This window comes from Hafnia psychrotolerans, from assembly GCF_014639435.1.
GTDB lineage: Bacteria > Pseudomonadota > Gammaproteobacteria > Enterobacterales > Enterobacteriaceae > Ewingella > Ewingella psychrotolerans.
Window position 1 is genome coordinate 519,043 of sequence record NZ_BMFZ01000002.1, and the last position, 52,900, is coordinate 571,942.

Genomic DNA, 52,900 nt, shown 5'->3' on the forward strand with positions numbered 1-52,900 from the left:
ATCGCTGGCGGAACCGGTTAGGGTTTCGTCATGATGTAACAGCGGAAAGCGCGCCGGCAGCGTTTTGCCCGTCATCGACCCCAGTTTTGGCACGGCGGCCAGCAGCGACTTCGTGTAGACATGCTGCGGCGTTGCAAAAACCGTGGCGACATCTCCCACTTCTACTTTGTTTCCGTGATACATCACCAACACGCGATCCGCAATTTCGGCCACCACGCCCATGTCGTGAGTGATGAAGATCACGCCCATATTCATCTCTTTTTGCAATACACGAATCAGTTGCAGGATCTGCGCCTGAATGGTGACGTCCAGCGCGGTGGTGGGTTCGTCGGCAATCAGTAATGCCGGTTTGCAGGACAGTGCCATGGCGATCATCACCCGTTGGCGCATACCGCCTGAGAGCTGATGTGGGTAGCTATCGAGAATATTCCGCGCGTCGGGAATGCGGACCAAATCAAGCATGCGCAGTGCTTCCGCGCGGGCGGTGCGGTGATCTTTGCTCTGATGTAGACGGATAGATTCGGCAATTTGCTCGCCAACCGGAAACACCGGGTTCAGCGAGGTCATCGGTTCCTGAAAGATCATGGCCATGTCGGCACCACGCAGTAAACGCATGGCAGACTGCGGTGCGGCGGCGATGTCGACCACTTCGCCGTTGCGACGCCGAAACTGCATTTCGCCCTGCGTGATCTGCCCACCACCCTGCTCCACCAACCGCATCAGCGCCAGCGAAGTGACCGATTTCCCTGAGCCAGACTCTCCGACAATCGCCAGTGTCTCTCCACGGTTTACTTCAAAACTCAGACCACGTACAGCGTCGATCGCCTGACCTTCGTGCTCAAAACGAACACTGAGGTTGCGTACAGCCAGCACCTGATGGTCAGTAAGAATTAAAGGAGAACGGTTCACTGATAAATGGCCACCTGCGGTGCCTCATCAACGTAGCCTACGCCTCGGTACATGCCTTCGCTGTTGAATGGCAGTGCCACATTGCCCAGATGATCGATGGCAATCATGCCGCCTAAGCCGCCAAACGCCACCAGTTTTTCCATCACCACTTTGTCGCTGGCCTGTTGCAATGTCAGCCCGGCGTAATCCATCAGCGCGGCGACGTCATAGGCCGCCAGTGTGCGCATAAAGACCTCGCCAGTCCCCGTGCAGGAGACCGCCACTGTGCGGTTGCTGGCATAGCAGCCCGCTCCAATGATCGGTGAATCACCGACGCGGCCAGCCTGTTTGTTGGTCATCCCGCCGGTAGAGGTGGCCGCGGCCAGATTACCGAAAGCATCCATCGCGACGGCCCCTACCGTGCCAAATTTGCGATCAGGATCGATAGGATCACCGGAGGGCGTATCAGTGAGCGCTGCGCCGTCATGATCGAGCATCACGCCAGTGTCTGCGGCTATTGCGCGTTGCAGCTGGTCGTATCGTTCCTGCGTAAAGAAGAACTCAACCCCCACCATTTCCTGGCCGTTGTCTCGGGCAAAGTTCTCGGCACCTGCGCCGGTAAACATCACATGCGGGCTGACTTCCAGCACTTTGCGTGCCGTCAGGATCGGGTTGCGGATATGGTTCACACAGCTGATGGCTCCCGCATTGAGCGTACGACCATCCATGATGCTGGCGTCTAGCTCGTGAGTCCCTTGATGAGTAAATACAGCGCCCTTACCCGCATTGAATAACGGACACTCCTCCAGCAGCCGCACCACCTCGGTGACAGCGTCCAGTGCACTCCCACCGGCGGCTAATATGGCTTGTCCGCTGGCGACAATATCTTCCAATGCTTTCAAGTAGCATTGCTCTTTCTCAGCGCTCATTGCCGCTCGGGTAATGGCTCCGGCACCACCGTGAATGGCGATGACCGGGCGCTTTTTATTCGAAATGGAAGATACTGAATTATCAAGAGGAGAACTCATTTGCGCGGCACCCTGTGTTGTTACGTCAATGTTGACCTATTTTTGACTATATTTAGCCCGGTACAGTATGTAAAGCAGAAATACATAACCAGAAATAAGGGGCTAATTACTTAGAATATTTAGGAAAATTAAATAAGGGGAAGCTATAAACACGCGAGACAAACTTCTAAATAACAGGAATAATAAACGTCCTAACGGTGTGTAGAGCATCTCTGGCAAGGCTTTCCACGATTTTTTTAATTTTCACTTTTACCTACTCGATATCAACCGGTTTGTGGGATGACGAGTGCTTTTAGGAATGACAATGGATACTGTTTATAATCGCCGGCGGATCAATGTGATCTCCTGGTTAAGTTACTTCTTTACCGGCGGGCTGGTTTCTACCCTGGGTATTGTTATCGGACCTGTGGCGACTGCTTTTCATAAAGACCCTGCTTTTATCGGACTCATGTTTTCACTGATGAACATCGGCCTGTTCCTGCCGATCATGATCAGTGGCATCCTGATGCGTAAATTCGATTTAGGCAAACAGCTGATCACCGGTTCTGTTATTTCCGTACTGACCTGTATTGCTCTGTTCCTGATGCCATCTATCACACTGTTTGGTGTGGGAGTCTTCCTGATAGGTGCGACGGCGGGCCTGATGATGTCTATCGGCAGCTATCTGGTGGTACGAATCAATGATGACCCGAAACAACGTTCAGCTAACCTGATCTTTACCGATTTCTTCTTTGCACTCTCTGGGATGACCCTCTCTCTGGTGCTGGGATTCCTGTTCAAGCACGGCGCAAGCTGGCTTGCAATGTACGGCATTATGGGGACATTGAGTCTGCTGATGATCCTGCTGTGCATCGGGCAAAAATTCCCTTCGGTGCCGCAACAGGAAAAAGTGGCCAAACAGGATCGCCCGGCCAAAGAGCCGTGGGGGATTGCCGCCTATGTTCTCTGTTTCGCGCTGTTTGCCTTCGTGTTCAGCGAGCTGGTCTTCACACTTTGGATGCCGAGCTGGTTACTTGAACATTTCGGGCTGGATGCAGACCGCGCCGCGTTTTACATCACGATTTACTGGACAGTCAAAGCCATCGGCCTGTTCCTGAACCAGTTCACCGTGCGTTTCGTAAAATTACGCACCTTCCTGCTGGTATCAGCCATTATTGGTTTGGTCAGCCTGAGCATCGTCACCCACAGTGAATCGACCACGTTGGTATTGATTGCCGTCGGCGTCTTTGGTTTCTGTAATTCCGGGATGTTCTCGGGCCTGATGAGCTATGGCAGCCTGCAAGTGAAAAAGTCACCGCCAACGCTGACGTCTGCCCTGCTAACCACCGCTTCGGTCGGCACGTTGATTTTCGCCTCGTTCTCCTCGTTCGTTCACCGCGAATTGGGCCTGTTCTGGGCGCTGAACATCGCCAGCATCTCCTACGTTTTGTTGGTGATTGCCGTCATCGTTGCTGGAATTAAGAGTAAGGCAGAAAAGATCCATCACGAGATGCCAGCACAATAATAAAGACTCATTATCACAGCTAAAAAAGGGAAGACACGCGAGTGTTTTCCCTTTTTGCATTCTTAACGCTGAGTGATTTTTTAAAGCTGTGGCGCGCGTTGCAAACTGTTCATCCAGCCGGTGGCGGGTTGCTGGATCAAACAGCGTGCGCGGCCGTGGCGGCGCAAAATCAGGCCCTGATCCTGCATGTCACTGAGATCGCGGCGAATCGTTTCGAGGCTAACTTCCAGCCACTGTGCCAGTTCGCTCACTTGTACCACTTCATGCTGCTCCACCAACTGGAGAATAGCTTGATGGCGTTTTTTCTTCATCACGGTGCAACTCCTGCCAGTATCGACAAATATTTGTGAAGTAAGTCACAAAAAGAGCGGTAATAATACGCAGGTTTTCAGCTTAATTTTGGGATCGATCTCAATTTTTAGAAAAAAGCTGTGTTTTTTTCCACCGGAAACCTTTTGGTCAGCACGGCTTTATCTGCCACTCTTTACTCTGACATAATAGTCTGAGGCTTTTTCCGCGCTCCGCTGCCGTGTGGCACGGGCGCACCATAAGGAATTTATGATGGAATTCAATACCGCCGGTTTGATCTCACTGCAGGACGCACTGGATAAAATGCGTGCCCATACTCCCGCTAAGACAGTGCAGGACGTTGAAACCGTGCCACTCGCCACTGCAGCCGGACGTATTACCGCTGCGCCGGTTTGTTCACCGGTGTTTGTGCCACCTTTTGATAACTCCGCCATGGACGGTTACGCCGTACGCTGTGCCGATGTTCACCAGGGTGCCGTTTTACCGGTAGCAGGCAAAGCCTTTGCTGGAGCGCCTTTCTACGGAGAATGGCCTGCCAAAAGCTGTATCCGCATCATGACCGGTGCACCGGTGCCGAATGGCGCGGACGCGGTGATCATGCAGGAACAAGCGGAAGTGTCAGAGGCCGGCGTATCTTTCACCACTGACGTAGTGAAAGGCCAAAATATTCGCCTGATTGGCGATGACATCCAACAAGGTGACAGCGTGCTGGCGCAAGGTGTTCGCCTCGGCGCGGCGGAATTACCGCTGCTGGCATCGCTGGGTGTGGAGCAGGTTCAGGTGTTCAAGCCGCTGAAAGTGGCTATTTTCTCCACCGGTGATGAACTGCAACCGGTCGGCACGCCGCTGCAGGAAGGACAAATTTACGACACCAACCGCTTCGCCGTACACCTGATGCTTAAGCAGATCGGTTGCACTGTGCTTGATTTAGGCATCATCCGCGATGATCCGCAGGCGCTGCACCAAGCCTTTCAACAGGCCAATGACTTTGCCGATCTGGTGATCTCCAGCGGCGGTGTATCGGTCGGTGAAGCCGATTACACGAAGAAAATGCTTGATGAGCTGGGAGAAGTGGGTTTCTGGAAACTGGCGATCAAGCCGGGTAAACCCTTTGCCTTTGGCAAGCTGAAAAAAGCCTGGTTCTGCGGGCTACCGGGAAATCCCGTTTCCGCCGCCCTGACGTTCTATCAGTTGGTTCAGCCGTTTATCGCCGGGCTGAGTGGTCATACGGCTTGGTCATTGCCGCCGCGTCTGAAAGCGAAAGCTACCACGCCATTTAGCAAATCGCCAGGGCGACTGGATTTCCAGCGCGGTATTTTCACCACGAATGCCAACGGTGAACTGGAAGTGTGCACCACCGGACATCAGGGTTCGCACGTATTCAGCTCATTCAGCCAGGCTAACTGTTTCGTGGTGCTTGAAAGCGAGCGTGGCCGCGTGACTGCCGGTGAAATGGTCGACGTCGAACCCTTTAACGCACTGCTTCGGGGCTAACGATGACAACGCTGCCGGAACTGACCGACGCTGAAACCTTGCGTTATAACCGCCAAATTGTGCTGAAAGGTTTTGATTTCGACGGACAGGAAAAATTGAAAGCCAGCCACGCCTTGATTGTCGGGCTGGGCGGGCTGGGCTGCGCGGCAGCGCAATATCTGGCCGCCGCCGGAACCGGCACACTGACATTGCTGGATTTTGACACCGTATCACTGTCCAATTTGCAACGTCAGACGCTGCATACCGATGCGCGTATCGGTATGGCAAAAGTCGAATCTGCCGCGCTGGCGCTGACGGCGATCAATCCGCATATTCACCTGAATCCGGTGAATGCACAGGCAGATAGTGACAGGCTGCATGAGCTGATCACCGCCTGCGACGTGGTGCTAGATTGCACCGACAACGTCACGACCCGCGACCAACTTAACCGGGTCTGCTTTGCACTAAAAACCCCGTTAGTCTCCGGCGCAGCGATCCGCATGGAGGGGCAGCTCAGCGTCTTCACCTACCAACCTGACGAACCCTGTTACCGCTGCCTCAGCCGCCTGTTTGGCGATAATGCACTCACCTGCGTCGAAGCAGGGGTTATGGCACCGCTGGTCGGCACCATCGGCAGTCTACAGGCAATGGAAGCGATTAAGCTGCTGACCCACTTCGGTGATGTTCTCCGCAGCCGTTTATTGATGTTTGATGCCATGACGATGCAGTTCAGGGAGATGAAACTGCCCAAGAACCCGGCATGTGAATTGTGTGGATGAAAAACAGTTATATTGATTGAGCGCAAAAGTTTAACCCGAGTCCCAAACTGAGGGACTCGGGCCTATCAATGACCGGCATCAGTCCTGCCCCTCTGCCGGTTTTATATTTTTACGCCCGGTAACGCCACAGTAGAATGGCGACGCACACCAGGCTGACGAGTGAAATGCTGTACAGCGCACAGGTAGCTCCGATGCTTTCCGCCAACAAACCGGCACACCCCGTCGCTACGGCGGCAATCATCACTTGTCCGCGCCAGGCCATTGCGCTGGCTGTCGCCACCTGTTCTGCGCTGAAATGCCGCAACACGCCGAAAGTCCCCAGAGCAAATACCACATTCGACGCCAGATGCGCGCCAAAGATCAGTCCCAGAGCAGCAACCGGGCTTGCACTCAGCAGCGGTAGCAGAAAATAGCCACCGAGAAACAACACCAGACATAACAGCAACCGCACATTACTGGCACCATAGCGCTGAAGTTTGTCAGCATTCATGAGCAAAGGTCCGCACAGTTGCCCCAGGCTGCGGATAAACAATAGAGGCAATGCCAGCGCCGTCGTTTCCTCAGGCCGTATTTGCTGGGCCACTGCGGGTAATAGCGCCATCGCAGGTGAACCTACGGCCGCCAGCGCCGGTAGCAGCAAGAGACTACGGCGTTGCAGAGCAGAACAGTTCCTCCAACGCAATCTGGGATGATCGGGGGACAGAGTGTCGACTGGCGACGTGACAACATGGAAAACAGCCGCTGAGCCGGCAAGTAACCCAGCAGAAGCGCAGAAGCTCAGCGCATCAATGGCCAGCAGGGTCAGAGGCGAGAGAACATCGAACAGCACAACACCCAATCCTGTGCCGAGTAAAACCTGTGAGGCGAAGATCAGTGTTTCCATCGCCGTCGCGGCGGGCAGTTCATTGTCACTCAATCCGCGCTTGAGCAATAGAGTCAGAGCCGGGTAACTCATCCCACTCAACAAGGCTTCGGCCGATTGTACCGCCAGTAACGCAGGAATACTGTGCCGGAGCAGGCCATATAGAGGGCATATCAGTGCCAGCATACCCAACACTTCACACAAGATCAGAATCTTCAGTGGCGATATTTTTCGGCTCAAATGTTCGCCCCATACACTGCCTATAAACCCGGGTAATGTCGCCAGCATGTAAGCCAACGTAAGCGTGAGCGGCGAAGCCTGCCAGCGGAGTAACTGACCAAAGACAACAACCTGCGTCAGGCCATTTCCCATTGACGATAAAATAAAAGCACAGCCTAACAAACGCAGCCAGCGGTGGCTGCGTAATGCGCCTATCAGCGCAATCAATAACGTATTCATGAACAGAGACTCTCATCTGAAATAACAGAAACCCCGCATTGCACACAAGCAACAGGGAGAGTAGAAAACTGTTAGCGATGAGAAATCGTTACATTGGGAAAAATGCTTTTTTGAAGACAGGAAGGGAAAATGTAGCACAGTGAAAGGAAGCTGAAAGGCTTTTATCTCCACTAACTTCGTATTTCAGATAAAAAAAAACGCCGATAATTTGGCGTTTTCTGTGATGCAAACTTCTTAATCATTCGCGTTGCATCAAGGCGGGAACTGAACAAAGCCCTGGGAGCGCACACAAGTACGAGACCAGGTTTAGTTGATACCCTGGCTACACAGATAGTCTTCGTAGTTGCCGGAGAAGTCGATGACTTTACCCGGCGTCATTTCAATGATGCGGGTAGCCAGTGAGCTGACGAATTCACGGTCGTGGGAGACGAAGATCAATGTACCTTCGTACATTTCCAGTGCCATGTTCAGTGACTCGATCGATTCCATATCAAGGTGGTTGGTCGGTTCATCCATGATCAGAATGTTAGGACGCTGCATCATCAGTTTTCCGAACAACATGCGGCCTTTCTCACCACCGGAAAGCACTTTGACTTTCTTCTTGATATCATCCTGACCGAACAGCAGACGCCCCAGAATACCGCGAACAGCTTGTTCGTCGTCTTTTTCAGACTTCCACTGACTCATCCAGTCGAATACGTTCAGGCTGTCATCGAATTCATATTCGTGATCCTGAGCGTAGTAACCGATTTTGGCATTCTCAGACCATTTGACGCTACCTGAGTCCGGCTCAATATCGCCAACCAGAGTGCGCAACAGCGTCGTTTTACCGATACCGTTAGCGCCCAGAATGGCAATTTTCTCGCCGACTTCCAGCATCAGACCGAGGTTTTTAAACAGTGGGCCGTTATCAAAACCTTTGGTGATTTTTTCTACTTCCAGCGCATTACGGAACAGCTTCTTGTCCTGCTCAAAACGCATATAAGGGTTCTGGCGGCTGGACGCTTTGATTTCGTCGAGCTGAATTTTGTCAATCTGACGAGCACGTGATGTCGCCTGTTTAGATTTTGACGCGTTGGCGCTAAAACGACTCACGAAGGATTGCAGTTCAGCAATCTGCGCTTTTTTCTTGGCGTTATTCGCACTCAGTAAATCGCGTGCCTGCGTCGCTGCAGTCATGTATTCGTCGTAGTTACCTGGGTAAACACGCAGTTCGCCGTAGTCCAGATCCGCCATGTGTGTGCAGACCATATTCAGGAAGTGACGGTCATGGGAGATGATGATCATGGTGCTGTTACGTTCGTTCAGCACCTGCTCCAGCCAGCGAATGGTATCGATGTCCAGGTTGTTCGTCGGCTCATCGAGCAGCAGAATTTCCGGGTCAGAAAACAGTGCCTGCGCCAGCAATACACGCAGTTTAAAGCCCGGTGCAATTTCGCTCATCAGGCCGTAATGTTGTTCAACCGGAATGCCAACACCGAGCAACAGTTCGCCTGCACGAGACTCTGCGCTGTAACCGTCCATTTCACCATATTCGACTTCGAGATCGGCGACTTTATAGCCGTCCGCTTCGCTCATTTCCGGCAGAGAGTAAATGCGGTCTCGCTCTTCTTTCAGGGCCCAAAGTTCAGCGTGCCCCATGATCACGGTGTCGAGCACGGTGAACTTCTCGAAAGCAAACTGATCCTGACGCAATTTACCCAGACGTTCGTTCGGGTCGAGGACCACGTTGCCACCGGATGGCACTAAATCGCCACCGAGGATTTTCATGAAAGTGGATTTTCCGCAACCATTAGCGCCGATTAAACCGTAACGGTTACCGCCGCCAAATTTCACGTTAATATTTTCAAATAACGGCTTGCTGCCGAATTGCATGGTGATGTTATAAGTGCTTAACACGACGCTCGCTCTTAATTAGGAATGTGATTTGGCGCGCATTATGCCACAACGGCGGCGGGAGATCGCCTGTTCGCATGGTCATTTTTTAGGCGAAAAATAATAAAATAGGAAAAAAGCGCAGGCTTATCCCGTTTCTATGGCTAAACCCCACTCTTCCGAGTGCCGCAAAATATCGAAGAGAGTAAATCGAGCGCTATTCACATGAAAAGCGGCAATACGGAGTCATCGCGGTTGTGGCAGGAGGATCAAGGCATAAAAAAACCCGGCGATGCCGGGCTTTCTAAAACATTTTTGCTGATGGGCGATTAGAAGTTGTAGCCAATCACGCCGTAGTAACCCCAGCCGGTAGACTTAACATCAAAGTTACCGTTGCCAAAGTTCAGCTCAGCACCATCTTGCCACTGGCCACCGTTGTGGAAGTAACGTGCCACCAGCGAGTAGTGCCAATGGGTATAGCTCAACGAGAGAATGTGGCTGGATGCGACAGAATTGCTTGAACGCGCTTTACGGCCATTCACGTCGCTGAAGTCATCGTTACCCAGATCGGAACCCCAGTCGAAGTTGGTGAAGCCGATGTAACTCAGGTTCCCCCCCCACAGTGGAGTCAACGGCACGAAGTATTTAATTTTGAAACGGTAGCCGTCCCAGCTATTTTCGTTAGCTGCGCCGTAGTTTTCCCACTGGTATTTTGCATACACGTTCAGGGAGAGACTCATTGGCAGATGGGTATCAATATCAGTACCGAGCCCCATGTACCAAGTGTTCTGGCGGTTATCGCTGTCCGGGCCCATATCGTAGATATAGTTGTTGGCGAAGTACCACTCTTTGAACGGCCCAAAGCTCAGATCGGTATTGGTCAGCTTGTCGATAGAGAAACGCGGTTCGATTTCCATAAACAGCGGGGAACCGTTCTTATCCCAGATCCCTGTATCGTTGCCGTTACCGGCACCGAAGGTTTTTGGAATATCGATATAGCCGTAGAAATCAAACCAGTCTTTGTGTGCGAAGGCTTCATATTCCAAATAGACGTCGTTACGAATTGTTGGTCCGAAACGCGTATCGGCGCTGCCTACTACGTTAACGCTTTGATGCCACCAGTCGGAAACAAATTCCCCGTTAGTGTCATCAGCAAGCGCTGTTGCGCTGTAAGACAAAGCTAAAAGTGCGCCAGCTGCAATAATTTTATTGTTCATTTGTTTACCAGAAGCGGGTTAGGAAGAAACTCCCTGCCAGAAGGAGACAATTTTTCACGAAACATGCAACGCCTGAATCTCTGTTCAAGACCATTGCCTGTTTAAAACCGTAATTGGCGTGCGACATCACTACGCATAAAAAAGAATCTGAAACTGTGATCTGCAATCGATTGCCGGGCCCCTAATGCAAAGGTTGAGCAATTTCCAGTCACGCCAAATCGGATTCAACTTTTGTTAGCTAATAAATAGACTTGGTCAATGTTTGTCAATTCTTGTTTCATTCGGATACATAGTTTGTGTGACTGAAATCACATAAACTTCACATATGGGTGGTAGGCGCGTTTTTAGGCAGGAGAAAATATTTTCTGAGCAAAAAATGCACACCTGACAATTGGCGTGGTAATATACTGCCAATTAGCAAAATCAGGAGTCCATCATGCAACCTAAAATTTCAGATCTGCATTCCAAAAACTCGCATGTTCCTGCAATGCGCCTTTGGCAATCTGCGGGGCTTCCGGCAAGTGGAGGAATAAGTTTGATTAATGCCATACAGAAAGGTTTTTCGGTTGATAGTATCCATCGCCTGAATGCCGAACTGGGATGGTCGAAAATGGCTTTGCTTGAAATTATGGGAATTAACGAACGCAGCTTCGCCCGCCGCAAAGCGGAAAATGGCCTGTTGAAAACGGATGAGAGCGAGCGTGTTGCCCGGCTGATTCGTATTATTGATGCTGCCACTGATCTGTTCGAAGGGGACCGCGGATTGGCTCTTGAGTGGATACGCCGCCCTGCCCCCGCGCTGGCGGGCGTGCCACCGGTGGAGATGTTAACTTCAGAGGCTGGCGCGCTGGAAGTTAACCGCCTGATTGGCAGGCTGGAGTATGGGGTGTTTGGTTGAGGCTCTACCGCATCGTTAAAACCAAACATCTGGCAACGGCATGGTCGGGTTCAGGGGCGCAACTGTTTGGTGGCCGATGGAATCCGCCGGGTAAGCCAGTGGTGTATCTCGCCACCAGCATTTCTTTAGCGATACTGGAAATCATGGTGCATTTGCAAAACAGCCTGCTATTACAGGCCTACACCTTGCTGAGTATTGAGATCCCAGATGACAAATTACCACGGCTAGATTTGTCGCAGTTACCGCCTGACTGGAAAGATCCCTCTCCACCAGACAGCACCCAAAGTCTGGGCGAACAATGGCTGCTGGCAGGTGAAAGCGTGGGTTTACGGGTTCCTTCGGTCATTGTACCCAGTGAATTCAACGCCATTATGAATCCACTGCATGCAGATTTCGCCGCGCTACTTGAGACAGTACAGACAGAAGTCATGGTGTTTGATCCCCGCCTGACATAACGCTTGAGCCTTAGGTCGAGCGGCGGTTACTGCGGTAAATCAACCATAATGCAACGGAAAGGCACGGGATCGCCGCAATACGTTGCCATGAAAGCCCAATCGTCGGGTTCTCTAACCAACCAAAATTATCAATAAGCATCCCCATCGTCAGTTGCCCAAGGATGACGGCCACCGTCGCCGCAGCGGTGCCAATACGCGGGACGGCAGTGACCATAATGATAATATAAGGAACGCCTAGCAGTGCCCCCATCAACTGCCACTTAGGCACCGTCAGTAACGTCTCCGGATGTGGTGTTTCAATAAAGAGGATCAGCACAGTGGTGATCGCCGCACCCACACTAAAAGTCAGAAAAGCGCTTTTCAGTACACCGACTTTTTCACCCAGTTTGCCATTGACCGCGGCCTGCATGCTCAGGGCTGCACCGGCAATCACCGCGAGAATAATCATTATCAGTTCAGTCATGTTCAGCTCCAGGCAATTAAGATCAATGCCGCCAATATAAACACCAGCGCAAGCAAACGTTCGCTGCCCACTTTTTTCGCCGGACTACCAAACCAACCAAAGTGGTCAATCATCAGACTTTTAGCAATCTGGCCGGAGAGAATAGCGATCATCGTCAGGCCAATCCCAATCAGCGGCGTTGCCAACGTCAGGACAATCACGTAAACCGGTCCCAGCACGCCACCCAGCAGTTGCCATCCTGGTAGTTGAGTAAAGGCGGGGGTATTGCGCGGGCTAAAGAACAGCACCAGCAAACCTGTCAGCACCGAGCCGACACCAAAAATACTCAGCGTGGCCCATAAATGGCCAACTTCCGTTCCCAATGGGCCAATCAGCCCAGCCTCGAGCGAGAGTCCCATACCCGCCAGCACCACCAGCGGAATTAAGATCAGATTCATTGTGTTCCTGTTATGCCTGGAAAAAAGAAGCGGACTATAGCGTGGCGGAGCATTGCAAAAAACAGGATAATCAGGAAAACACTTTTGCGAGATACGCATAGATGGAAGATTTTAATCAGATCAACTTCAAGTCACTGCGGCTCTTTGTGGCGGTGCTGGATCAGGGCAGTTTTTCAGAAGTCGCACGCCGTGAAGCCATTTCGCCTTCCACCATTTCAAGGGTGATCAAGCTGATGGAGCAAGCGCTTAAAACGCAATTACTCTACCGTAATACCCGAACGGTTAGCCCAACTGAGTCCGGCAAACTGCTCGGTCATCATGCCCGTCAGGTTCTTAGGCAACTTGAAGAGGCAATGCGTGGGTTACAGGAGCAAGATCAGGAGCCGGGTGGTCTGGTCCGTATCAATGCGCCGGTGGTGTTCGGCCAGCGCCATATTGCCCCTTGGCTACATGAGCTGTGCCAGTGCTATCCCAAACTGAACGTTGAGCTGATGCAAACCGATGATTTTATCGATCCTCTGCACGATGCCACCGACTTACTGATCCGCATCGGCGTGATGGCCGATTCCAGCCTGCAGTCACGCACTCTGGGGCATCAGCATTTCAAGCTGGCCGCCAGCCCAGCTTATCTGGCTCGTTGTGGCATTCCCGCGACACCCGCAGAACTGGCGCAGCATAGTTGTCTGGTGTTTAAAGGTTTTGCCGGTGCGCAGCGCTGGTTCTTTCGCCAATCTCATACAGCATGGGTGCCTTACAGTTTGCAAGGTGTACTCACCAGCAACAATGCGGAAACCCTGACCCAGGCCGCCATCGACGGCATGGGGCTGGTCGTGTTCCCGACCTGGCTGATAGGCGATGCCTTGCATAACGGCCGATTGGTCAGCGTGCTGGATGAGTATCAGGTATCGACATCGCTGGAAGCACAGAAAATTTCTGCGGTTTACCCGAACAGTAAACAGCCCTCCATTAAAGTCCGTGCGGTGATTGATTTCTTGCTGGAAAAATTTGGCGAACCGGCGTACTGGGAGCGGTGAGCAATGGGGCATGGCGGAATCTTTGGGTGGCCACCCAAACCGGCCTGGTCAAGTTCAAAACCTTTGGGTTGCCACCCAAACCGGCCTGGTCAAGTTCAAAACCTTTGGGTTGCCACCCAAACCGGCCTGGTCAAGTTCAAAACCTTGGGTTGCCACCCAAACCGGCCTGGTCAAGTTCAAAACCTTGGGTGGCCACCCAAACCGGCTTGGTCAAGTTCAAAACCTTGGGTTGCCACCCAAACTGGCCTGAAGAGGCGCCTATCGCCGCGCCCCTTCAGAATCCCCGGCTCTTAAAAACAGCAGCTACGCGGGTCACAATGGCCGTGTTTCAGGTATCACAGTGATAGCCGCAAAAAGTCATCGCTTCGCGATCCCCGGCTGCGGGTTTGAGCCAACGGTAAAGACGTTGTCTCGCCACCGACTTGCCGGTGACTTTTTGAATGCGGCCGAAGCATTTCTAAATTCAAGTTCCCGTTCAGTCCAAGCTCAAATTCAAAGCCAGACTGTTTTGTCTTTTAAAATGTCGAGGCCGCATTCAAAAATGGCGCTGAGCACGGGGTTCGAGACCCAAGGCTCGAACCCGCAGCGAAGGTACCGCCTAAGCGGCGACATTTTGCGGCGATAACCGCGGCACCTGAAACACGGCCATCCCGATTCAGCGATAGCGCGCAGTTTAAAAACGCAGGGGTCCAGGGGAGGCGCGTTTACGCCACCCCTGGTCGGTGTGGGCCGACGCCCACGACCTTGAATTTGAATTTGAATTTGAATTTGAATTTGAAATTAAAGACTTAATGCAGGTTTGGGCAGCAGCCCGATAGCGGTTAAAGGGCCCCTGAAACGCCCTCAAGTTTCATACTAATATGCGGTATTCCATCTTCGTCATAGATCTCCGTGTAGGCCACAAACCCTAAACTCCCGTAGAATTTTTGTAAATGCGCCTGAGCTGAAAGAATAACCTGGGCATCGGGCCAGTGTTTTTTACAGGATACGAGCGCCCTTTCCATCAGTTTGTAACCCAACTTCAGCCCACGTGCCGCAGGAGCAATGATCACCCGACCAATTGCCACGTCACTGTCCAGCTTAAGGATTCGAAGATAAGCCACCGGCTCGCCGTTTTGCCAGCCAATCACATGACGGTTCTCACCGATAAGATCGCAGCCATCGATATCCTGATAAACACAAGTCTGTTCGACCACAAACACTTCACTACGCAATGCCAGAATGGCATAAAGCTGTGCCGCACTGAGCTGACTATGGTGTAAGTCCTGCCAGACGATGTCATCGTTTTTATCGGTCATGAATATTCCTGTTATTCCACAATGGGGGGATGCCGAACGGCAGCTAAAAAAAAGAGATAACCCGAAGATTATCTCTTTTAACATGCCCTGATTATATTTTGGCAATAAATATTCGCCTGGAAAGTACGTCTATAATCATGTCATTAGCGTGGCAGTGCTCACGTTGCTTGCAGCGTTAAGCGCCGAGTTTGTTTCTTGCGGGCGCGTCACCGGCCACATAATACTCAGCAGTACTTTTCGCCAATGGCGCACGCCCGCGAATTTTATCGGCAATTTTCTCGGCGATCATAATCGTGGTGGCGTTCAGATTACCGGTAATAATTTGCGGCATGATCGAAGCATCGACTACGCGCAGGCTCTGCATACCGTGCACACGCCCCTGTCCGTCAACGACGGACATCTCATCGCTACCCATCTTGCACGAACAAGACGGGTGAAAGGCGGTTTCACCGTGTTCACGGATAAAAGCATCGAGCTGTTCATCGGTCTGCACATCGGCACCGGGACTGATTTCGCGGCCGCGATAAGGGTCCAGCGCCGGTTGCGCCATGATTTCGCGGGTAATGCGGATCGCATCACGGAACTCATGCCAGTCCTGTTCGCTGGACATATAGTTGAACAGAATGCTCGGATGCTGGCGCGGATCTTTTGATTTTACCTGCACACGGCCACGGCTTGGCGAGCGCATGGAGCCAACGTGAGCCTGGAACCCATGTTCATTCACCGCATTACTCCCGTTGTAATTAATCGCCACCGGCAAGAAGTGATACTGAATATTCGGCCAGGCAAACTCTTCGCGGCTGCGGATAAACCCACCCGCTTCAAACTGGTTGCTGGCACCGACGCCAGTGCCCTTAAAGAGCCATTCGGCACCGATCATCGGCTGGTTATGCATCTGTAACGCCGGGTACAATGAAACCGGCTGTATGCAACTGTATTGCAGGTACATCTCCAGATGATCCTGCAGGTTTTCACCAACGCCAGGTAGGTCATGTATGACCGGAATATCCAGACCCGTTAACAGTGCGGCAGGGCCTACGCCGGAACGTTGCAAAATTTGCGGCGAGGCAATCGCACCAGCACACAGCAAGACTTCACGTTTAGCGGTAACGGTTTTGGCATTGTATTCATCGCCTTTAAAATAGCTGACACCCACCGCGCGTTTACCGTCGAACAAAATCTTGTCGGTCATCGCATGGGTGACAATCGTCAGGTTAGAACGTGGCTTGGCCTGATCCAGATACCCGCGTGCCGTGCTGGCGCGACGGCCTTTAGGCGTTACCGTACGGTCCATCGGGCCGAAGCCTTCCTGCTGATAACCGTTGAGGTCTTCAGTCGCCGGATAGCCGGCCTGAACGCCCGCTTCAATCATCGCGTGGAACAGGGGATTATTGCCTTTCTTTGGCGTAGCGACACTCACCGGACCGTCACCGCCATGGAAATCATTCGGCCCGATATCGCGGGTTTCTGCTTTGCGAAAATAAGGCAGGCAGTCCAGATAGCTCCACTCTTCGAGACCTGGCATCGTAGCCCAGTTGTCAAAGTCCATCGCGTTGCCACGGATGTAGCACATGCCGTTAATCAGTGATGATCCTCCCAGCCCTTTACCACGCCCGCACTCCATGCGGCGGTTATTCATGTAAGGCTCAGGCTCTGTTTCATACGCCCAGTTATAACGCTTACCCTGTAACGGGAAAGCCAGCGCCGCAGGCATTTGGGTGCGAAAATCCATCCGGTAATCGGGGCCACCGGCCTCAAGCAGCAGCACGCTGACCTTGCTGTCTTCGGTTAATCGGGTGGCCAGTACGTTGCCGGCAGAACCGGCACCAATAATGATGTAATCGTAATCCATTAATTTCTCCTATGCGGATGGCGGATTAAAAGACCGAACTGAATTCGCCCAGCTCAACCTGCACGGATTTAACTTGTGTGTAATGCTCAAGGGTACTGACACCGTTCTCGCGCCCAACACCGGAGTGCTTATAACCACCGACCGGCATAGCAGCGTCAGATTCGCCCCAGGTGTTGATCCAGCAAATCCCGGCTTCCAACTGATGGATAACGCGGTGCGCAGTATTCAAGTCCTGTGTCACCAACCCGGCGGCCAGACCATATTCGGTATGGTTGGCGCGGCGCACCACTTCGTCTTCGCTTTCGTAAGTCAGGATGCTCATCACTGGCCCAAAGATCTCTTCGCGCACGATAGTCATGTCATCACGACAATCCGTAAAGACCGTCGGTGCCACATAGGCACCTTTGGCATAGTCGCCGTCGATAATGCTGTCACCACCGGCCAGCAGCCGGGCACCTTCGCTCTTGCCACTTTCGATGTAGCGCAGCACGGTATCCCGATGCGCGAAGCTCACCAGCGGACCGAAGTTGACCTGTTCGTCAGTCGGGTCACCCAGACGGATACGCTGGACACGTTCGAGGATTTTGGCTTCGAATTCTGTCTGATGGACTTTCGGCACAAAAACGCGGGTACCGTTGGTACAAACCTGACCGGAACTGTAGAAATTCGCCATCATGGCGATGTCGGCGGCTTTATCGAGGCAGGCATCCGGGAAAATGATCAGCGGCGATTTACCGCCCAGTTCCATCGTGACCTCTTTCAGGCTCGACGCCGAGGCACTGGCCATGACTTTCTTTCCGGTGGCAACGCCGCCCGTGAAAGAAACTTTGGCAATGTGTGGATGATCAGTTAGAGCCTGCCCCACGCTAGCACCACTACCGGTTACTACACTGAAGACGCCATTCGGCAAGCCCGCTTCGGTATAGATTTCGGCCAGTTTCAGCGCGGTCAACGAGGTCACTTCACTGGGTTTGAAGATCATCGCATTACCGGCCGCCAGCGCCGGAGCTGACTTCCATAGTGCTATTTGAATCGGGTAATTCCAGGCACCGATACCAGCCACGACGCCAAGCGGTTCACGGCGGGTATAGACAAAAGAAGAGTCACGCAGCGGAATTTGCTGGCCTTCAATGGACGGGATTAGCCCAGCGTAGTACTCCAACACGTCCGCACCAGTGACAATATCCACTGCCGTCGTTTCAGACAGCGGTTTACCGGTATCTGCGGTTTCGATGGCGGCCAGTTCGTCATTACGCTCACGCAGAATATCCACGGCGCGGCGCAAAACACGTGAGCGCTGCATCGCCGTCATTGCCGCCCAGACCTTCTGGCCCTGACGCGCGGCGCTGACGGCTAAGTCAACATCTTCGGCCGTGGCGTTTTGCAATGTGGCAATCACTTCGCCATTAGCCGGGTTGATGGCATCAAATGTCTCGTTGCCAGTGCTTTCCTGATAGCGTCCATCGATATACAGTTTTTGAGTGCCGTAGCGGGACATCATGGTGTTCTCCTCGATCAGTGCAGTCTGAGTTCAGGCAGCCGGATGAGGCTGCGAAATTTGTGATTCAATAAAGCGATAGGTTATCTGTAACGCCTCATCGCGGTTGAAGGCATGACCACTGAGCGCAGCCCTTAACCACAGGCCGTCAATCAGTCCGGCCATACCTTGGGCGGCTAACCGCGCCGCATCCTTCGGTAAAAAACGCCTGAACTCAGAACATAAATTTGAATAGAGTCGGCGGCTGTTCACCTGCTGCAGACGATGCAACTGCGGGTGATGCATACTGCTGGCCCAGAAAGCCAGCCAGGTTTTCATCGCCGCGCTGTTGGTCTGGCTGTCGTCGAAATTGGCTTCGGCGATAGCATGCAGTCTCGCCGTCGGGGCATTGTCATCAAGCCGTGACAGTCTTTCCTGAACCCCTTCCCCTAAATGACTGAGCAGATAACGCATAGTGGCTTCCAGCAGACCATTCTTGTCACGAAAATAGTGACTGATGATGCCATTGGAGACGCCAGCGCGGCGGGCAATTTGCGAAATGGAGGCTTCATGCATCCCCACTTCGTTGACGGCTGCCAGTGTTGCTTCAATCAATTGCTGCCGTCTTATCGGCTGCATTCCTACTTTGGGCATGGGTCCGACTCCTGAAAAAATAGCCCACCAAAAACCGCTTTCACCTCGTGTTTAAACCGTGTTTTCGGATGTTGGTAACCTTGTTGCTGACTCTATTTAACTTTTTTTTGATTGAACGTTCAATCAAAAATGCATATATTTTATTTCCAATACGTTAGTAATTTGTATTCAAAATGTACTTAAATTCGTTCTAATTCATTGAAGTTAAGTTAATTATTTAAATAACAGGGGATACGATGGCTGCTGTCGATAAGACTGACAAACTGTCCGATAAACCACAGGACGAACTCAATAAGGTGGTTTTTTTCACCTCTGCGGGATTAATTTTGGCGTTTACGCTGATGTCTATTTTCTACACCGAATTGTCGGGGAAATGGCTCAGCCGATCGCTCAACTGGGTGTCCGCAACTTTTGGCTGGTATTACATGCTGGCTGCAACGCTGTACATCGTGTTTGTATTGTTCATTGCCTGCTCGCGCTTTGGCTCGATAAAACTCGGCCCTGAACAATCCAAACCCGAATTCAGTATGATGAGCTGGGCTGCTATGTTATTCGCCGCCGGGATTGGCATCGATCTGATGTTCTTCTCCGTCGCCGAGCCGGTGACGCAATATATGCTGCCACCAGAAGGCCAGGGCCAGACGCTGGAAGCGGCACGCCAGGCTATGACCTGGACGCTGTTTCACTACGGGTTAACCGGCTGGGCGATGTATGCCCTGATGGGAATTGCGTTGGCCTATTTTAGCTACCGCTATAACCTGCCTCTGACCATCCGCTCGGCGCTCTATCCGATTTTTGGCAAGCGCATTTATGGCCCAATTGGCCATACTGTGGATATCGCAGCCGTGGTCGGGACTATTTTTGGCATCGCGACGACACTGGGTATCGGCGTTGTGCAGCTCAATTACGGTCTAAAAGTTCTGTTCCAGATCCCGGAAAACCTCACCGTACAGGCATCGCTGATTTTGCTCTCCGTGGTCATGGCGACGGTGTCAGTAACCTCTGGAGTGAATAAAGGCATCCGTATTCTTTCCGAGCTGAACGTACTGCTGGCGGTGGGATTGCTCATGTTCCTGCTGTTCTTCGGTAATACCGAATTCCTGCTCAATGCGCTAGTCCTAAACATCGGCGACTATATCAACCGCTTTATGGGCATGACGCTCAACACTTTTGCCTTTGATCGCCCAACCGCATGGATGAACAGCTGGACCTTGTTCTTCTGGGCATGGTGGGTAGCGTGGTCGCCATTCGTCGGTTTATTCCTTGCGCGTATTTCACGCGGCCGTACCATCCGTCAATTTGTACTGGGGACGCTGATCATTCCGTTTGTCTTCACCCTACTGTGGTTGTCGATTTTCGGTAATAGTGCGCTCTACCAGATTATTCATGGCAACCTTGATTTCGCCAACGAAGTCATTGCCCATCCTGAACGCGGCGTATACAGCCTGCTGGCGCAGTATCCTGGCTTCACACTGAGTGCATCGGTCGCCACTATTACGGGTCTATTGTTTTATGTTACCTCTGCAGATTCCGGTTCGTTGGTGCTGGGTAACTTCACCTCAAAACTGGCGGATATCAATAACGATGCACCTAACTGGCTGAGGATTTTCTGGTCGATAACCATCGGGGTTCTTACCCTTGGGATGTTGATGACAGACGGGATCTCAGCACTGCAAAACGCCACGGTGATCATGGGGCTACCCTTCAGTTTTGTGATTTTCTTCATTATGGCAGGGTTGTATAAGTCACTTCGGCTGGAAGACTATCGCCGTGCCAGTACGCAACAGTCGCTGGCTCCGATGCCGACAGCGGGCGGTGACGCGGTACTGAACTGGAAACAGCGTCTGTCGCGGGTGATGAATTATCCTGGCACCACGCACACCGAGCACATGATGGATTTGGTGTGTCGTCCAGCAATGCTCGATGTAGCGCAGGAGCTGAAACTGCGCGGTGCCAAAGTAGAGTTCAACGAGCATGAGGCGCTGGAAGACGAGAAGCTCAATCACCTCGAACTGATTGTGGCTCTGGGCGAAGAGCAGAACTTTGTGTATCAGATCTGGCCGGTGCGTTACGCCGTGCCGGGCTTTACCTACCGTGCCCGCTCTGGAAAATCACACTATTACCGTCTGGAAACCTTCCTGCTGGAAGGCACACAGAGTAATGATTTGATGGACTTTACTAAGCATCAGGTGATCAATGACATTCTCGATCAGTACGAACGCCATCTGAACTTTCTGCACATCAATCGCGAAGCACCAGGCAATACGCTAACTTTTCCTGAATAAGATGTGAAAGGGATAAAAATCCGCGCAAGTGGGTTTCAGATCACTGACAACGTCCTGGCCTCATGGTCAGGGCGTTGTTCTCATCGGGTTGTTCATTTTCTATAAGAACATTATGCACTCACCACTTCAGCACGGTGCACATCAGTACTTTTCACTCCGGCGCTTTCCAGCTTTTCCTCAGCTTCCTGCACATCCTCATGGCCGATGTCCAAACTCTCCTGACTGCTGCCCTGCTGCGGTGTCAGTGCCAGTTCAACCATAATCGGGAAGTGATCAGAACCCATCGGCGGCAAACGTTGCATATCAATCAGGGTGAACTCTTTACTGTGGAAAACGTGATCCAGCGGCCAGCGCAAGAACGATAAACTGGCGTGGAATGTATTGAACATGCCGCGTCCGCGACGCGGATCCAGCAGACCGCTGACTTTCATAAACAGCCGCGTAGTGCGTGACCATGCGACGTCGTTCAGGTCACCGGTGACGATGGTCGGATAGCTGGCGCGTGCGGCAGTATGACCCACAGCCACCAGTTCGCCATCGCGATTGGTGGACTCGTCATCTTCTGTAGGACTTGGCGGCATCGGGTGCAGGCAGTGCAGAATAACCTGATCGCCGGACTCCAGCTCAACGCGAAAGTGCATCGATGGGATGCCATCGGCCACCAGATACTGAATTTTGCCGTCAAAGATCGGCAAGCGGGAGTAAACGTGCATGCCATATAAATTGTCGAGCGGGCATCTCAGGCTGTGCGGGTAGTCCGCATCCAGCGGTGCCATTTGATCTTCCCACCACTGGTCCGTTTCCAGCAGCACCAGAATATCCGGGCAGTTTTCTTTCACAATGTTCAGCAAGTCGGCGGATTGACGGTTGGTCATCAGCACGTTGCAGTTAATGATTTTCAACCTCGGGTGTCCATTCGGCACCGTCTTTTTGACTTGCACCGGATAAAGCGGTGTATAAGGCAAAATCCACCAGGCCTGATAAATCATGCAGGCCAGCGACAGCAGCACGATAAGCGTTGCCAGCGGCCCCCCTAATGGCAAAATCCACAGCTCGGTCAGCACAAAAAGCAGCGATAGGGTGGCCATTTGCAGACGGGGAAAATCCCATACTCTTACCCACCAACACTGATTTTTTGATAAAGGCAGTAAGGTCAGCAACGCCATAATGACGGTTAATATGCTGACAACAATTCGAAGTATCTGCATGGAATTAAAGCTCACTCAAGGTATCAGCATGGCGCCAATGCAATTGTGGCGAAAGATAACATTGATTTTGTGCGGGCGGCTGCTCGTTAATCAGGCCGATGACAATGTCAAAACAGTGGATCGCCAACTCGCGACAGTCCTGCGCCACAGTATCAATTTTTACCGAGAGGGAGTCATATAAATAATGATCATCGAAACTGCATAGATGGATATCACTTTCCAGCAACTTATGCTGACTCATATAGCGCAGCACCCCTTCCATCAATCCGCAGGAGGCTACGTAGAGCGCTTTCGGCGGCCGCCCGAGACGGGCGCAGAGATTGGCAAACATTTCATAACCAGAGCTTGGATGGTAATTGCCGTAAAGCACCCATTCAGGTTTTAGGCTCACCCCGGCGCGTTCCAGCCCAAGCTGATAGCCAGCCAGACGATCGCGGGTCGGGGAAATGCGCGGCTGCCCGCCCAGAAAATAGAATTCCTCCTGCTGATACCTGGCCACTTTCTCCACCAACACAGCCGATGACTCAATGGCTTCACAGACCACCAGCGGCAGTTCGGTGTCAGTCATATGGCGGTCAAACAGCACCACCGGCAATTGCTGGCTGATTTTCTGATATTCCGCATCGTTGAGCATACTAGAGGCCACAATCAGGCCATCGACCTGACGCTGAATGAGGTTATTGACCACCATCATTTCCTGACTGGTATTTTCATCGGTGCAGGCGATCAGCAACTGCATCCCGTTTTCACGACACAAGTTTTCGAGCTCGTTAGAGCAGGCCGCAAAGCCGTAGTTGGTCATCTCAGGCACTACGAGTCCCAACGTATAACTGCGCGTTACGTTAAGGGAGCGGGCGTGAATGCTGGGTTGATAATGTTGATCAGCCGCGACCGCAAGAACGCGGTCGCGGGTGGCATCAGAGATACGGAACTTTTTACTGTGTCCGTTAAGCACCTGGCTGGCAGTCGATTTCGACACGCCAGCCAGTTCGGCTATGCCGCTGATAGTGATGCGTTTGGTCTTTTTCACTGCGCCATATTCTGTTGTCCGGAAAGACTTTTATTCTATCACGCAATCGGCTAACGGCCAGTGGTGCAGCGTAATCGGCTGCTTTCCGCTGAAGGTTAATTGTGTTGGTAAATCAGGGAAATAACGCGAGGACATCACCGCTTCACCGTCGTTAATGAAAATTTCCACGCTGGAGCGGTCACACAACAGCGTCAGATGGCGTAACGCACCGCGCCAGACGCGTTGCTCCTGTTCCCCACTGCGACGGTTTTTACGCGTCAGTCTCAGCCATTCGCCGTCCCATGCAAGCGTCATGTTTCCGCCCAGATCAGCGCTGAATGGCTGTTCAGTCCCAATGGCGACTTCTGCATGCGTGATATCCCACACCGGCGCGTCCTGCGCGATGCCCTGCCACGCCTGTTCTTCACCACGCAGGCGCTGAAGTTCGTGCGCTGGGCGCTGAATAATTTTGCGGTTTTCCAGCGTCAACTCACGCGGGCAGGTCATGGTGTGCAGCCAGCCGTGTTCAATGGTCGGCTGATAAAACTCATCGCCGTCCGGAATCCCCATCCAGCCTATCAGCAGGCGGCGGCCGTCGTCACTCAGCGTAGTTTGCGGCGCATAAAACTCGAATCCCAGATCCAGTTCATGGAAATCACCGTGTGGAAAATGCCCTGCATCATATTCAAGCTGGCCGACGAAATAACCGGACTGGAACGTATTCTGGTAACGGTCAGATTCCGCAGGCAAACCCTGAGGACAACAGATCAGCACATCACTGTCAGAGAGTCGAAACAAGTCCGGGCATTCCCACATGTAGCCAAATTGGCCCAATCCGTTCAGGCCGGAACCTGCAATTTCACCGAGCGACACCCACGATAATAAATCCGCGGAATGCAGCAAGAGTACTTTGCCTTGCAAGTTGAGATCCTGCGCGCCAAGCACCATGTACCAATGGCCGTTGTGCTGCCAGACTTTCGGGTCGCGTACATGGCCAGTGTAACCAACGGGCAGATCCAGCACCGGTCCGGTTTTATCGAATTCACCGCGCTCGTTTTCACGCGCCAGACACTGAAACGCCGTGCGGCTGCCGTCGGGGTATTTCACGTTGCCGGTGTAAATCAGCGTCAGTTGGCCGTTGTCCACGACGGCCGAACCGGAATAGCAGCCATGCGACTCGTACTCTTCTGCCGGTGCCAGCCCCAGCGGTTCATGCCGCCAGTGCAGCAGATCCACCGAACTCCAGTGCCCCCAGAATTTTGCCCCGTGCGCGCAGCCAAGGGGATTCCATTGATAGAACAGATGATAACGGCCGTTATGCTGAACAAATCCGTTCGGGTCATTGAGTAAACCCACCGGTGGCGCAAGATGCCAGGCAGGACGATACGGGTCGGCGGCGGCGTTCACCTGCCCCGCCACCACGCTACGCAGCGCCTGTTTCAGCAGACTGACTTCCGACATTATTCACTCTCCGTTTTGTATTTCAGCAGCAAGGAAAGCAGGAATGCACTGCCGAAGGCAATCACCATGCCGATCAAATAGCTGAGCATTGAACTGGCCTGCACAATCGCCAGTCCCGGAATACCGGTCAGGCCGACAGCAGTCATATTAACATGCATCGCCACCACCCACGCGCCGCCAAGCGCACCACCGGCTAAGGCGGCAATGAACGGTTTCATAAAGCGTAGGTTGATACCGAATATCGCCGCTTCGGTAATGCCTAACATCGCGGAGAAGGCAGAAGGCACGGCGATCGCTTTGATTTTGGCATCGCGAGTTTTGAAATACACCGCCAGACAGGCACCGCCCTGCGCCACGTTAGCCATCGACCAGATCGGCAGCAGAAAATTCACGCCGATGTTCGGGTTGCCCAACAGCCCGGCTTCAATCGCATGGAAACTGTGGTGAATACCGGTGATGACGATGACCGAGTACAACCCGCCGAAGATCAGCCCGGCGACCCAGCCTGCATGCGTGATCAAGGTGCTAAGAATAAAGGAGATGCCATCACCTAACGCGCGACCGGCTGGACCAATGATCAGGAAAGCGATAAAGCCGGAGATAATCACAGTCAGGAACGGCGTCAGAATCAGATCCAGCGCATCGGGGATCACTTTACGTAAACGTTTTTCGAGGAAGCTCATAAACCAGACTGCCAGCAGCACCGGGAATACCGTGCCCTGATAGCCGATCATCGCAATTTCCAGACCAAAGAAATTCATGGTGTGGAAACCGCTGGCAACACCCCAGGCATTGGTGAGCGCGGGGTGAGTCAGAATGCCGCCTAAGGTCGCGCCGAGGAACGGGTTACCGCCGAATTCGCGCGCGGCGGTGAAACCGATCAGGATCGGCAGAATGATAAACGCCGCCGAACTGAACATGTCGAGCATGATGAAAATCGCGCTCTCAGGGTTTGCCCAGCCGTAAGTTTTTACCATACCGAGCAGGCCCATTAGCAGGCCGGATGCCACGATAGCCGGAATGATCGGCACGAAGATATTCGACAGCACGCGCGCGATGCGCTGGAATGGATTGAGTTTTTGCGCCGCTATATTTGCTGCTTCGGATTTGCTCGATTCGCCGATCCCCGCCACTTTGATAAACTCAGCATGGACTTTGTTCACCAACCCGGTGCCAAAAATGATCTGAATCTGCCCGGCGTTGCTGAAGCAACCCTTCACGCCTTCGACTTTTTCGATGGCACTTTTGTTAACCAGACTGTCATCCACCAGCACCAGACGCAGACGTGTTGCGCAGTGCGCCGCGCTGGCAATATTGTCTTTGCCGCCCAGTAAAGGGAGCAGTTCTGTCGCGATTGCATTGATATTCATAATCTTCCTTCTCTTACCCTGAACGACAGCGCCTGAGTAACTCAGGCGCGTCATGGTGATTCAAACCCTGCTTATCAGAACCAGGTTTCCATCTGGATCCCGAAGTTCCACTGTCCGCCGGCGGTGAAACCGTCCGTACCGAACGAATCGCTAGAAGAATAACTGTCCAACTGATGGCTCCAGTCCATGTAGCTCGCGAAGAGTCGGATTTCAGGACGGCTCAGCATGTCACTGATATCGCCGACTTTGAACGTTGGCGCAAACGTCAGCTTGTAGAACCCACCCTTCACTTTATTGTTATTTTGGTAGCCCTGCGGATCGAGGTCCATGTACTGATAGCTGCCTTCATAGGCCAGTTCAAAGTTCTCAGTGATCTGCTGAATCAGGCGGGTATTAAAGGTCACCCATTGATAATTATCCCCCGAGATGTACCGGTCTTTACTCTGCTGAGCAATCACAGCTGGCGCAATACTCCAGTTTTTGCTCAGTGGGGTAATACCGTAAGTCGCCAGACGTACCGTGTTGGCGTCATCGGTCAAATGGCCGTCTGAACCCAGCGATTTCACTTCCGCCCCTAAACCGTGACCGTATAGCAGTGCCGTGGTCGATGTCCCTTCGCGCAGACCGTAGAAGCTATCGCCGTGGTACGCCAGCATGGTGTGGAAGCCGGTATCCGCTGCGTTAGTGACGCCTTGTGTGCCGGTATTTTCGCGATCCTGGTTATTTTTGGCACGCAGTCCGCTGACCATCCACTGGAAGGGTCCGGCGTAGTTATTCGCCGTGACAATGTAGTTCTCAATGCGCGTGTCGTCATTGCTGTTGTTGTTATCGTCGAGATCGTCGAAGTTGCGCCCATAAAGTGAGAAGTTACTTTTCAGGTTCTCGCTCCACTTCACGTCATAAATACCGCCACCGGTACCGGCGAGGAAGATAATGTCGGAGTCGAGGAAGTGAATGTCGAAGTTGTCGCGATCAAAGCGTTTACCCGCCCACAGCGTCGAGTCTTTCCATGGGCCGGTGAAAGTTGGCAGTGAGCCAAGTTCGACAAACGCCTGTCGAATATTCAGCTCGCTGGTCGCACCTGTCCAGTCGTTATAGCTGCGCTGCCCGTCCGCCAGCATCACTTTATAACGGGAGGTCGCTCCGCTAGCCATGGTTTGTTTATGTTCCAGGTTCAATTCAACGTAGGTATTATTTTCATTCCCCAGACGCCCGACAGCACCGCCGGTCTGCCCGGCTGGCGTGACGTAAGGGCCGCTTTCCGTTGAAGTCCCTGAACCATTCATGATCACGCCAGAACGGGCATAACCGCTAAATTTGAATCCGCTGTTATCACCATCGTTCTTGTTAGTGCTGGCCAATGTTTCAGTGCGTTTAGCCATATCAGCGGTTTGTTGTTGAGTGGTTTCAGCCGTTTTTGCCACTTGGCGGGTCTGCTGCTCATTACTGGCGGTGCGTGTTTCTAGTTTTGCAACCTTCTGTTCTGCATCCGTGGCGCGAGCTTCCGCCTTAGCCGCACGACTTTCCGCCATTTGCAGACGTTTTTCCAACGCATTAAACCGTGCTTCGATGGCGCTGGCTGAAGGGTCAGCGCCTTGTGCCGTAGTCGAAAGAATCAGTCCAATAGCAACAGCCAGATAGCGAGGTTTCATCATCATTTTTATTCCCCAGAAGACGCTTAGTTATTATGGAAAAACTATCTAGCTAAATTGCTAAACTGGTTTTCCTGCACACAATAATCACTTATGAGTTATTCAGGCAACGAAGTTCGCTAGTCTTATGCTGTAAATGTGATCTTGCTGGCAAATCCATAGCAGATCCTAATAATTCATTTGTGCTTGATTAGCTAAACCGGTTCTTCTATTTTATTTAGTCGCGTTTATCAGGAATTCACCAAAGAGAATGGAATATGAAGAATCGGGTTTGGGTGTTAGGCGATGCCGTTGTAGATTTGATCCCGGAAGCAGGTGATCGCTTATTGAAGTGTCCGGGCGGCGCGCCGGCTAACGTGGCGGTAGGGATCAGCCGTCTTGGGGGGAATAGTGCATTTATTGGCCGGGTCGGCGATGACCCTTTCGGCCATTTCCTAAGCCAAACCCTGCGGGATGAAGCGGTAAATATCGACTTTATGCATCTGGACTCGTATCACCGGACTTCCACGGTCGTGGTAGAAAATGACGCTCAAGGCGAACGAACGTTCACATTTATGGTGCGTCCAAGCGCTGATCTTTTCCTGCAACCGACTGATATTCCCTCTTTCGAAAAGGGACAGTTTTTACACCTTTGTTCCATTTCGCTGTCCGCCGAACCTTCGCGAGCGTCGGCCTTCCTGGCGATGGCTCAGATGAAAAAGGCCGGCGGAAAAGTCAGTTTTGACCCGAATATTCGCCACGAGCTGTGGGCAGAAGAAACCCAACTACGCGAATGTCTGCATCAGGCGCTGTTGATGGCTGACGTGGTAAAAGTCTCTGAGGAAGAACTGGAATATTTGACGGGCGAAACTCTGCAATCAGAAGGGATCATCTGTTTATGTCAGCGCTATAATCCGGAATTATTGCTGGTGACACAGGGCAAAGATGGGGTGTTGGTCTATAAGAAAAAAGATGCCTCACTCAAACACTATGCCGCCCCGACGGTGACAGCGGTCGATACCACCGGTGCAGGCGATGCTTTTGTTGCAGGTTTACTGGCCGGTTTAGCCGAGTGTGGGGACGATGATAACCCAGCGCACTGGCAGGCCATTATACGCCAGGCCATGTGCTGTGGTGCATTGGCGACCACAGAAAAAGGCGCCATGACGGCCCTGCCGGATACCCGTGCTCTCGAGGCATTTAGCCTGCAGGCATTCAAATAAAACAGTGCCGCCGCTTCATCGACAAACGACGAAACGGCGGCACCGGTTTCTATTTTTTACTTTACGCTGTGATGCTACTGGCTGTCTGGCACGTGGCACCAGTTGCGCTGCTCAACAATACCACCGTCCGGCGAGGTATAACCGATACATCCAAGAATCGAGTCAAACAGCTTCTCGTGGAACACCGGTTTTTTCTCAGCAGCCAATTTTTGCAATTGCTGGAAACCGGCACGATTCTGATCATCAGACAGGAATTTGTCTGAAGCCCACACCATGATCGGTACAGTACGTTGTTCAATGGGCGCACGGTCACGCGGCGTACCATGGAAATGCTTGCTTTTCGAGATTGACTCACCGTGATCAGACGCATAAAAAACGATGGCATTCTTATCACGCAGTTGGTTCAACACCTGCTCGAGGAAGTAATCAGTGTATAGCAACGAGTTATCGTACGCGTTAATCATCTCCTGAGTCGAACAAGAGTCATCAATGCCCATACACTCTGGCTGATACTTGGCAAATGAACGCGGGTAACGGTCGGAATAGAGATAATGCGATCCTTTGGTGTGCAAAATGATCAGATGTTTGCCTACCGGATGATTTTTCATCGAATCTTTCATTTCGTCGACCAGCAGCATGTCATCCACAGGTTTACCGGCATTACGCTTCTCTGAAGCAATATTCTCGCGCAGAGAGTAATCATTAACATGGGTTTTGTTGTAGAACCAGGCTTCGCTCTGCATAGAATACAGCTCTGAACTCCAGCCATTACTCTTCATTACCGAGAACACATTGGCTTCTTTCAGTGTACGCTGCGGCGCTTCGGACGCCCCACCTTCGCGTACAAACATACAGCGCAGCGAGAGTTTGGTCGAAGTGTCACAGGAGTAACCCTGCAATGCGGCAAGATTTTTCTCTTGGCTCAGATAAGGCGTGTTATCACGGTCATAGCCGTACAGCCCCATGTGGTCGCGCCGTGCGCTTTCCCCAATCACAAATACCACGTAAAGATCTTTGACATCTTTGGGTGGGGTATAGGTGAAATGTTTGGCCGGATCGAACAGGTTTTTATTGTCTTCGGCTTTGCTGTAGGAGCTATAGGCGAACAATCCCAGCGCCGAGAGCCAGTTAGATGGCGAATAAGTCCCCGCCACGACGCCGCCGTAGCTGGCCATCATGCGGTTATTCACCCGATCCTGTTTATCCTGCACTTTGCCCATCAGTTGCAGCGGTACGTAACACGTCAAACCAGCAGCCACCAGCAAGACAACCTTCTTCAGTAGGCCTTTCGGTTTACTCTCCTTCAGCGCCGCACCAGGCATTTTACTGACCCACAGTAGCAACAGCGGCAGCAAGCTGAAGAGCACTGTCCAGCCCACGAAATGCGTGCCAATGGACTCTTTCGACAGATCAATGGAGTCCGATGCCAACGCCGCCGCCAGAATGCCGTAGCCGATGTCGACGTTGAACAGAATCATGTAGTAACTGGCCGCAGCAGACGAGATGACGATCAGGCTGATCAGCACACGAAAAACGGTTTTACCGGTGAAGGAAAGCAGTAATGTCAGGAAGTAGACCAACGCAAACGATGCGAGCATTTCCACCGCAATAGACAACACATTATCGTAATGCAACTGGCCAAAGCGACGGAAGAAAATCGGAAGGTTAAGCAAAATCCCAAGATAAAGCGCAATAAACAGAGAAATTTTCTGTTGCGAAAGTAAGCGTAATTTATGCATCGATAATGTGTGGCTCTTTTTTAAAAGTCAGTGTGCGTTGTCATGCCCGCGCGTGTCGAAATGTCAAAACAAGAGGTCAAAAACAGAAAGTGGATGACATGTCGATGACTTAGTCTGACCGATAACCCATGCGTTTGGTTCAGCCTCAATTATTTCATTCAATGTGATAATGTAACAATTATGTATAAGTTATTATATTTCAATGCGTTGCAAACAAAACTTTTTACAATTTATTGAGACATTATTGAAGAAGCGTAGGTTTTTTTTCCTCATGGATGTCGGGAAAGTGCAATGTAAAGCGCGTATTCCCGTGCGCCAGGCTCAATACGGTGACCTCTCCCTGATGCAACGCCATGATGGCCTGCACGATGGACAAACCCAGTCCGTTGGAGCTAGCGCCTTCGCTGCGCGAGGCGTCAGCCCGGTAAAAACGGTCGAACAGTTTCTCACGCTTGCCGGTAGGTATCGGCGCGCCAGTGCTATTGACATGGATCCGTGTTCCCTGCCCATCTTGCTCTACCTGAACACATATCTGCGTATTTTCATCGCCATAGCGGATGGCGTTGGCCACCAGATTACTCAGCGCACGCTGGAATAAAATGGCATCCGCGTAGAGTATTCCGCCCCCTTCGCACACCAGTTGCATGCCACGCTCCTCCGCCAACCCTTCGAAATAGTCCGCTACGCGGGTGGTTTCTACCGCCAGCGACAGTGGCGTGATATTGAGCACCGAGTGGGCATGTGAAGCGCGAGCAAGAAACAAAATGTTCTCGATCATACGCGAGATCCGCTCCAGCTCCTCCATATTGTTAGCCAGCAAGGTTTCGTACTCTTCCGTGCTGCGTGTCTGGTAGAGCGCCACCTGGCAATGGCCCATTAGTGCCCCCACCGGCGTACGGATCTCATGCGCCAGATCGGCTGAAAATTGGGTCAGGCGATCATAGCCTTCAGCCAACCTGTCGAGCATCGCGTTGAAGGAGAGGATCAGCAGTTGCAACTCTTGCGGCGCATTTTCAGAACTCAGCCGTGTTGAAAGGCTGGTGGGATGAATCTTCGCAGCTTCCTGCGCCATTTTACGTAAAGGAAGCAGGCCTCGACGGATCACACCAAAACCCAGCACAGCGATCAGAAGATAAGCGAAAACCACCGCGCCGATGATTTCCAGGCGAAAAGCCCCCAGCATCTGGGCTTCACCGGTCATGAAATGCGCAGCAGAAATGATCACCGTTCGCCCATCCTGCATACGCACTGCCGCCGAAGTAAAACGTACCGGCGTGCCATCGCTGGCAGAAAGATGATGAACGGAGTCAAGCGACAATTCACGGCCGTTCTCTATCGGTTTGATGTCCGGCAAAGGTAGGTGCGACGGATTGACATTGATAATCAGCGGCTGGTTTTCCAGCCTGAATTGCAAAATATCCCGCTCATTGCCCAGCATATTCTCAAACAACTCGGGGCTGCGGCTCAGTTGCGACAGTGGGAAGTCATTGGCCAGGAGATGACGGAAATATTGCACTCTACCGGTCACCTGATAGTCAGCACGGCGAATAAGCTCCTTTTCCATCGAATAGTAGAGATAAAAACCGACGGAGCTGACCACCAGGGCTGCAATCAAGGCAAACAAGAGCGTGGCGTGTAAGGTGAGCGACTTAGCGCGCTTTGGCGGGCTAACTGGAGCAGCGCCCGTCACGGGCGCACTTCGCAAACGTAGCCGATGCCGCGCACGGTATGGATCAGCTTGATTTCAAACGCCCGGTCAATTTTGGCGCGCAAACGCTTCACCGCCACGTCCACGACATTGGTATCGCTGTCAAAATTCATATCCCACACCTGTGAAGCAATCATGGTACGCGAGAGCACTTCACTTTCACGGCGCATCAGTAAATGCAGCAGCATAAATTCTTTATTGGTCAACACGATCACCTGATCCTGACGCGTTACCCGACGGCGTAGCACGTCCAGATGCAAATCAGCCACCAAGTAGGTATCCGCCTCGCGGGCCGTCGGACGGCGCAGTAACGTGCGGATACGCAGCACCAGTTCCGTGAACGAGAAAGGTTTGATCAGGTAATCGTCAGCCCCCAGCTCCAGCCCATGAATGCGGTCCTGTACTTCATCACGCGCGGTAAGAAACAGTACTGGCACGTCACTTTTTTTGCGCAGGACTTCCATCACCTGCCAACCATCAAGTCCAGGCAGCATCACGTCGAGGATCACGGTGTCATAGCTCTCCTCCAGCGCCAGAAACAGGCCATCAGCGCCGTTACGCGCCAGATCCACGCGATACCCCGCCTCACTCAGTCCTTTTTTCAGGTAGTCGCCGGTGCTGATGTCATCTTCAATAACCAGTATCCGCATGCGCTTATCATCCAAACATTCAATGTTAGAAGCTTAACAGTTTCGTTTGCTCTATTTGATGACAATTTTGTCATCAAATTGTCATCTCAGGGTTCTGGTATATCGTCCATGCTTTATCGACACAAATCGCGTGGTGGCAACGCCACAGCCTTGACTGACCTGAAAAAGATGGAGAGTACCCATGATGAAATCAACGAGTCTTGCTGGCTTACTATTAAGTTCCCTGCTGATGTGCAGCGGTGCATTCGCTGCTGATAATGTGATCAAACCGACCCGTGGAACCATTGATTCAGTGAATGACTCCTCCGTACAAGTGACCACCCGTCAGGGTGAGAAGCTGGATATCAAACTGACTGACCAGACCAAAATCAATAGCGTAACCAAAGGCCAGCTTTCTGACATCAAAGCCGACAGCTTCATCGGTACCGCGGCGGTTCCTCAGGCCAACGGAACGTTGAAAGCATTGGAAGTTCATGTGTTTGCACCAAGCCTGCGCGGCAGCGGCGAAGGGTTCAACCCGTTTGAATCCGCAGACGGTAAAATCAATACCATGACCAACGGCACCGTCGGCAAACTGGTAAATAGCAATGGCCGTACCCTGACCGTTAAATACCATGACGCAGAAAAAACCGTCATCGTGCCGGATGATGTCCCGGTTGTTCTGCTGGCACCGGGTGACCGAAGCCTGCTCAAACCTGGTGTGAAAATCGTGATGTTCGCGATGAAAGATGACAAAGGCCAATGGGTCGCACGCGCTATTTCCGCGGGTAAAGACGGCATCGCACCACCGATGTAAAGAGTGAGCCGCCGGATCTCCTGTGTCTGCATTTGATAGGCGGCAAGATTAGCATTAGATCACAACGGCGCGGACCTCCCTCTTTCGCGCCGTTGTGTTTCTTCTTTTGACCACGCAGGAGAGACTTCGTGAGCCAACAATCCGCTTTGAAAGTCATGCCCCATAAGCCAACCCGGAAAAGAAAAATTCATTCGTGGCCGGTCCGCCTCTGTCACTGGATAAATCTGCTCGCCATGATTGGCATGGTCATGAGCGGTTGGGGCATTTATAACGCCGATCCGCTGTTCAGTTTTCTCAGTTTTCCTCAGTCCACCACACTGGGAGGCTGGCTGGGAGGCAATATTGCCTGGCATCTGGCCGTAATGTGGTTGCTAGCGGCCAATGCACTGATTTATTTGATATGGGGGCTGTGCAGTGGTCATTTGAAACGTGATTTTTTCCCGTTTACACCGAAATCCATCTGGCGTGACACCGTACAGGCGCTGACCTTTAAACTGCCGCACAAGCTCGGGGAATATAACGCCGTGCAGAAAGTGATGTATGTCGGGGTACTCTTACTCGGCGCACTGTTGGTACTTTCGGGGTTATCTATCTGGAAACCGGTGCAGTTCAGCGGCCTGGTGTGGCTGTTCGGCGGTTTCGATATCGCCCGCTATGTCCATTTCTTTGCCATGAGTGGTGTGGTTCTGTTTGTGGTCGTGCACGTATTGATGGTATTGCTGGTGCCTAAAACCTTGGTTGCCATGATCACCGGCGGTAAAAAACAGGCCATCAAGGAGAGTGCTGATGAGTGATAAAAGCAACAGGCCAAAAATCATCGTCGAGCCGGACCAACGTAAGCAATTGGTGAATATTCAGCGACGACTGTTGCTGCGTTCCGGCCTGACGTTGGGTGCCGTATCCATGCTCACCGGCTGTAATTTACAGGACGGTGATGACGTCGACAAAGTGCTGTGGGCCATGTCTCGCTGGAATGACCGGGTACAGGGATGGCTGTTCGGTGGACAAAAGCTGGCGCAAATCTACCGTGCGGATCAAATCACCACACCGTTTCGTTTCAACGCTTATTATCCTGAATATAATGTGCCAGAGATCGATATCCCAAACTACCGGCTGGAAGTTTCTGGGCTGGTGCAGAAAAAAACGCCCTGGACCTTGGAGCAGTTGCAGCGCTTGCCGCAGGAAAGCCAGATCACGCGTCTGATTTGTATTGAAGGCTGGAGCGCGATAGGTCAGTGGAGCGGCGTACCGCTGAAGACTTTTTTGCAACATATCGGGGCAGATCTGACCGCCAAATATGTTGGATTCAAATGCGATGACCGCTATTACTCCAGCATCGATATGGCGACTGCGCTGCATCCACAGACGATTCTGGCGCTAGATTTCGGCGGTAAACCGCTGCCGCCCGACTTCGGCTACCCACTACGTTTACGTATGCCAACCAAGCTCGGCTTCAAAAACGCCAAGCATATCGGTGCCATATTCGTTACCAACGAATATCCTGGCGGTTACTGGGAAGATCAGGGATATAACTGGTACAGCGGGATCTGACACCACTTTTTATACCAATGCAGGCTAACGTACTAAATAGTAACCATAAAAAAATCGCCCCTAGAGGCGATTTTTAATTTCGAAATCTTGCTTTCAAAAGAAAGGCAGCGTTAAAACGCTATAGATCTTGAATAATTAGAAGCGGTAACCCACGCCTGCGATCCAAGTGCCAACATCAACACTGCGGATGCGAGACTGCTCGTAGGAGAAGTCCAAAGCAACGTTTTCGATTGGGTTAAACTGCATACCCGCACCGTAAGAGAAACCGTAATCGCTGGTGCCAGATTTGTCACGCAGAACGTCAGAGCTGGTATTAGTGCTGCCCTGAGTTTTACCGTAACCCACACCCACTACACCGTAGATGGAAGCCCAGTCGTTAAGACGGTAAGCTGGACCTGCAGTGATGCCGTAGTACTGTGATTTGCCGTAACCGTTGTCAGCTTCAGAACTGTCTTTCTCGATGTAAGTGAAAGAACCGATCACGCCAAGTGGATTGCTGTCTTGCTCGAAACGATATTTCAGGTTGAAGCCGTTTGCTTTGTTAGCAACGCCTTGCATATCGCCTTGCGCGTAACCACCGGTTACAGTGCTGGTGTCAGCGAATGCGCTGGAAGCGCCCAGTGCTACTACGCAAGCTAATGCGGAAAGACATGCGATTTTCTTCATAACAACCACCTCAAATGGAAAACAAAAGTAACCTTCACCATGGAAATATAACAAAAAGCAGCGTGAAACTCTGCCTGATATAAGGTGTCCAAAGCGTCATATGGTGTAACAGAAAGTTTCCATTAGCACCTATCTAATTGATTTTATTTTATTTTTCATCATTAATTGCATAAGTAAAACTTATTGAACTTTTTCCATTTAGCAGATAATTCTTAAAATTATGAGCACTTTTTAACCACAAAACGGCTGTTTTTTGCCAAATGATTTTCTAAAAAATCTTTTTTATGGATTTTCCCACTCAACTTTTCACTCTACAGTGGGGTATCGCATGTACATATGCTTTTAAATTTCACCTGCAAACACAACAATTCCCCGGACCGGGATCACATTTAAGGCGCAAAGGATGACCAGGTTGGACAAAAACACATCAACAGGCGATTCGTCTATAGACAAGTCCTCAGATGATATTCACCACTTCGACACACCTGCGTTGCCCGTGTTACCAAAAACAGCGTCTCCACTTATCGCAGTGTTGCTGTTGCTGATTGCCATGCTTTCCTTGCAGGGCGGAGCGTCACTGGCAAAAACCTTGTTTCCGGTGGTTGGGCCGCAAGGCGTGACGGCATTGCGCCTGGGGATTGGCTCCCTGCTCCTGCTCGCATGGTTCCGGCCATGGCGAATGAAAGTGCGCGGCGGCAATCTACGCGCTCTGTTGATCTATGGGCTGGCGCTCGGCAGCATGAACTACAGCTTCTATCTGGCAATCCAGACCGTGCCACTGGGCATTGGTGTCGCCCTCGAATTCACGGGTCCGCTGGCAGTCGCGATGTTCTCCTCGCGTCGTCCGGTGGATTTCGTCTGGGTCATTCTGGCGGTGGTGGGATTGTGGTTTCTGTTACCTCTCGGCCATAATACGGACAGCATCGACCCAAAAGGAGCCTGTTTGGCGCTGTTTGCCGGTGCCTGCTGGGCTATCTACATTTTGGCTGGTCAGCGTGCAGGCAGTAGCTACGGACCCAGCACCGCAGCGATTGGCTCGCTAATTGGTGCACTGGTCTTCTTCCCGATTGGCGCGATTCAGGCACATGCCTCTATTTTCAGCCTATCAATCCTGCCACTCGGCCTGTTGATCGCCCTGCTGACATCCGCGGTGCCTTATTCTCTGGAGATGATGGCCATGACCCGCTTGCCGGCGAAAACCTTCGGCACACTGATGAGCATGGAGCCAGCGATGGCGGCCATGTCGGGCATTATCTTCCTCGGCGAATACCTGAACGGCATGCAATGGCTGGCACTGGCGGCAATCATCGCCGCCTCTGTGGGTTCAACACTGACTATCCAGCGAAAAATCAAACTTGAAACGGTAAAAGTGGCAGGCAACCGGCCATCCGGGAAGTAATTTCCCTGTCTAACGAAGAAAACCACACCGTGGCGTGTGGTTTTTTAGTAAATAAAATCATGAGATTAAAAACTCTTTCATTTTAGGCACCATGGCGTTGTAGGGATAAACCCACGCTGACATGGTTTATTGCGCACAAATATTTACGGTACACAAACTCGCCAGCAGCCTGAACTGAGTCTAGGATTTAGGGACGTGGATCACTGCACTCCGCGCGCGGTGGTTTGTCTCAGGTACCGTTGTAGGGACGTAAAATGAAAGACTGGAATCCGGATCTTTATCGTCAGTTCGAAGCAGAACGCACCCGTCCTGCGGCAGAGTTATTGGCCCGCGCAATTCACCCTAATGCCAAATTTATCACTGATCTGGGCTGCGGCCCCGGTAACAGTACCGAGCTGCTACGTCACGCCTACCCCGATGCACTGCTCACAGGTATTGATTCTTCGCAAGCCATGCTGGAGCAGGCCCGCGATCGACTGCCCTCCTGCCGCTTTGAACTGGCGGACATCCGCGAGTGGCGGCCGCAACAGCAGCAGGACATCATTTATAGCAACGCCTCGTTGCAGTGGGTTACCGGCCATGAACATCTGCTACCACACTTGATGCAGCAACTGGCAACGGAGGGGATCCTCGCGATACAAATGCCGGATAATCTTGAACAACCGTCGCACTATTTGATGCAGAAAGTCGCGGAGAGCAGCATCTGGAAAGCGGAAATTGGCCGTATGGAGGATTCACGCAATCCTCTGCTGACCACCGAGCAGTATTACGACCTGCTGGCCAGTCAGGGGGCTCTGGTGGACATCTGGCGCACCACCTATTACCACGTCATGTCATCGGCGAAAGCGATTGTCGACTGGCTGAGCGCCACCGGCTTACGACCGTTTTTGGCACCGCTGGATGATGCTCGCCAGGATGCTTTCCTTGCCCAATACCTGCATGAACTTGAACAGGTTTATCTGCCGCGCGCCGACCGCAGCGTGCTACTGGCCTTCCCGCGCCTGTTTATTATCGCCCGTAAAAGCGCTCACCATTGAAATGGCGCATATATAAGCCTCTGGATATCTTAAGAAACATGATGAATTATTATGTTGAGCAGATCATATTGACACCAGGTGTTATCCCTCCGGGCAGGAAATATCCTAAAATAGCACCAGATAATAAAAATAAGCCAGGGAATACTTAGTACAGAAAAACAACAAATAGTAATATAAGTCACTATTGTCACTTACAAGAGACAATAAAAGATAAAACAAAAAATAATACTAAATATCACATAGTTATAACCAAATTCTTCATTGAGACTTGAAGTTCACTCTCGTCAGGCTTATGGTATTTAGAAGAAGATTAATTGGCGACTGCGTATAATTCATCATATATGCAAGACTTGCTTTTAATGAGGAGAAATAACCTCCTGCCGAAATTATTGGTTTATTAGATTTCATCTATTTCATCAATAGCCAAGAATTTCCGGCAGAGCCGGGAAAGGTTGCTATACTATTTTCAGTCTTGTTTATCTCCATACGTTAAATCTAATTAATCGAGAAATTGAGTGACTGCATACCATGACATAGGATTGTGCACTCATCACCACTACTCACTGAAGAGGATATCAATATGAGCACCGCTAAACTGGTAAAAACGAAATCTTCTGAGCTTATCTATACCCGTAATGACGTAGAAGAAAGCGTCAAGCTTGATACCATCAAAGTTCTAAATCGCTTGGTGGCACAATATATTGACTTGTCTCTGATCACTAAGCAGGCCCACTGGAACATGCGCGGCTTGAACTTCATCGGTGTACACGAAATGCTGGACGGGTTCCGTACCGCGATCACCGATCATCAAGATACTTTGGCAGAGCGTGTCGTGCAATTAGGTGGTGTCGCGCTCGGTACCGTGCAAGTCGTTAATGACCAGACCCCGCTGAAAAGCTACCCAACCAACATTCATACCGTGCAGGAACATCTGAAAGCCTTGGCTGAACGTTACGCAGTGACTGCCAACGAAACCCGTAAAGCGATCACGACCGTTGAAGATGAAGATACCGCAGACATCCTGACCGCGGCATCACGAGACCTGGATAAATTCCTGTGGTTTATCGAATCCAATATCGAGTAATGGCAATGGCGCTGTGCGGAGCAAACATGAATCGCGCAGCCTTTCGCTCTATTTTGACGGTATATGGCCGTTACGCGGGTTGGCGACGTGAGTTGCCAACCCGTTTTGCATTATGTCGATACATAGTCACTTAACGACTTCCCCATACAGGAGGGTTTATGGCGAGTGGATGGGCGCAAGATGGCGCTGTGCAGGATCAGATTGATTCAACCGTTGAAGATGCCGTTCAGCGCGCACGGCAGGCGATTAGCCAAGGTGAAAGTGCCGAGTTTTGTCATGAATGTGGTGAAGCGATTCCTGAGGCGAGACGTCAGGCGCTTCCGGGCGTGCAGCACTGTATTGCCTGTCAGACGACACTTGATAAAAAGCAGCAAGCCAACGCTGGCTATAACCGCCGTGGAAGCAAGGACAGCCAGTTGCGCTGACATTATCCTGCAACATCCAAAGGGATTGCCACCTTGCACCAAAACAGTTCAACACTCCTCAATTCCCGACCTTCTCATCGGATATACTCTTGCAACTATGCTTCATTTTTGAGCGCATGTTTCAGGGCTTTCATGTAAAAGTTAGAGTAAGACTGCAATAACGAAGCACGATTGTTAATTAACGATTGTTTAAAACACAGTATTTGGTTAATGATAAAGCGTTGCACCATCATGAGCCGCATCAATTTAGCATTACGCACCATCATAGTGCGTGATGTGTTGTTTTTTTGACTCATTCAGTTCATAAAAACATAATCCATTGAAAGTTAATAGATTTGATAGTTGGCGCGCATATTGCATTAAAATCGATCGCAGCACGTATATCGCTCCCATAATATGTATAAAGGAAATTAACTGATGAAGTCACTGTTAAAAGTTTCCCTGGCCGCACTGGCGCTGGCCTTTGCCGTTAGCTCCCATGCAGCAGAAAAAAAATTAATCGTAGCTACCGACACTGCGTTTGTCCCCTTTGAATTTAAACAAGGCGACAAATATGTCGGTTTTGATATCGACTTATGGGATGCCATTGCTAAAGAGATGAAAGTCTCTTACGAACTGAAACCAATGGATTTCGGCGGCATCATCCCCGCTCTGCAAACCCATAATATCGATCTGGCGCTGGCTGGTATCACGATTACCCCAGAGCGTAAAAAAGCGATCGACTTCTCTGACGGCTACTACAACAGCGGCCTGATGATCATGGTTAAAAAAGACAACAACACCATCAAAAGCGTGGCCGATCTGGCAGGCAAAACAGTGGCAGTAAAAAGCGGTACCAGCTCGGTTGATTACATGAAAGCCAATGTGAAAACCAAAGATCTGCGTCAGTTCCCTAACATCGACAGCGCTTATATGGAACTCAGTACCGGTCGTGCTGATGCGGTGATGCACGATACACCGAACATCCACTACTTCATCAAAACTGCCGGTAACGGTCAGTTCAAAGCCGTTGGCGATTCTCTGGCCGGTCAGCAATACGGCATCGCCTTCCCGCAAGGCAGTGCACTGCGTGAAAAAGCTAACGCTGCGCTGAAGACCATCAAAGAAAACGGCACCTACGCCAAAATCTATAAGAAATGGTTCGACACCGAACCGAAATAAAAGCTATCGCACCTGACGTTGTAGCCTTTGTTAAATTAACGCCTGCCAGCCAAAAATGCTGAGCAGGCTGCTTTACCAGGAGAGAATACATGCAGTTTGACTGGAGCGTTATTTGGCCCGCTCTGCCTATCCTGCTCGAAGGCGCCAAACTGACCCTATGGATTTCAATCCTCGGTCTGGTCGGCGGCTTGATTATCGGTGTTATTGCGGGTTTTGCCCGCGCGTTTGGCGGCTGGTTCAGCAGCCATATTGCACTGGTGTTTATTGAGCTTATTCGCGGTACGCCGATTGTTGTGCAAGTGATGTTTATCTACTTCGCCCTGCCGATGATGGTCAGCGGTTTACGCATTGACCCTTTCACCGCTGCGGTGGTGACTATCATTATTAACTCAGGCGCCTATATCGCAGAAATTACCCGCGGTGCCGTTTTGTCGATTCATAACGGTTTCCGTGAAGCCGGTCTGGCACTGGGTCTGTCGCGCCGTGCCACGCTGCGTTACATCATCATGCCTTTAGCGCTGCGCCGCATGCTGCCACCGTTGGGTAACCAGTGGATCGTCAGCATTAAAGACACGTCGCTGTTTATTGTCATCGGTGTGGCGGAACTGACCCGTCAGGGCCAGGAGATCATTGCAGGTAACTTCCGTGCAATGGAAATCTGGAGTGCGGTTGCCGTTATTTATCTGATTATCACGCTGGCTCTGAGCTTTGTTCTGCGCCGCCTCGAACGCAAACTGAAAATCATATGATTGAATTCAAGAACGTCTCAAAACACTTTGGTAAAACCCAGGTGCTCCACGACATCGATCTGAATATTTCTCAGGGTGAAGTGGTGGTGATCATCGGGCCATCTGGCTCGGGTAAATCCACGCTACTGCGCTGCATCAACAAACTGGAGGAGATCACTTCCGGCGAGCTGATTGTTGATGGCCTGAAAGTGAATGACCCGAAAGTGGACGAACGCCTGATCCGTCAGGAAGCGGGCATGGTGTTCCAGCAGTTTTATCTTTTCCCGCACATGACCGCACTGGAAAACGTGGCCTTCGGCCCGATCCGTGTTCGTGGTGCATCAAAAGATGAAGCCAATAAACAGGCCAAAGAGCTGCTGGCGAAAGTCGGTCTGTCTGAGCGCGCCCATCACTATCCGTCAGAGCTTTCCGGTGGGCAACAGCAACGCGTAGCCATTGCCCGTGCGCTGGCAGTGAAACCGAAGTTGATGCTGTTTGATGAGCCTACGTCTGCACTTGACCCGGAACTGCGCCACGAAGTGTTAACCGTTATGAAGCAGTTGGCTGACGAAGGCATGACGATGGTTATCGTGACCCACGAAGTCGGCTTTGCTGAGAAAGTGGCTTCGCGTTTGATCTTCATCGACAAAGGCCGTATCGCCGAAGATGGTTCACCGGCAGAACTGATTGCCAACCCGCCAAGCGAACGCCTGCGCGAGTTTCTGCAACACGTATCCTGAACCAGCCACACCGGCTATGAACAGACGGGCACCTTCGGGTGCCCGTTTTTTTGGCGGCTTTTCCCCATTCCAGTCATAAATTCCCTACACTGTCGCTACATCGTTTGAGAACGGCCGATCAACCGTCGCTTTGAAAGTGAGGAATAATGCCCAATAACGACAGGAACACGTTATCGCAACGACACAGAAATCCTGCATTACTTGTCTTGCCCTTTTTGCTCCTGACGCTGATGCTGAGTCTGCTTAGCACCGCCTCCCACGCCGCAGCACCCCAAGCGTCCTCTTCCAGTGAAGCCGATAAACAACAGGTATCCTACAACGCGCTGGCTGATATTTTGCAAGATGACAAATCCCGCGCTGACCTGATCACTCATCTGCGCGAGGCGGCAAAACCAGCCGCTAATGGGACACAAAAGCCAGCCACCAAAGCACCTGAGGAAAAATCAGAGCAGTTGTCACTTATCGACAATCTGGTGAACACCAGCCAACATTACATATCGCGGATAGTAGAGAAAGTGCAGAAGCTTAAGCGCACCATTGATTCCGGTCCGCAGCGTGCATTCAATATGGAACGCTTCTTTCACGCATTGACCTATTTCCTGCTCACCATATTGGTGACCTTCGCGCTGTTTCATCTGATACGTCTGCTGGTTAGGCCGCTGTATAAGCGCCTTGGTCGCTGGGGACATGATGCTCGCCTGAAAGAGGCTCACTGGTATCAGCTTCCCGCCAGTATTTTCAGTGCCTTTGTGATCGACATCGGCATTCTGTTGCTGACCGTCGCCGCAGGTAATCTGTTTACCCAATATGTTAATGGTAACAGCGTGTTGATAGCTCGACAGCAGGTGTTGTTCCTCAGCGCGTTTGCGATTATCGAGTTTTTCAAGGCGGTACTGCGGCTGATTTTCGCACCTAATTTCGATTACCTGCGTCCCTTCCCGCTCAGCGACCAGACCGCACGGTACTGGAACACTCGGCTGGCGTGGGTCAGCGGTCTGATTGGTTACGGCCTGATGGTCGTAGTCCCAATTGTCGCCACTCAGGTCAATTACCAAACTGCCGCAATCGTTAACTTCGTAGTGATGCTGGCACTGACGCTCTATGCCAGTTGGCTCATTATGTATAATCGCAGAAATATCCATCATGAATTCAATCTGCTGGCCGAACGTTCAATGGCCTTCTTCAGTATTATTCTGCGGGCGCTGGGGCATATCTGGCATATTCTGGCGATCAGTTATTTTATGGTGCTGTTCTTCCTGTCGCAGTTTGATTTCGCAGGAAGCCTGACATTCATGATGGCGGCTACGCTGAAAAGCCTGGTGGTTATTGGTCTTGGCGCGGTGATCTCTGGCCTGCTGTCGCGTTGGATTTTAAAACGTATCACCCTGCCAGATGACGTTAATCGCCGCTATCCGCTGTTGCAAAAAAGGATTAACTCCTACATTCCGGGGGGATTGAAGATCCTGCGCGTCCTGGTGGTACTGGCCGTCACGCTGTCCCTGCTCGATGCCTGGCGGATTTTCAATCTAAGCCAATGGTTTCTGACCGAAACCGGCGCTGAGGTGGTCGGCGGATTGATGCATATTCTCTTTATTCTCTTCTTCGCCATCGTTTCATGGACACTACTCGCCAGCATTATTGAGCATCGTTTGGCGCTGGAATTAGGCAGCGGCAACCGGCCAAGCGCTCGTGAACGCACCTTATTGACGTTGTTTCGCAACGTGCTGGCCATCGTCATTTGTACCATCACCATTATGATTATGCTGTCGCAGATCGGATTGAATATCGCCCCGCTGCTGGCCGGTGCTGGTGCGCTGGGTTTAGCGATCAGCTTCGGTGCACAGACACTGGTAAAAGATGTCATCACCGGCATCTTTATTCAGTTTGAGAATGGTATGAATACGGGAGAATACGTCACGGTGATGGGCATCAGTGGCACGGTGGAGCGCATGACTATTCGTTCGATTGGCCTGCGCGATATTTACGGCGTCTATCATATCGTTCCCTACTCTTCGATCACCACGCTGTCTAACTACGAGCGCGAGTTCGGCGTCTATCGCGCCAATTACAGCGTCAGCCGCGAGGAAGATATTGATCAGGTGAATAGCATTCTGACCGAGGCGGTTGAAGCGCTTAAGCAAGATGAAGCGATCAAAGGATCCCTCATCGGTGAGCCAATCTATCAGGGTGTTGTCGCACTTGGCGACCAGTCATTTACTGTGCGAGTGCTGATCCGCACCAAGGCGCTGGAGCAGTGGAACGTGCAGTACGCGCTGGATCGTCTGGTGAAGATTCATTTCCAGAAAGCCGGTATTACCATGCCGAAGCAGGCAATGCGGGTGTACACCGAAGGAGAAGGAGATGGGAGAAATGGAGGGGATGGGGCGTTGAAAAGCCCGGGGGAAACGTTTTAATTTCAAATTAAATTTTAAATTCAAGGTCGTGGGCGTCGGCCCACACCGACCAAGGGAGCCGCGCGCGGCGATAGGCGCCTCTAAAGGCCGGTTTGGGTGGCAACCCAAGGTTTTGACTTTGAATTTAAAAGCAGGTTTGGGCGGCAAGCCCATAATTTGGAAGCGGCCCGAAAGCCGCCTCTTTCATCACTCTTTAATATCTGTCTGATAGAAAATGTGTTTCCCGAACGGGTCAATCTCATAGCCAGTGACTTCTTTGCGTACTGGCTCAAAAATTGTCGAGTGGGCGATGAAGACCGCCGGTGCCTGATCGTGCATCATCTGCTGGGCTTCTTCGTACAGCACCACGCGTTTATCGTGATCGGTGGTTTCTTTCGCTTCAGTGATTAACTTGTCAAACGGCGGATAACACCATTTGGCCGAGTTGGAACCGCCTTTGGCTGCGTTACAGGTAAAGAGCGGGCCAAAGAAGTTATCCGGGTCACCGTTGGCGGTGGTCCAGCCCATCAGGGCCGCCATATGTTCTCCGTTACGCACCCGGGTTTGATACTCGCCCCACTCGAAGCTGACGATTTTGGCTTTAACGCCAATTTTTGCCCAGTCAGATTGGATCATCTCTGCCATGCGGCGGGCGTTCGGGTTATACGGACGCTGAATCGGCATCGCCCACAGATCGATCTCAAAACCGTCCGGTACACCGGCTTCCGCTAGCAAGGCTTTGGCTTTTTCCGGCGAATAGTCGTAATCCTTAACCTTATCGTTATAACCCCACACACCGGTTGGCAACAGTGTTTTAGCTGCCGTGCCGGTACCGCGGAACACCGCGTCGATAATCTGCGGTTTGTTGATCGCCATGCTCAGTGCCTGACGCACTTTGACGTTATCCAGTGGTGGTTTTTGGGTATTAAAGGAGAGGAAACCGGTATTCAGGCCAGACTTGCTCATCAAATTAATGTCTTTGTTGGCGCGCATGCGGTCGAGATCGGCCGGGTTCGGGAACGGCATGACCTGGCACTCGTTCTTCTCAAGCTTGGCAAGACGCATCGAGGCATCCGGTGTAATGCTGTATACCAGACGATCAATTTTCGATTTACCCTGCCAATATTGCGGGAAAGCTTTGAACAGCAGACGAGTGTCTTTTTGGTACTGTACCAGTTCAAACGGGCCGGTACCGATCGGGTTCATATCGACTTTCTCTGGAGTACCGGCTTTCAGCATCTGATCGGCATATTCGGCCGAGAGGATAGAGGCAAAATACCAGGCCAGGTCCGCAACAAATGGCGCTTCCGGACGAGTCAGATTAAAGCGCACAGTGTTGTCATCCACTCTGTCGATACTGCCGATCAAATCGCCCATTTTCAGGCTGTCAAAATTGAGATACGTGCCACCCGATACCTTGTGGTACGGATTATTTTCGTCCTTCTGACGCATGAAGGAAAAAATCACGTCGTCAGCATTGAAGTCGCGAGTAGGAGTGAACAATTTACTGCTCTGGAATTTCACCCCTTTACGCAAGTGGAAAGTATAGGTTTTACCATCCGGGCTGACGTCCCAACTTTCGGCCAGGCTTGGCACCAGTTCCGTCGTCCCTGTTTTGAAGTCGACCAAACGGTTATAAATCGGTGCTGCACTGGCATCGACAGAGGTGCCGGAGGTATAAAGCTGCGGGTTAAATTGTTCAGGTGAGCCTTCAGAACAGTACACCAGCGTCTTGGCAGAAACGCCGCCCACCATTGCCAGTGCCATCAATCCGCTGCTTATTTTTAATATTTTCTGTTTCATTGTTTTCCCTATCTGAAGTGATTAAAAACTACAAAGATCCTGCTAATGATCGTGGTGCGAAAAGCAAAAACAGATTAACATTCATGCAACGTTTTGTAATACTCTGTTATATATGAAAGTCTTATATGTATGCAAACTTAGAGGTAAAGATGTCGACAACACTCGCAAAACAGCTTTCCGAACGTTTCTTTCGCTACCTTGCCGTTACCACCCAAAGTGATGCCAGCGTCACCACGCTGCCAAGTACGCCTGGGCAGCATACACTGGCGAAACTGCTGGCTGATGAACTGAAAACTCTGGGTCTGCAAAACATTCAGATTGATGAGCACGCTACCGTGACCGCAGTAAAACCGGGCACTAAACTGGGCGGCCCACGCATTGGTTTTATCACCCATATTGATACCGTTGATGTCGGTCTCAGCCCAGACATTCATCCACAAATACTGACCTTTACCGGCGACGACGTTTGTCTGAACAAAGAGAAAGACATCTGGTTGCGTCCGTCAGAACGCCCTGAAATTTTGCCTTACAAGGGTGAAGACATTATTTTCAGTGACGGCACCAGCGTGCTCGGGGCTGACAATAAAGCGGCCGTGACGGTCGTGATGACGATGTTGGAAAATCTGCGTGATGACCAGCAGTACGGCGACATCGTCGTGGCATTCGTGCCAGATGAAGAGATTGGCCTGCGCGGTGCCAAAGCGCTGGATCTGAAACGTTTTGACGTTGATTTCGCCTACACGATTGACTGCTGCGAGCTTGGCGAAGTGGTGTATGAGAACTTTAACGCGGCGGCGGCGACGATCACCTTTACGGGCGTGACAGCGCATCCGATGTCGGCTAAAGGCGTGTTAGTCAACCCCATGCTGATGGCTCATGACTTCATGAGCCAATTTGACCGTGCAGAAACGCCGGAAAACACCGAGGGTCGTGAAGGGTATGTCTGGTTTAATGGCATGAACGCTACCCAGCAAGGCGCTGAGCTAAACGCTTCAATCCGCGATTTTGACAGCGCCAGCTTTGCCGCCCGCAAACAGAAAATTGAAGACGTTGCCCAGCAGATCGCGGCCCGCTATCCGACGGCAAACGTCTCGGTGGAGATAAGCGACACCTACAGCAATATCAGCAGCGCTATTGGCGAAGATAAACGCGCTATCGAGCTGATTTTTGCCGGTCTGAAGGAGATTGCCGTTGAGCCAAAAGTGATCCCGATGCGTGGTGGCACCGACGGCGCAGCGCTCTCAGCCAAAGGGCTACTGACACCAAACTACTTTACCGGTGCGCATAACTTCCACTCGAAGTATGAATTCCTGCCCGTCAGCTCTTTTGTGAAATCCTACGAACTAACCGTTCAGCTCTGTCTGTTAGCAGCTAAGGTTTGATTTAAGGCTATAAAAAAACCGTCGCCTTGAACTGCGCCCCTACTTTTGGGATGGCGTTCAAGATGACGGTTTTTTATTTTAACGACAGGTTATTTCAGCGCACCCGACAGGAACTGTTGCAGACGCGTACTTTTTGGATTGCTGAAGACTTCCGCCGGATCCCCCTGCTCTTCTATCACACCTTTATGCAGGAAAATCACATGATTTGAAACATGGCGGGCAAACTCCATTTCATGAGTCACTACCACCATCGTTTTCCCCTCTTCTGCCAGCTTCTGCATAATGCGCAGCACTTCGCCTACCAGCTCCGGGTCCAACGCAGAGGTCGGTTCGTCAAACAATAACACTTCAGGTTCCATCGCCAGCGCACGGGCAATAGAGACACGCTGCTGCTGCCCCCCGGAGAGATTCACCGGATATTTTCCCTGCGCACGTGCGTCGATACCGACTTTATTCAGATATTTCACCGCGCGCTCACGCGCTTCAGCCTTGCTGAGCCCCAGAACCTGCACTGGTGCTTCCATCACGTTTTCCAACACCGTCATGTGACTCCACAGATTGAAATGCTGGAACACCATGGTCAGTTTGGTACGCAGCAATTGCAGCTGTTTCTTGTCGAATACTTTCAGCTGGCCGTCGGTGTCGCGCACCATCCGGATATCCTGATTATTGACGCTGATGGAACCTTCACTCGGTTTTTCGAGGAAGTTTATGCAGCGCAGAAAGGTACTCTTACCCGATCCCGATGACCCGATAATGCTGATCACATCACCGGCATTGGCGGAGAGTGACACGCCTTTTAGGACTTCATGGTCACCGTAGCGTTTGTGCAGGTCGAGAACCGCTAATTTGTTTTCCGGCATGATGTTTTATCCAAAAGTGATTACCTAAATCATTCAAGTTGCATCAAGACTGCAACTGAATGACGCCCGGAAACTGACTTACGTCAGTGACTGGGTGAATGAAGTCGGCCAACGCAGAGGCCGCCCAAAGGATGACAGTCATTTAGTGGGTTTGAGGCTTAACATGCCCCAGCCAGCGTTTTTCCGCCAAGCGGAACAGACTAATTAAGGCAAATGAGATGCACAGATAAATCACCGCTGCGATGCCAAACGCATAGAACGGCTGATAGGTAGCCGAATTGATATCGCGGGCAATTTTCAGCACGTCAGGCACCGTGGCAGTGAATGCCAAAGCCGTCGAGTGCAGCATCAGGATCACCTCATTGCTGTAAGCGGGTAACGCGGTGCGCAATGCCGAAGGCAAAATAATGCAGGTATATAGCTTGAAGCGCGAGAAACCATAGGCATTCGCCGCTTCAATTTCGCCATGTGGCACCGCGCGGATCGCACCGGCGAAAATCTCGGTGGTGTAGGCGCAGGTGTTTAGCGTTAGCGCGAGAATCGTGCAGTTCAATCCACTACGGAAAAAGGCGTTGAGAAGATCGGTGCCACGCACGATCTCCAGACTGTACATGCCAGAGTAAAAGACCAGTAGCTGCACATAGAGCGGCGTACCACGAAACACATAGGTATAAAGCCAGATGGGTAAGCGGATAAACTTGTTCGACGATACACGGCCTACTGCCATCGGTATCGCCAGTAAACCCCCGATGACCACCGAGCTGATTAACAGCCATAGCGTGATGGCCAGACCGGTAAAACGGTAACCGTCGCTGTAGAGTAGCGACTTGCCGTATTGTTGCAGGATCTCAATCATAGCTCAGCCCTCTTCACACCCAGCGAATAACGGCGTTCGAGCCATAACAGCACCCCATTGGAAACCGTGGTAAACACCAGATAAATCACGCCCGCCACGATGGCGAAATAAAACGGCTGATAGGTACCTTTCCCTGCCAGCACCGTGGCCTTCACCACATCATTGAGGCCAAGCAGTGAGACCAACGCGGTGGCTTTAAGAATAACCTGCCAGTTGTTGCCAATGCCGGGTAAGGCAAAACGCATCATGGCCGGGAACAAAATTCGCCGGAAGATTTGCGCACCGCTGAAACCAAACGCTGTAGCGGCTTCGATTTGCCCGCGGGGAACGGCCATAAAGGCACCACGGAAGGTTTCGGTGAAATACGCGCCGTAGATAAAACCCAGCGTAATAATACCGGCACCGAGCGGATCAATATCAATCTGCGCCATACCCACGGATTCTGTCAGGCTGTTCAAGACGATCTGCAGTCCGTAGAAAATCAACAACATCAGAACTAAGTCCGGCACGCCACGAATTAGCGTCGTGTAGCAGCCGAAAAACCCTGAAATCAGACGGCTTTTGGATAGTTTCCCACCCGCACCGATTAAGCCAATGATGACCGCCAGCACAACCGAGGAAATGGCCAGTTCAAGTGTGACTAATGTGCCCTGGATGATGACGTGGGAATACCCATATAGCATGCTTTTTTCCTGTTTTTGACCGACATCTGTCGCAGGTTATTGTTATGCAGACAATGTTACACAGACAACAAATAGTGCAAATAATTGGCTGGTTACGGCCTGCCAGACAGCAGGCCGTAGAACGCTATTGCTGAAGTCATTAATCGCCGTAAACGTTAAAGTCGAAATATTTCTTCGCCAGCTTGTCGTAAGTGCCGTCTTTACGTATTTCGGCAAATGCTTTGTTCAAGGCGGCTTTCAGATCGTCATCGCCTTTACGTAAGCCCATGCCGGTGCCCACGCCAAAGAATTTATCATCTTTTACTGCCGGGCCGGCAAACACATAGCCTTTACCTGGAGCCTGTTTCAGGAAACCTTCGCTGCCTGCCACTTCGTCCTGGAAAGCCGCGTCAAGACGACCTGAGGCCAGATCCGCATAAATCAGATCTTGGTTCTGGTAAGCCACCACGTTGATACCTTTTGGCTGCCACATGGCGTTAGCATAGGCTTCCTGGGTGGAGCCTTGCAGAACACCCACGCTTTTACCTTTCAACGCGTCCAATGTTGGCAAAATTTTGGTGCCTTTCGGCGCGATGAGACGCGCGTTGGCCGCATAAAGTTTGTCAGTGAAATCAATTTCTTGCTGACGCTTCTCGGTAATGGACAGGGAAGAGATGATGGCATCTATTTTCTTGGCTTTCAGCGACGGGATAAGGGCATCAAAGTCACTTTCTACGAAAGTACATTTGATCTCCGCACGTTTGCACATTGCGTTGGCCAGATCGATATCAAAACCGATCAGTTTACCGCTGGAGTCTTTCGACTCAAAAGGAGCGTAAGTCGGGTCAGTGCCGATCTTAATGTCTTTAGGGACAGCAGCAAAGGCGCTGCTAACACTGGCTAATGCCAAAACCAGCGGAAGAACCTTGAACAACTTTTTCATACATTACCCTCAGTCATTAATCGTTTGTTGTGGTTGGTCATTTTGTTGTGTTGGAACATCTTTTTATTATTAGTCATGCCAGTGCAGCTAATGGGACGTCGTGTTCCCTGGGGTTAACCATGCAGTTTTCATGCCGATTATCTTCCAGTCAGCTTAGCGAGTCAGCATCAGCTCAATGCGATTAAAATTTCAGCAAGATCACGTCGAGAATCAGCATGATGAATCGCGCACCGGAACAGAGTGCAACAGAAATGCACTAAAATGGAACAGGCAATGTTTGAATTTGGTGCAATGTTATCAATTTGTACAAAAGGTGGGCTTAAATGGGGAAATACGTTTAGCGGCCGCCCTGCCATCGAACAAATAGATCTTTCGGCAACTCGATATCGAACTGGTCAATCACTCGGTTTACGGTCTGATTAATAATGTCATCGACGCTGACCGGACGATGATAAAACGCAGGAACCGGCGGCATGATCACCGCACCGAGCTCCGCGGCCTGTGTCATAAGACGCAAATGGCCCAGATGCAACGGTGTTTCACGCACACACAGCACCAGACGGCGACTCTCTTTGAGCACGACATCAGCGGCGCGGGTTAACAGACCGTCGGTATAGCTGTTCACAATGCCGGAGAGGGTTTTAATCGAGCAAGGTAAAATGACCATGCCTGCCGTTTTAAAGGAGCCTGAGGAGATACTGGCGGCGATATCGCGGGAATCATGCACAACGTCTGCCAGTTGCTGAACATCACGCAACGTCAGGTCGGTTTCCAGCGTCAGTGTCTGGCGGGCTGCGTTGCTCATCACCAAATGGGTTTCGATATCGGCAACACTTTGCAGAATCTCGAGTAACCGTACGCCATAGATTGCGCCACTTGCGCCGGAAATGCCGACAATAAGTCGTTTCATGAAAACTGCCTCTGAAGAATTGCGCCGGAAACGGCACCGTAAACTGACCAAAATTTATTTTGATGACTTTGCCGCAATGTCCGGGGATAAGCAAGCCCGCCCGCCACAGGGTTCCCGAGGAATTTCACACATAAAAATCTATGGTCACCCCCGTTTTTGCAACACCGATTTTGATTTATGATGGGCTTGCTTAAATCTATACGGCGTCTGATGGGCAACCTTACATTGCCCGCGCCACGATGAAGTCCGCGCCTG

Annotated in this window: 47 protein-coding genes (1 of these 47 cut by a window edge); 20 read left to right on the forward strand and 27 right to left on the reverse strand. The window is 51.5% G+C overall.

Features of this window, described 5'->3' with window-relative positions; all coding sequences use genetic code 11:
• Both gsiA and IEV89_RS05520 read right to left on the reverse strand, forming a co-directional pair.
• Nucleotides 1–909, reverse strand: partial view of a glutathione ABC transporter ATP-binding protein GsiA gene (gene gsiA / locus IEV89_RS05515; RefSeq protein WP_188471199.1) — the 5' portion only. 963 nt of this gene lie to the left of the window's left edge; only the first 909 of its 1,872 coding nucleotides appear in the window; its start codon is at nucleotides 907–909; its stop codon lies beyond the left edge, outside the window.
• A complete protein-coding gene (locus IEV89_RS05520) occupies nucleotides 906–1,916 on the reverse strand; it encodes an isoaspartyl peptidase/L-asparaginase family protein (RefSeq protein WP_188471201.1) in 1,011 nt (336 codons plus the stop codon). Before IEV89_RS05520 ends, gsiA begins: the two co-directional genes overlap by 4 nt.
• A gap of 304 nt (nucleotides 1,917–2,220) precedes the next feature.
• Between IEV89_RS05520 and tsgA the strand changes: the two genes are divergently transcribed.
• Nucleotides 2,221–3,420: an MFS transporter TsgA gene (gene tsgA, locus IEV89_RS05525; protein ID WP_188471203.1), complete on the forward strand. Its 1,200-nt coding sequence runs from the start codon at nucleotides 2,221–2,223 to the stop codon at nucleotides 3,418–3,420.
• A gap of 80 nt (nucleotides 3,421–3,500) precedes the next feature.
• On the opposite strand, the gene IEV89_RS05530 is transcribed toward tsgA, so the two are convergent.
• The gene (locus tag IEV89_RS05530) at nucleotides 3,501–3,731 is read right to left on the reverse strand and encodes a DeoR family transcriptional regulator (RefSeq protein ID WP_188471395.1); all 231 of its coding nucleotides are present in this window, start codon (nucleotides 3,729–3,731) and stop codon (nucleotides 3,501–3,503) included.
• Nucleotides 3,732–3,978: 247 nt separating this feature from the next.
• Between IEV89_RS05530 and moeA the strand changes: the two genes are divergently transcribed.
• On the forward strand, nucleotides 3,979–5,223 hold the full coding sequence (moeA, locus tag IEV89_RS05535) for a molybdopterin molybdotransferase MoeA (RefSeq protein ID WP_188471205.1): 1,245 nt from the start codon (nucleotides 3,979–3,981) through the stop codon (nucleotides 5,221–5,223).
• A 2-nt stretch (nucleotides 5,224–5,225) separates the two neighbouring features.
• Nucleotides 5,226–5,981, forward strand: a complete 756-nt coding sequence (moeB, locus tag IEV89_RS05540; protein ID WP_188471207.1) for a molybdopterin-synthase adenylyltransferase MoeB — start codon at nucleotides 5,226–5,228, stop codon at nucleotides 5,979–5,981.
• A gap of 109 nt (nucleotides 5,982–6,090) precedes the next feature.
• Here the strand turns inward: moeB and IEV89_RS05545 are convergent, their stop codons facing one another.
• The 3 genes from IEV89_RS05545 to IEV89_RS05555 form a co-directional block, all read right to left on the reverse strand.
• Nucleotides 6,091–7,302, reverse strand: coding sequence for an MFS transporter (locus tag IEV89_RS05545; protein ID WP_188471209.1), 1,212 nt, complete (start codon nucleotides 7,300–7,302; stop codon nucleotides 6,091–6,093).
• A gap of 306 nt (nucleotides 7,303–7,608) precedes the next feature.
• Entirely contained in the window at nucleotides 7,609–9,201 is a 1,593-nt protein-coding gene (locus IEV89_RS05550) for an ABC-F family ATPase (protein WP_188471211.1), read from the reverse strand.
• 305 nt (nucleotides 9,202–9,506) lie between these two features.
• Complete coding sequence (locus tag IEV89_RS05555; protein WP_188471213.1) at nucleotides 9,507–10,394, reverse strand: nucleoside-specific channel-forming protein Tsx; 888 nt, start codon at nucleotides 10,392–10,394, stop codon at nucleotides 9,507–9,509.
• A gap of 436 nt (nucleotides 10,395–10,830) precedes the next feature.
• Between IEV89_RS05555 and IEV89_RS05560 the strand changes: the two genes are divergently transcribed.
• A complete protein-coding gene (locus IEV89_RS05560; protein WP_188471215.1) occupies nucleotides 10,831–11,292 on the forward strand; it encodes an Xre family toxin-antitoxin system antitoxin in 462 nt (153 codons plus the stop codon).
• Entirely contained in the window at nucleotides 11,289–11,747 is a 459-nt protein-coding gene (locus tag IEV89_RS05565; protein ID WP_188471217.1) for an RES family NAD+ phosphorylase, read from the forward strand. Before IEV89_RS05560 ends, IEV89_RS05565 begins: the two co-directional genes overlap by 4 nt.
• 10 nt (nucleotides 11,748–11,757) lie before the next feature.
• On the opposite strand, the gene IEV89_RS05570 is transcribed toward IEV89_RS05565, so the two are convergent.
• Entirely contained in the window at nucleotides 11,758–12,210 is a 453-nt protein-coding gene (locus tag IEV89_RS05570) for a DMT family transporter (protein WP_188471219.1), read from the reverse strand.
• A 2-nt stretch (nucleotides 12,211–12,212) separates the two neighbouring features.
• Nucleotides 12,213–12,647: a DMT family transporter gene (locus tag IEV89_RS05575; protein ID WP_188471221.1), complete on the reverse strand. Its 435-nt coding sequence runs from the start codon at nucleotides 12,645–12,647 to the stop codon at nucleotides 12,213–12,215.
• Nucleotides 12,648–12,748: 101 nt separating this feature from the next.
• Between IEV89_RS05575 and IEV89_RS05580 the strand changes: the two genes are divergently transcribed.
• Nucleotides 12,749–13,681, forward strand: coding sequence for a LysR family transcriptional regulator (locus IEV89_RS05580; protein ID WP_188471223.1), 933 nt, complete (start codon nucleotides 12,749–12,751; stop codon nucleotides 13,679–13,681).
• A gap of 821 nt (nucleotides 13,682–14,502) precedes the next feature.
• On the opposite strand, the gene IEV89_RS05585 is transcribed toward IEV89_RS05580, so the two are convergent.
• From IEV89_RS05585 to betI, 4 genes are all read right to left on the reverse strand, one after another.
• Nucleotides 14,503–14,979 carry a GNAT family N-acetyltransferase gene (locus tag IEV89_RS05585; protein WP_188471225.1) on the reverse strand — a complete coding sequence of 159 codons (477 nt, stop codon included), beginning with the start codon at nucleotides 14,977–14,979 and terminating at the stop codon, nucleotides 14,503–14,505.
• A gap of 175 nt (nucleotides 14,980–15,154) precedes the next feature.
• Nucleotides 15,155–16,831 carry a choline dehydrogenase gene (gene betA, locus IEV89_RS05590; protein WP_188471227.1) on the reverse strand — a complete coding sequence of 559 codons (1,677 nt, stop codon included), beginning with the start codon at nucleotides 16,829–16,831 and terminating at the stop codon, nucleotides 15,155–15,157.
• A gap of 25 nt (nucleotides 16,832–16,856) precedes the next feature.
• The gene (gene betB, locus IEV89_RS05595) at nucleotides 16,857–18,329 is read right to left on the reverse strand and encodes a betaine-aldehyde dehydrogenase (RefSeq protein ID WP_188471396.1); all 1,473 of its coding nucleotides are present in this window, start codon (nucleotides 18,327–18,329) and stop codon (nucleotides 16,857–16,859) included.
• A gap of 33 nt (nucleotides 18,330–18,362) precedes the next feature.
• Nucleotides 18,363–18,962 carry a transcriptional regulator BetI gene (gene betI / locus IEV89_RS05600; protein ID WP_188471230.1) on the reverse strand — a complete coding sequence of 200 codons (600 nt, stop codon included), beginning with the start codon at nucleotides 18,960–18,962 and terminating at the stop codon, nucleotides 18,363–18,365.
• A gap of 236 nt (nucleotides 18,963–19,198) precedes the next feature.
• Here betI and IEV89_RS05605 point away from each other — a divergent pair, with 236 nt between their 5' ends.
• Nucleotides 19,199–21,247: a choline transporter gene (locus tag IEV89_RS05605; protein ID WP_188471231.1), complete on the forward strand. Its 2,049-nt coding sequence runs from the start codon at nucleotides 19,199–19,201 to the stop codon at nucleotides 21,245–21,247.
• Nucleotides 21,248–21,357: 110 nt separating this feature from the next.
• On the opposite strand, the gene IEV89_RS05610 is transcribed toward IEV89_RS05605, so the two are convergent.
• From IEV89_RS05610 to IEV89_RS05630, 5 genes are all read right to left on the reverse strand, one after another.
• Entirely contained in the window at nucleotides 21,358–22,455 is a 1,098-nt protein-coding gene (locus tag IEV89_RS05610; RefSeq protein ID WP_188471233.1) for an endonuclease/exonuclease/phosphatase family protein, read from the reverse strand.
• 4 nt (nucleotides 22,456–22,459) lie between these two features.
• Complete coding sequence (locus IEV89_RS05615) at nucleotides 22,460–23,485, reverse strand: LacI family DNA-binding transcriptional regulator (RefSeq protein ID WP_188471235.1); 1,026 nt, start codon at nucleotides 23,483–23,485, stop codon at nucleotides 22,460–22,462.
• A gap of 30 nt (nucleotides 23,486–23,515) precedes the next feature.
• Nucleotides 23,516–24,925, reverse strand: coding sequence for a sucrose-6-phosphate hydrolase (locus IEV89_RS05620; RefSeq protein ID WP_188471237.1), 1,410 nt, complete (start codon nucleotides 24,923–24,925; stop codon nucleotides 23,516–23,518).
• A complete protein-coding gene (locus IEV89_RS05625) occupies nucleotides 24,925–26,295 on the reverse strand; it encodes a sucrose-specific PTS transporter subunit IIBC (protein ID WP_188471239.1) in 1,371 nt (456 codons plus the stop codon). The genes IEV89_RS05620 and IEV89_RS05625 overlap by 1 nt, the downstream gene beginning before the upstream one ends.
• Before the next feature lie 74 nt (nucleotides 26,296–26,369).
• Entirely contained in the window at nucleotides 26,370–27,953 is a 1,584-nt protein-coding gene (locus tag IEV89_RS05630; protein ID WP_188471241.1) for a carbohydrate porin, read from the reverse strand.
• 251 nt (nucleotides 27,954–28,204) lie between these two features.
• Between IEV89_RS05630 and cscK the strand changes: the two genes are divergently transcribed.
• Nucleotides 28,205–29,149, forward strand: coding sequence for a fructokinase (cscK, locus tag IEV89_RS05635; RefSeq protein WP_188471243.1), 945 nt, complete (start codon nucleotides 28,205–28,207; stop codon nucleotides 29,147–29,149).
• A gap of 74 nt (nucleotides 29,150–29,223) precedes the next feature.
• On the opposite strand, the gene eptB is transcribed toward cscK, so the two are convergent.
• The 3 genes from eptB to IEV89_RS05650 form a co-directional block, all read right to left on the reverse strand.
• A complete protein-coding gene (gene eptB, locus IEV89_RS05640; protein WP_188471246.1) occupies nucleotides 29,224–30,888 on the reverse strand; it encodes a kdo(2)-lipid A phosphoethanolamine 7''-transferase in 1,665 nt (554 codons plus the stop codon).
• A gap of 241 nt (nucleotides 30,889–31,129) precedes the next feature.
• Nucleotides 31,130–32,578, reverse strand: coding sequence for a heavy metal sensor histidine kinase (locus IEV89_RS05645; protein WP_188471248.1), 1,449 nt, complete (start codon nucleotides 32,576–32,578; stop codon nucleotides 31,130–31,132).
• Nucleotides 32,575–33,246, reverse strand: a complete 672-nt coding sequence (locus IEV89_RS05650; protein ID WP_188471250.1) for a heavy metal response regulator transcription factor — start codon at nucleotides 33,244–33,246, stop codon at nucleotides 32,575–32,577. The genes IEV89_RS05645 and IEV89_RS05650 overlap by 4 nt, the downstream gene beginning before the upstream one ends.
• A 181-nt stretch (nucleotides 33,247–33,427) precedes the next feature.
• Between IEV89_RS05650 and IEV89_RS05655 the strand changes: the two genes are divergently transcribed.
• The 3 genes from IEV89_RS05655 to IEV89_RS05665 all read left to right on the forward strand — a co-directional run bounded on the left by IEV89_RS05655 (nucleotide 33,428) and on the right by IEV89_RS05665 (nucleotide 35,593).
• Nucleotides 33,428–34,042, forward strand: coding sequence for a hypothetical protein (locus IEV89_RS05655; protein WP_188471252.1), 615 nt, complete (start codon nucleotides 33,428–33,430; stop codon nucleotides 34,040–34,042).
• Nucleotides 34,043–34,197: 155 nt separating this feature from the next.
• Nucleotides 34,198–34,836 carry a cytochrome b/b6 domain-containing protein gene (locus IEV89_RS05660; protein ID WP_188471398.1) on the forward strand — a complete coding sequence of 213 codons (639 nt, stop codon included), beginning with the start codon at nucleotides 34,198–34,200 and terminating at the stop codon, nucleotides 34,834–34,836.
• Nucleotides 34,829–35,593: a molybdopterin-dependent oxidoreductase gene (locus tag IEV89_RS05665; protein ID WP_188471254.1), complete on the forward strand. Its 765-nt coding sequence runs from the start codon at nucleotides 34,829–34,831 to the stop codon at nucleotides 35,591–35,593. Before IEV89_RS05660 ends, IEV89_RS05665 begins: the two co-directional genes overlap by 8 nt.
• A gap of 135 nt (nucleotides 35,594–35,728) precedes the next feature.
• On the opposite strand, the gene ompX is transcribed toward IEV89_RS05665, so the two are convergent.
• Nucleotides 35,729–36,259 (reverse strand): outer membrane protein OmpX, encoded by a 531-nt coding sequence (ompX, locus tag IEV89_RS05670; protein ID WP_188471256.1) that lies wholly within the window; start codon nucleotides 36,257–36,259, stop codon nucleotides 35,729–35,731.
• A 403-nt stretch (nucleotides 36,260–36,662) separates the two neighbouring features.
• Between ompX and rhtA the strand changes: the two genes are divergently transcribed.
• The 8 genes from rhtA to ybiO all read left to right on the forward strand — a co-directional run bounded on the left by rhtA (nucleotide 36,663) and on the right by ybiO (nucleotide 45,247).
• Nucleotides 36,663–37,658: a threonine/homoserine exporter RhtA gene (gene rhtA / locus IEV89_RS05675; protein ID WP_188471258.1), complete on the forward strand. Its 996-nt coding sequence runs from the start codon at nucleotides 36,663–36,665 to the stop codon at nucleotides 37,656–37,658.
• 254 nt (nucleotides 37,659–37,912) lie between these two features.
• On the forward strand, nucleotides 37,913–38,695 hold the full coding sequence (gene tam / locus IEV89_RS05680; protein WP_188471260.1) for a trans-aconitate 2-methyltransferase: 783 nt from the start codon (nucleotides 37,913–37,915) through the stop codon (nucleotides 38,693–38,695).
• Nucleotides 38,696–39,275: 580 nt separating this feature from the next.
• Nucleotides 39,276–39,779, forward strand: a complete 504-nt coding sequence (gene dps, locus IEV89_RS05685; RefSeq protein ID WP_188471262.1) for a DNA starvation/stationary phase protection protein Dps — start codon at nucleotides 39,276–39,278, stop codon at nucleotides 39,777–39,779.
• A gap of 158 nt (nucleotides 39,780–39,937) precedes the next feature.
• Entirely contained in the window at nucleotides 39,938–40,204 is a 267-nt protein-coding gene (locus IEV89_RS05690) for a DksA/TraR family C4-type zinc finger protein (RefSeq protein ID WP_188471264.1), read from the forward strand.
• 417 nt (nucleotides 40,205–40,621) lie between these two features.
• Nucleotides 40,622–41,365 (forward strand): glutamine ABC transporter substrate-binding protein GlnH, encoded by a 744-nt coding sequence (gene glnH / locus IEV89_RS05695; protein ID WP_188471266.1) that lies wholly within the window; start codon nucleotides 40,622–40,624, stop codon nucleotides 41,363–41,365.
• Between the two features lie 89 nt (nucleotides 41,366–41,454).
• Entirely contained in the window at nucleotides 41,455–42,114 is a 660-nt protein-coding gene (glnP, locus tag IEV89_RS05700) for a glutamine ABC transporter permease GlnP (protein ID WP_188471268.1), read from the forward strand.
• Complete coding sequence (glnQ, locus tag IEV89_RS05705; protein WP_188471270.1) at nucleotides 42,111–42,833, forward strand: glutamine ABC transporter ATP-binding protein GlnQ; 723 nt, start codon at nucleotides 42,111–42,113, stop codon at nucleotides 42,831–42,833. The genes glnP and glnQ overlap by 4 nt, the downstream gene beginning before the upstream one ends.
• A 206-nt stretch (nucleotides 42,834–43,039) precedes the next feature.
• A complete protein-coding gene (gene ybiO / locus IEV89_RS05710; RefSeq protein ID WP_229746379.1) occupies nucleotides 43,040–45,247 on the forward strand; it encodes a mechanosensitive channel protein in 2,208 nt (735 codons plus the stop codon).
• A gap of 186 nt (nucleotides 45,248–45,433) precedes the next feature.
• Here the strand turns inward: ybiO and IEV89_RS05715 are convergent, their stop codons facing one another.
• Entirely contained in the window at nucleotides 45,434–47,029 is a 1,596-nt protein-coding gene (locus IEV89_RS05715; RefSeq protein ID WP_188471274.1) for an ABC transporter substrate-binding protein, read from the reverse strand.
• 149 nt (nucleotides 47,030–47,178) lie between these two features.
• Between IEV89_RS05715 and pepT the strand changes: the two genes are divergently transcribed.
• Nucleotides 47,179–48,411: a peptidase T gene (gene pepT, locus IEV89_RS05720; protein ID WP_188471276.1), complete on the forward strand. Its 1,233-nt coding sequence runs from the start codon at nucleotides 47,179–47,181 to the stop codon at nucleotides 48,409–48,411.
• A gap of 89 nt (nucleotides 48,412–48,500) precedes the next feature.
• On the opposite strand, the gene hisP is transcribed toward pepT, so the two are convergent.
• The 5 genes from hisP to IEV89_RS05745 all read right to left on the reverse strand — a co-directional run bounded on the left by hisP (nucleotide 48,501) and on the right by IEV89_RS05745 (nucleotide 52,645).
• The gene (hisP, locus tag IEV89_RS05725) at nucleotides 48,501–49,274 is read right to left on the reverse strand and encodes a histidine ABC transporter ATP-binding protein HisP (RefSeq protein ID WP_188471278.1); all 774 of its coding nucleotides are present in this window, start codon (nucleotides 49,272–49,274) and stop codon (nucleotides 48,501–48,503) included.
• 142 nt (nucleotides 49,275–49,416) lie between these two features.
• Nucleotides 49,417–50,130 carry an ABC transporter permease gene (locus IEV89_RS05730; RefSeq protein WP_188471280.1) on the reverse strand — a complete coding sequence of 238 codons (714 nt, stop codon included), beginning with the start codon at nucleotides 50,128–50,130 and terminating at the stop codon, nucleotides 49,417–49,419.
• Nucleotides 50,127–50,813 carry a histidine ABC transporter permease HisQ gene (locus IEV89_RS05735; RefSeq protein ID WP_188471282.1) on the reverse strand — a complete coding sequence of 229 codons (687 nt, stop codon included), beginning with the start codon at nucleotides 50,811–50,813 and terminating at the stop codon, nucleotides 50,127–50,129. The genes IEV89_RS05730 and IEV89_RS05735 overlap by 4 nt, the downstream gene beginning before the upstream one ends.
• A gap of 139 nt (nucleotides 50,814–50,952) precedes the next feature.
• A complete protein-coding gene (locus IEV89_RS05740) occupies nucleotides 50,953–51,735 on the reverse strand; it encodes a lysine/arginine/ornithine ABC transporter substrate-binding protein (RefSeq protein ID WP_188471284.1) in 783 nt (260 codons plus the stop codon).
• A 337-nt stretch (nucleotides 51,736–52,072) separates the two neighbouring features.
• The gene (locus IEV89_RS05745) at nucleotides 52,073–52,645 is read right to left on the reverse strand and encodes a UbiX family flavin prenyltransferase (RefSeq protein ID WP_188471286.1); all 573 of its coding nucleotides are present in this window, start codon (nucleotides 52,643–52,645) and stop codon (nucleotides 52,073–52,075) included.
• Nucleotides 52,646–52,900: the final 255 nt, after the last annotated feature.

Excerpts from the sequence above, each read along its gene's own strand:
- IEV89_RS05620 (WP_188471237.1), bottom strand. The coding sequence starts at position 24,925 with ATGTCGGAAGTCAGTCTGCTGAAACAGGCGCTGCGTAGCGTGGTGGCG.
- betB (WP_188471396.1), bottom strand. The coding sequence starts at position 18,329 with ATGTCCCGCTACGGCACTCAAAAACTGTATATCGATGGACGCTATCAG.
- IEV89_RS05605 (WP_188471231.1), top strand. The coding sequence starts at position 19,199 with ATGGCTGCTGTCGATAAGACTGACAAACTGTCCGATAAACCACAGGAC.
- betA (WP_188471227.1), bottom strand. The coding sequence starts at position 16,831 with ATGGATTACGATTACATCATTATTGGTGCCGGTTCTGCCGGCAACGTA.
- IEV89_RS05575 (WP_188471221.1), bottom strand. The coding sequence starts at position 12,647 with ATGAATCTGATCTTAATTCCGCTGGTGGTGCTGGCGGGTATGGGACTC.
- IEV89_RS05630 (WP_188471241.1), bottom strand. The coding sequence starts at position 27,953 with ATGATGATGAAACCTCGCTATCTGGCTGTTGCTATTGGACTGATTCTT.
- IEV89_RS05655 (WP_188471252.1), top strand. The coding sequence starts at position 33,428 with ATGATGAAATCAACGAGTCTTGCTGGCTTACTATTAAGTTCCCTGCTG.
- IEV89_RS05735 (WP_188471282.1), bottom strand. The coding sequence starts at position 50,813 with ATGCTATATGGGTATTCCCACGTCATCATCCAGGGCACATTAGTCACA.
- hisP (WP_188471278.1), bottom strand. The coding sequence starts at position 49,274 with ATGCCGGAAAACAAATTAGCGGTTCTCGACCTGCACAAACGCTACGGT.
- dps (WP_188471262.1), top strand. The coding sequence starts at position 39,276 with ATGAGCACCGCTAAACTGGTAAAAACGAAATCTTCTGAGCTTATCTAT.
- glnH (WP_188471266.1), top strand. The coding sequence starts at position 40,622 with ATGAAGTCACTGTTAAAAGTTTCCCTGGCCGCACTGGCGCTGGCCTTT.
- IEV89_RS05560 (WP_188471215.1), top strand. The coding sequence starts at position 10,831 with ATGCAACCTAAAATTTCAGATCTGCATTCCAAAAACTCGCATGTTCCT.
- IEV89_RS05650 (WP_188471250.1), bottom strand. The coding sequence starts at position 33,246 with ATGCGGATACTGGTTATTGAAGATGACATCAGCACCGGCGACTACCTG.
- moeB (WP_188471207.1), top strand. The coding sequence starts at position 5,226 with ATGACAACGCTGCCGGAACTGACCGACGCTGAAACCTTGCGTTATAAC.
- ompX (WP_188471256.1), bottom strand. The coding sequence starts at position 36,259 with ATGAAGAAAATCGCATGTCTTTCCGCATTAGCTTGCGTAGTAGCACTG.
- IEV89_RS05730 (WP_188471280.1), bottom strand. The coding sequence starts at position 50,130 with ATGATTGAGATCCTGCAACAATACGGCAAGTCGCTACTCTACAGCGAC.
- rhtA (WP_188471258.1), top strand. The coding sequence starts at position 36,663 with ATGACCAGGTTGGACAAAAACACATCAACAGGCGATTCGTCTATAGAC.
- IEV89_RS05610 (WP_188471233.1), bottom strand. The coding sequence starts at position 22,455 with ATGCAGATACTTCGAATTGTTGTCAGCATATTAACCGTCATTATGGCG.
- IEV89_RS05745 (WP_188471286.1), bottom strand. The coding sequence starts at position 52,645 with ATGAAACGACTTATTGTCGGCATTTCCGGCGCAAGTGGCGCAATCTAT.
- IEV89_RS05520 (WP_188471201.1), bottom strand. The coding sequence starts at position 1,916 with ATGAGTTCTCCTCTTGATAATTCAGTATCTTCCATTTCGAATAAAAAG.
- tam (WP_188471260.1), top strand. The coding sequence starts at position 37,913 with ATGAAAGACTGGAATCCGGATCTTTATCGTCAGTTCGAAGCAGAACGC.
- tsgA (WP_188471203.1), top strand. The coding sequence starts at position 2,221 with ATGGATACTGTTTATAATCGCCGGCGGATCAATGTGATCTCCTGGTTA.
- IEV89_RS05740 (WP_188471284.1), bottom strand. The coding sequence starts at position 51,735 with ATGAAAAAGTTGTTCAAGGTTCTTCCGCTGGTTTTGGCATTAGCCAGT.
- IEV89_RS05570 (WP_188471219.1), bottom strand. The coding sequence starts at position 12,210 with ATGACTGAACTGATAATGATTATTCTCGCGGTGATTGCCGGTGCAGCC.
- glnP (WP_188471268.1), top strand. The coding sequence starts at position 41,455 with ATGCAGTTTGACTGGAGCGTTATTTGGCCCGCTCTGCCTATCCTGCTC.
- IEV89_RS05530 (WP_188471395.1), bottom strand. The coding sequence starts at position 3,731 with ATGAAGAAAAAACGCCATCAAGCTATTCTCCAGTTGGTGGAGCAGCAT.
- IEV89_RS05555 (WP_188471213.1), bottom strand. The coding sequence starts at position 10,394 with ATGAACAATAAAATTATTGCAGCTGGCGCACTTTTAGCTTTGTCTTAC.
- pepT (WP_188471276.1), top strand. The coding sequence starts at position 47,179 with ATGTCGACAACACTCGCAAAACAGCTTTCCGAACGTTTCTTTCGCTAC.
- IEV89_RS05625 (WP_188471239.1), bottom strand. The coding sequence starts at position 26,295 with ATGAATATCAATGCAATCGCGACAGAACTGCTCCCTTTACTGGGCGGC.
- IEV89_RS05545 (WP_188471209.1), bottom strand. The coding sequence starts at position 7,302 with ATGAATACGTTATTGATTGCGCTGATAGGCGCATTACGCAGCCACCGC.
- IEV89_RS05660 (WP_188471398.1), top strand. The coding sequence starts at position 34,198 with ATGCCCCATAAGCCAACCCGGAAAAGAAAAATTCATTCGTGGCCGGTC.
- eptB (WP_188471246.1), bottom strand. The coding sequence starts at position 30,888 with ATGCATAAATTACGCTTACTTTCGCAACAGAAAATTTCTCTGTTTATT.
- IEV89_RS05690 (WP_188471264.1), top strand. The coding sequence starts at position 39,938 with ATGGCGAGTGGATGGGCGCAAGATGGCGCTGTGCAGGATCAGATTGAT.
- moeA (WP_188471205.1), top strand. The coding sequence starts at position 3,979 with ATGATGGAATTCAATACCGCCGGTTTGATCTCACTGCAGGACGCACTG.
- IEV89_RS05665 (WP_188471254.1), top strand. The coding sequence starts at position 34,829 with ATGAGTGATAAAAGCAACAGGCCAAAAATCATCGTCGAGCCGGACCAA.
- IEV89_RS05715 (WP_188471274.1), bottom strand. The coding sequence starts at position 47,029 with ATGAAACAGAAAATATTAAAAATAAGCAGCGGATTGATGGCACTGGCA.
- betI (WP_188471230.1), bottom strand. The coding sequence starts at position 18,962 with ATGCCCAAAGTAGGAATGCAGCCGATAAGACGGCAGCAATTGATTGAA.
- cscK (WP_188471243.1), top strand. The coding sequence starts at position 28,205 with ATGAAGAATCGGGTTTGGGTGTTAGGCGATGCCGTTGTAGATTTGATC.
- glnQ (WP_188471270.1), top strand. The coding sequence starts at position 42,111 with ATGATTGAATTCAAGAACGTCTCAAAACACTTTGGTAAAACCCAGGTG.
- IEV89_RS05585 (WP_188471225.1), bottom strand. The coding sequence starts at position 14,979 with ATGACCGATAAAAACGATGACATCGTCTGGCAGGACTTACACCATAGT.
- IEV89_RS05580 (WP_188471223.1), top strand. The coding sequence starts at position 12,749 with ATGGAAGATTTTAATCAGATCAACTTCAAGTCACTGCGGCTCTTTGTG.